Origin of the sequence: Oceanococcus atlanticus, assembly GCF_002088235.1 — a bacterium.
GTDB lineage: Bacteria > Pseudomonadota > Gammaproteobacteria > Nevskiales > Oceanococcaceae > Oceanococcus > Oceanococcus atlanticus.
In genome coordinates this window covers 1-56,922 of record NZ_AQQV01000006.1, presented here as the reverse complement: position 1 = coordinate 56,922, position 56,922 = coordinate 1, and the positions used below count along the sequence as shown (strand labels likewise).

Annotated in this window: 53 protein-coding genes (1 of these 53 only partly in view); 40 read left to right on the top strand and 13 right to left on the bottom strand. The window is 62.1% G+C overall.

From position 1 onward, the window contains the following. Nucleotides 1-1,325, bottom strand: partial view of a tetratricopeptide repeat protein gene (locus ATO7_RS16425; RefSeq protein ID WP_083563506.1) — the 5' portion only. 400 nt of this gene lie to the left of the window's left edge; only the first 1,325 of its 1,725 coding nucleotides appear in the window; its start codon is at nt 1,323-1,325; its stop codon lies off the left edge, out of view. Nucleotides 1,326-1,541: 216 nt separating this feature from the next. Between ATO7_RS16425 and hemA the strand changes: the two genes are divergently transcribed. Genes hemA through ATO7_RS16395 form a run of 6 tightly spaced genes read left to right on the top strand, consistent with a single transcriptional unit; the run spans nt 1,542 to nt 7,541 of the window. Continuing rightward, nucleotides 1,542-2,795, top strand: a complete 1,254-nt coding sequence (gene hemA / locus ATO7_RS16420; RefSeq protein ID WP_158523254.1) for a glutamyl-tRNA reductase — start codon at nt 1,542-1,544, stop codon at nt 2,793-2,795. After that, nucleotides 2,792-3,874, top strand: a complete 1,083-nt coding sequence (gene prfA / locus ATO7_RS16415) for a peptide chain release factor 1 (RefSeq protein ID WP_083563504.1) — start codon at nt 2,792-2,794, stop codon at nt 3,872-3,874. Before hemA ends, prfA begins: the two co-directional genes overlap by 4 nt. Beyond that, nucleotides 3,867-4,700 (top strand): peptide chain release factor N(5)-glutamine methyltransferase, encoded by an 834-nt coding sequence (prmC, locus tag ATO7_RS16410; RefSeq protein WP_083563503.1) that lies wholly within the window; start codon nt 3,867-3,869, stop codon nt 4,698-4,700. Before prfA ends, prmC begins: the two co-directional genes overlap by 8 nt. Continuing rightward, nucleotides 4,697-5,422: a HesA/MoeB/ThiF family protein gene (locus ATO7_RS16405; protein ID WP_240499507.1), complete on the top strand. Its 726-nt coding sequence runs from the start codon at nt 4,697-4,699 to the stop codon at nt 5,420-5,422. The genes prmC and ATO7_RS16405 overlap by 4 nt, the downstream gene beginning before the upstream one ends. Further along, complete coding sequence (locus ATO7_RS16400; protein ID WP_158523253.1) at nt 5,422-5,838, top strand: Mov34/MPN/PAD-1 family protein; 417 nt, start codon at nt 5,422-5,424, stop codon at nt 5,836-5,838. Before ATO7_RS16405 ends, ATO7_RS16400 begins: the two co-directional genes overlap by 1 nt. A gap of 8 nt (nt 5,839-5,846) precedes the next feature. Further along, nucleotides 5,847-7,541, top strand: coding sequence for a proline--tRNA ligase (locus ATO7_RS16395; protein ID WP_083563500.1), 1,695 nt, complete (start codon nt 5,847-5,849; stop codon nt 7,539-7,541). A gap of 62 nt (nt 7,542-7,603) precedes the next feature. Here the strand turns inward: ATO7_RS16395 and ATO7_RS16390 are convergent, their stop codons facing one another. Further along, a complete protein-coding gene (locus tag ATO7_RS16390) occupies nt 7,604-8,284 on the bottom strand; it encodes a LysM peptidoglycan-binding domain-containing protein (protein ID WP_158523252.1) in 681 nt (226 codons plus the stop codon). Nucleotides 8,285-8,361: 77 nt separating this feature from the next. On the opposite strand from ATO7_RS16390, the gene ATO7_RS16385 reads away from it, so the two are divergent. The 7 genes from ATO7_RS16385 to ATO7_RS16355 are packed head-to-tail and all read left to right on the top strand — an operon-like array spanning nt 8,362 to nt 14,970. Next, complete coding sequence (locus ATO7_RS16385; protein ID WP_083563498.1) at nt 8,362-10,191, top strand: ABC transporter substrate-binding protein; 1,830 nt, start codon at nt 8,362-8,364, stop codon at nt 10,189-10,191. Between the two features lie 4 nt (nt 10,192-10,195). After that, nucleotides 10,196-11,143, top strand: a complete 948-nt coding sequence (locus ATO7_RS16380) for an ABC transporter permease (RefSeq protein ID WP_083563497.1) — start codon at nt 10,196-10,198, stop codon at nt 11,141-11,143. Next, nucleotides 11,140-11,994 (top strand): ABC transporter permease, encoded by an 855-nt coding sequence (locus ATO7_RS16375; protein WP_083563496.1) that lies wholly within the window; start codon nt 11,140-11,142, stop codon nt 11,992-11,994. Before ATO7_RS16380 ends, ATO7_RS16375 begins: the two co-directional genes overlap by 4 nt. A 1-nt stretch (nt 11,995) precedes the next feature. Beyond that, on the top strand, nt 11,996-12,985 hold the full coding sequence (locus ATO7_RS17155; RefSeq protein ID WP_083563495.1) for an ABC transporter ATP-binding protein: 990 nt from the start codon (nt 11,996-11,998) through the stop codon (nt 12,983-12,985). After that, complete coding sequence (locus ATO7_RS17150) at nt 12,985-13,992, top strand: ABC transporter ATP-binding protein (RefSeq protein ID WP_083563494.1); 1,008 nt, start codon at nt 12,985-12,987, stop codon at nt 13,990-13,992. Before ATO7_RS17155 ends, ATO7_RS17150 begins: the two co-directional genes overlap by 1 nt. Next, nucleotides 13,989-14,591 carry an NAD(P)H:quinone oxidoreductase gene (wrbA, locus tag ATO7_RS16360; RefSeq protein ID WP_083563493.1) on the top strand — a complete coding sequence of 201 codons (603 nt, stop codon included), beginning with the start codon at nt 13,989-13,991 and terminating at the stop codon, nt 14,589-14,591. Before ATO7_RS17150 ends, wrbA begins: the two co-directional genes overlap by 4 nt. 28 nt (nt 14,592-14,619) lie before the next feature. Continuing rightward, nucleotides 14,620-14,970 (top strand): DUF2069 domain-containing protein, encoded by a 351-nt coding sequence (locus tag ATO7_RS16355; protein ID WP_158523251.1) that lies wholly within the window; start codon nt 14,620-14,622, stop codon nt 14,968-14,970. Here the strand turns inward: ATO7_RS16355 and ATO7_RS16350 are convergent. Genes ATO7_RS16350 through ATO7_RS16340 form a run of 3 tightly spaced genes read right to left on the bottom strand, consistent with a single transcriptional unit; the run spans nt 14,929 to nt 17,914 of the window. Then, nucleotides 14,929-15,630: an HdaA/DnaA family protein gene (locus ATO7_RS16350; RefSeq protein ID WP_083563491.1), complete on the bottom strand. Its 702-nt coding sequence runs from the start codon at nt 15,628-15,630 to the stop codon at nt 14,929-14,931. The two genes, ATO7_RS16355 and ATO7_RS16350, sit on opposite strands and share 42 nt — an antisense overlap. Further along, a complete protein-coding gene (locus ATO7_RS16345; RefSeq protein WP_083563490.1) occupies nt 15,627-16,754 on the bottom strand; it encodes an AI-2E family transporter in 1,128 nt (375 codons plus the stop codon). Before ATO7_RS16345 ends, ATO7_RS16350 begins: the two co-directional genes overlap by 4 nt. Then, nucleotides 16,754-17,914 (bottom strand): DUF2066 domain-containing protein, encoded by a 1,161-nt coding sequence (locus tag ATO7_RS16340; RefSeq protein WP_083563489.1) that lies wholly within the window; start codon nt 17,912-17,914, stop codon nt 16,754-16,756. Before ATO7_RS16340 ends, ATO7_RS16345 begins: the two co-directional genes overlap by 1 nt. Before the next feature lie 82 nt (nt 17,915-17,996). Here ATO7_RS16340 and purM point away from each other — a divergent pair, with 82 nt between their 5' ends. The 5 genes from purM (at nt 17,997) to ATO7_RS16315 (ending at nt 22,467) form a co-directional block, all read left to right on the top strand. Further along, nucleotides 17,997-19,040, top strand: a complete 1,044-nt coding sequence (gene purM / locus ATO7_RS16335; protein WP_083563524.1) for a phosphoribosylformylglycinamidine cyclo-ligase — start codon at nt 17,997-17,999, stop codon at nt 19,038-19,040. Then, complete coding sequence (gene purN, locus ATO7_RS16330) at nt 19,037-19,684, top strand: phosphoribosylglycinamide formyltransferase (RefSeq protein ID WP_146680410.1); 648 nt, start codon at nt 19,037-19,039, stop codon at nt 19,682-19,684. Before purM ends, purN begins: the two co-directional genes overlap by 4 nt. Beyond that, nucleotides 19,684-20,403 carry a DUF3108 domain-containing protein gene (locus ATO7_RS16325; RefSeq protein ID WP_083563488.1) on the top strand — a complete coding sequence of 240 codons (720 nt, stop codon included), beginning with the start codon at nt 19,684-19,686 and terminating at the stop codon, nt 20,401-20,403. Before purN ends, ATO7_RS16325 begins: the two co-directional genes overlap by 1 nt. Before the next feature lie 195 nt (nt 20,404-20,598). Next, entirely contained in the window at nt 20,599-21,486 is an 888-nt protein-coding gene (locus ATO7_RS16320) for a metal-dependent hydrolase (protein WP_083563487.1), read from the top strand. Nucleotides 21,487-21,621: 135 nt separating this feature from the next. After that, nucleotides 21,622-22,467, top strand: coding sequence for an SDR family NAD(P)-dependent oxidoreductase (locus ATO7_RS16315; protein ID WP_083563486.1), 846 nt, complete (start codon nt 21,622-21,624; stop codon nt 22,465-22,467). Nucleotides 22,468-22,506: 39 nt separating this feature from the next. On the opposite strand, the gene ATO7_RS16310 is transcribed toward ATO7_RS16315, so the two are convergent. From ATO7_RS16310 to apbC, 3 genes are read right to left on the bottom strand one after another with little or no spacing between them, the layout of a single operon-like run. Beyond that, nucleotides 22,507-22,998 (bottom strand): copper chaperone PCu(A)C, encoded by a 492-nt coding sequence (locus ATO7_RS16310; protein ID WP_083563485.1) that lies wholly within the window; start codon nt 22,996-22,998, stop codon nt 22,507-22,509. Continuing rightward, nucleotides 22,995-23,561 (bottom strand): dCTP deaminase, encoded by a 567-nt coding sequence (gene dcd, locus ATO7_RS16305; RefSeq protein ID WP_083563484.1) that lies wholly within the window; start codon nt 23,559-23,561, stop codon nt 22,995-22,997. Before dcd ends, ATO7_RS16310 begins: the two co-directional genes overlap by 4 nt. Nucleotides 23,562-23,588: 27 nt before the next feature. Beyond that, entirely contained in the window at nt 23,589-24,656 is a 1,068-nt protein-coding gene (gene apbC, locus ATO7_RS16300; RefSeq protein WP_146680409.1) for an iron-sulfur cluster carrier protein ApbC, read from the bottom strand. A 191-nt stretch (nt 24,657-24,847) separates the two neighbouring features. Here apbC and ATO7_RS16295 point away from each other — a divergent pair, with 191 nt between their 5' ends. From ATO7_RS16295 to ATO7_RS16255, 9 genes are all read left to right on the top strand, one after another. After that, the gene (locus ATO7_RS16295; protein ID WP_083563483.1) at nt 24,848-26,917 is read left to right on the top strand and encodes a hypothetical protein; all 2,070 of its coding nucleotides are present in this window, start codon (nt 24,848-24,850) and stop codon (nt 26,915-26,917) included. A 104-nt stretch (nt 26,918-27,021) separates the two neighbouring features. After that, on the top strand, nt 27,022-29,052 hold the full coding sequence (gene metG, locus ATO7_RS16290) for a methionine--tRNA ligase (protein WP_083563482.1): 2,031 nt from the start codon (nt 27,022-27,024) through the stop codon (nt 29,050-29,052). Between the two features lie 160 nt (nt 29,053-29,212). Further along, nucleotides 29,213-29,788 carry an electron transport complex subunit RsxA gene (gene rsxA / locus ATO7_RS16285; RefSeq protein ID WP_083563481.1) on the top strand — a complete coding sequence of 192 codons (576 nt, stop codon included), beginning with the start codon at nt 29,213-29,215 and terminating at the stop codon, nt 29,786-29,788. Beyond that, nucleotides 29,788-30,333, top strand: a complete 546-nt coding sequence (gene rsxB, locus ATO7_RS16280) for an electron transport complex subunit RsxB (protein ID WP_083563480.1) — start codon at nt 29,788-29,790, stop codon at nt 30,331-30,333. Before rsxA ends, rsxB begins: the two co-directional genes overlap by 1 nt. After that, entirely contained in the window at nt 30,333-32,441 is a 2,109-nt protein-coding gene (rsxC, locus tag ATO7_RS16275; protein ID WP_083563479.1) for an electron transport complex subunit RsxC, read from the top strand. Before rsxB ends, rsxC begins: the two co-directional genes overlap by 1 nt. Then, nucleotides 32,441-33,454 carry an electron transport complex subunit RsxD gene (gene rsxD, locus ATO7_RS16270; RefSeq protein WP_083563478.1) on the top strand — a complete coding sequence of 338 codons (1,014 nt, stop codon included), beginning with the start codon at nt 32,441-32,443 and terminating at the stop codon, nt 33,452-33,454. The genes rsxC and rsxD overlap by 1 nt, the downstream gene beginning before the upstream one ends. Further along, the gene (gene rsxG / locus ATO7_RS16265) at nt 33,451-34,074 is read left to right on the top strand and encodes an electron transport complex subunit RsxG (RefSeq protein WP_083563477.1); all 624 of its coding nucleotides are present in this window, start codon (nt 33,451-33,453) and stop codon (nt 34,072-34,074) included. The genes rsxD and rsxG overlap by 4 nt, the downstream gene beginning before the upstream one ends. Next, nucleotides 34,061-34,741, top strand: coding sequence for an electron transport complex subunit E (locus ATO7_RS16260; RefSeq protein WP_083563476.1), 681 nt, complete (start codon nt 34,061-34,063; stop codon nt 34,739-34,741). The genes rsxG and ATO7_RS16260 overlap by 14 nt, the downstream gene beginning before the upstream one ends. A 32-nt stretch (nt 34,742-34,773) precedes the next feature. Beyond that, nucleotides 34,774-35,235, top strand: coding sequence for a flavodoxin family protein (locus ATO7_RS16255; protein ID WP_083563475.1), 462 nt, complete (start codon nt 34,774-34,776; stop codon nt 35,233-35,235). Nucleotides 35,236-35,301: 66 nt separating this feature from the next. Here ATO7_RS16255 and ATO7_RS16250 read toward each other — a convergent pair whose 3' ends face one another. Continuing rightward, the gene (locus ATO7_RS16250; RefSeq protein WP_158523250.1) at nt 35,302-35,922 is read right to left on the bottom strand and encodes a TetR/AcrR family transcriptional regulator; all 621 of its coding nucleotides are present in this window, start codon (nt 35,920-35,922) and stop codon (nt 35,302-35,304) included. A 71-nt stretch (nt 35,923-35,993) separates the two neighbouring features. Between ATO7_RS16250 and ATO7_RS16245 the strand changes: the two genes are divergently transcribed. From ATO7_RS16245 to ATO7_RS16225, 5 genes are all read left to right on the top strand, one after another. After that, a complete protein-coding gene (locus ATO7_RS16245; protein WP_083563473.1) occupies nt 35,994-36,341 on the top strand; it encodes a hypothetical protein in 348 nt (115 codons plus the stop codon). After that, nucleotides 36,338-37,234, top strand: coding sequence for a phytanoyl-CoA dioxygenase family protein (locus tag ATO7_RS16240; RefSeq protein ID WP_083563472.1), 897 nt, complete (start codon nt 36,338-36,340; stop codon nt 37,232-37,234). Before ATO7_RS16245 ends, ATO7_RS16240 begins: the two co-directional genes overlap by 4 nt. Nucleotides 37,235-37,259: 25 nt before the next feature. Then, a complete protein-coding gene (locus ATO7_RS16235; protein ID WP_083563471.1) occupies nt 37,260-37,571 on the top strand; it encodes a DUF962 domain-containing protein in 312 nt (103 codons plus the stop codon). A gap of 160 nt (nt 37,572-37,731) precedes the next feature. Further along, on the top strand, nt 37,732-40,176 hold the full coding sequence (locus tag ATO7_RS16230) for a GH92 family glycosyl hydrolase (RefSeq protein ID WP_083563470.1): 2,445 nt from the start codon (nt 37,732-37,734) through the stop codon (nt 40,174-40,176). A gap of 59 nt (nt 40,177-40,235) precedes the next feature. Continuing rightward, nucleotides 40,236-40,958, top strand: a complete 723-nt coding sequence (locus ATO7_RS16225) for a methyltransferase family protein (RefSeq protein ID WP_083563469.1) — start codon at nt 40,236-40,238, stop codon at nt 40,956-40,958. A 29-nt stretch (nt 40,959-40,987) separates the two neighbouring features. Here the strand turns inward: ATO7_RS16225 and ATO7_RS16220 are convergent, their stop codons facing one another. Next, nucleotides 40,988-41,746, bottom strand: a complete 759-nt coding sequence (locus ATO7_RS16220; protein WP_083563468.1) for a glycerophosphodiester phosphodiesterase — start codon at nt 41,744-41,746, stop codon at nt 40,988-40,990. A gap of 53 nt (nt 41,747-41,799) precedes the next feature. On the opposite strand from ATO7_RS16220, the gene ATO7_RS16215 reads away from it, so the two are divergent. Beyond that, complete coding sequence (locus tag ATO7_RS16215) at nt 41,800-42,999, top strand: CaiB/BaiF CoA transferase family protein (RefSeq protein WP_083563467.1); 1,200 nt, start codon at nt 41,800-41,802, stop codon at nt 42,997-42,999. A gap of 28 nt (nt 43,000-43,027) precedes the next feature. Here the strand turns inward: ATO7_RS16215 and ATO7_RS16210 are convergent, their stop codons facing one another. After that, entirely contained in the window at nt 43,028-43,909 is an 882-nt protein-coding gene (locus ATO7_RS16210) for a hypothetical protein (protein WP_146680408.1), read from the bottom strand. A gap of 50 nt (nt 43,910-43,959) precedes the next feature. On the opposite strand from ATO7_RS16210, the gene ATO7_RS16205 reads away from it, so the two are divergent. Next, a complete protein-coding gene (locus ATO7_RS16205) occupies nt 43,960-44,688 on the top strand; it encodes a hypothetical protein (RefSeq protein WP_083563465.1) in 729 nt (242 codons plus the stop codon). On the opposite strand, the gene ATO7_RS16200 is transcribed toward ATO7_RS16205, so the two are convergent. After that, a complete protein-coding gene (locus tag ATO7_RS16200) occupies nt 44,682-47,801 on the bottom strand; it encodes an efflux RND transporter permease subunit (RefSeq protein ID WP_083563464.1) in 3,120 nt (1,039 codons plus the stop codon). The genes ATO7_RS16205 and ATO7_RS16200 overlap by 7 nt on opposite strands. Then, nucleotides 47,798-48,814 carry an efflux RND transporter periplasmic adaptor subunit gene (locus tag ATO7_RS16195; protein ID WP_158523248.1) on the bottom strand — a complete coding sequence of 339 codons (1,017 nt, stop codon included), beginning with the start codon at nt 48,812-48,814 and terminating at the stop codon, nt 47,798-47,800. The genes ATO7_RS16200 and ATO7_RS16195 overlap by 4 nt, the downstream gene beginning before the upstream one ends. 89 nt (nt 48,815-48,903) lie before the next feature. Between ATO7_RS16195 and ATO7_RS16190 the strand changes: the two genes are divergently transcribed. From ATO7_RS16190 to ATO7_RS16165, 6 genes are read left to right on the top strand one after another with little or no spacing between them, the layout of a single operon-like run. After that, nucleotides 48,904-50,772, top strand: a complete 1,869-nt coding sequence (locus ATO7_RS16190) for a monovalent cation:proton antiporter-2 (CPA2) family protein (protein ID WP_206044964.1) — start codon at nt 48,904-48,906, stop codon at nt 50,770-50,772. Nucleotides 50,773-50,832: 60 nt separating this feature from the next. Beyond that, entirely contained in the window at nt 50,833-51,111 is a 279-nt protein-coding gene (locus tag ATO7_RS16185; RefSeq protein ID WP_083563461.1) for a hypothetical protein, read from the top strand. A 43-nt stretch (nt 51,112-51,154) separates the two neighbouring features. Then, the gene (gene lexA / locus ATO7_RS16180) at nt 51,155-51,763 is read left to right on the top strand and encodes a transcriptional repressor LexA (protein ID WP_083563460.1); all 609 of its coding nucleotides are present in this window, start codon (nt 51,155-51,157) and stop codon (nt 51,761-51,763) included. After that, on the top strand, nt 51,760-52,425 hold the full coding sequence (gene imuA, locus ATO7_RS16175; protein WP_083563459.1) for a translesion DNA synthesis-associated protein ImuA: 666 nt from the start codon (nt 51,760-51,762) through the stop codon (nt 52,423-52,425). Before lexA ends, imuA begins: the two co-directional genes overlap by 4 nt. Beyond that, a complete protein-coding gene (locus tag ATO7_RS16170; RefSeq protein ID WP_083563458.1) occupies nt 52,358-53,755 on the top strand; it encodes a Y-family DNA polymerase in 1,398 nt (465 codons plus the stop codon). The genes imuA and ATO7_RS16170 overlap by 68 nt, the downstream gene beginning before the upstream one ends. After that, complete coding sequence (locus ATO7_RS16165; RefSeq protein ID WP_083563457.1) at nt 53,752-56,853, top strand: error-prone DNA polymerase; 3,102 nt, start codon at nt 53,752-53,754, stop codon at nt 56,851-56,853. The genes ATO7_RS16170 and ATO7_RS16165 overlap by 4 nt, the downstream gene beginning before the upstream one ends. Nucleotides 56,854-56,922: the final 69 nt, after the last annotated feature.

Below are 56,922 nucleotides of genomic sequence, written 5' to 3'. Positions count from 1 at the left end.
GAGACATCGCCCATGCGCTCGTAAACAATGGCCCGACCGTAGAGCAGATCATGATCTTCCGGGTACTGAGCCAGGCCCTGCTGATACACCACCAGCGCCTCATCATCTTGATTGGCGCGAAACAGCAACTCGCCTTCGATCTGCCACAGGCGCAACTCTTGCTGCGGGAAGCGCAGGCGCAGCGTCTCCAGATAGGAGCGCGCCGCCTCCATGTTGCCCTGGCGACTGATAATCACAGCCTGGCGAACCGCTGCATCAATCACCCTGCGACCATCACGAACTTCGCGGTAAAACTGCATGGCGCGCAGAATGTCGCCGCGCTCCTCGGCAATGCGACCGAGGTAATACGAGGTATCGGACAATCGCTCGCCGCGATTCTGCAGGCGGGTAAAGCGCTTTTCTGCAGCTTCGTAGTTGCCCAGATCCATCTCGATCAAGCCCAGGGCGTACAGGGCCGCTGCATTGTCGGCATCGATCTTGAGCGCATTGGTGAATTCACGCCGCGCCATATCGATCTGCTCAAACTCAAGCAGCAGGGATCCCAACGACAGCCGCAACTCTAGGTTCTTGGGGTCCGCCACATGCATATCGCGAATGAGCTGCTCAGCAGCGCTCAGATTTTCGGCCTGCAGCTGCAAACGCAATCCCAGCAGCTGCGCCGGACGCCACTCGGGACGCAAGGCCAGCGCGTCGGCCACCGCAGCGCGGGCTGCATCCTGTTCATCCACCCGGTATGCCAGCAGCCCGCGGGCATAGGCATGCGCTGCACTCAGGGCTTGACCGGCGGTAACCTGGTCGAACAAGCCGAGCGCCTGCTGTGAGGCCTCGGGCTCCAGCGACAAGATCTCGGCCACGCTGACCAGCGCCGCCTGCTCGTCACTCTCATCCAGACTCAGCATCTGACGCAGCAGGTGCACCGCACGTTGGTGGTCCGAAGCGCGCAGCGCAAGGCGCGCGGCGATTTCATAAGCACCGGAGTTTTCCGCATCCAGCTCAACCCAACGGGCTGCGGCCAGATCAGCCAGATCAGCATTTTCAGCCTGCAAAGCCAGCTGGGTGGCGCGTTGCGCTGTCAGCGGATCGGCGCTCAACGCCGCCGCACGGGCATAGTGCTCGGCGGCTTCATCGCGCATGCCTCGCTGGGCCGCAAGCTCACCGGCCAGCACGGCAGCGCCAAGTTCAACATCCGGATTTTCGGCTGAGGCTTGCCACAGGCGGTCGAATTCGGTTTCCAGCGGCGCTTCAACCGGCTGCGACGCGCAGCCCAGCAATCCCAGCGCCAGCCCCAAGGCAGGAATAATCGGTTTGATGATGGTCAACTTCATTGCTGTGGGTGTCACCCGAATCCTGGTCCGCGGGATGTCATTGGTGGCGCGGCTTTTGCTAATTCCTACATGGACACGCGCGATAAGCGCTTGTTCCAAAACCGGGCATCACGGAAAATATCGTATTGCGCGCATTATCCACAATCCATCCCGGCCCATGATGCTATCCATCGCCGGGCCCAGCCACGCGGCCACCTTCGCTTTTCGCGGAGCGTAATGTCCTTGTTCGCGCTGGGCCTCAACTACCACTCCGCGCCGCTGACGCTGCGTGAGCGAGTGGCCATCGCCACCGAGGCCCTGCCACAGGCCCTTTCGGAAATCCGCGCCGTGCCCGGCATTTCTGAAGCCGCCATCCTGTCGACCTGTAACCGCACAGAGATCTTCACCGTCGGCGGCGCTGGCCCGCGGATCAGCTCATGGCTGAGCGAACGTGGCCGCATTTCGCCCCAGGAACTCGACCCACATCTGTTCAGCTACGACGAACAACGCGCGGTACGACATGCCCTGCGGGTAGCCTCGGGACTGGACTCAATGATTCTTGGCGAGCCGCAGATTCTGGGCCAGATGAAAGATGCATTTCGCATAGCGCGCGAGCACAACACGCTCGGGCCGGTGCTGACGCGCCTGTTCGAACACGCTTTTCATGTCGCCAAGGATGTACGCACGCGCACTGAAATCGGCGCCCGCTCGGTCTCAGTGGCCTCGGCCGCGGCCAGCCTGACCGGTGAAATCTTCGCCAATCTGAAAGGCCGCGACGTCCTCGTCATCGGTGCCGGCGACACCGCCCGGCTGGTCACCGAGCATCTGTATGCCATGGGCCAGCCGCGCATCACCGTAGCCAACCGCACGCCGGAGCGCGCACGCGCGCTGGCCGAGCAATTTCGCGGTGTCAGCTGCGGCCTGGACGGCATTACGGCCCAGCTGCCTCATGCCGACCTCATCGTCACCACGGTGGCCACAGAACAGCGTCTGATCGACCACGCCATGGTCAAAGCCGCGTTTGCCCAACGCAAACGCAAAGCGGTGCTGATGATCGACCTGGGCGTGCCGCGCAACATCAGCCCGGATGTCAGCAACAACCCGGATGTCTACCTGTACACCGTGGATGATCTGCAAGCGGTGGCCGACGAAAACCGCCGCGCCCGCGAGGCGGCCGCCGACTCGGCGCGCGACATCATCGAGTCCGGAACCCGTGAATTCATCGACTGGATGGCCCAGCGCGCCAATCACGATGCCATCCGCCGCCTGCGCACCCAGACCGCTGAAATGGCCAAGCTGCAGCTTGAGCAGGCCCGCGCCCAACTGCGCAGGGGCGGCGACCCCGATCAGGTGCTCGAACGCCTGACCCACAATCTGACCCAGCAGTTTCTGCACCGTCCCAGCCTGAGCCTGCGCGAGCTCAAGGGCGACAAGCGCGACACCCAGCTCAAACTGCTTAACGACCTGTTCCAGCTCGACGACAAAGAATGAATCCTTCGCTGATACGCCGCCTTGAAGACCTGCAAAGCCGCTTCGAGGAACTTGGCATGGAACTGTCCGACCCCGAAGTCATCGGCAACCAGGACAAGTTTCGCAAGTTCTCACAGGAGTACGCCCAGCTTGAGCCGGTGATCGAAACCTTCAAGGGTTTTCGTGCCGGCGAGGATGAGCGCGCCAACCTCAAAGCCATGCTCAAGGAAGACGACGCCGAAATCCGCGAGATGGCCGAAGCCGAACTGGAAAGCCTGAGCGTTGCACAGGAGGAGCGCGAGCAGGCCTTGCAGGTGCATTTGCTGCCTCGCGACCCGGCCGACGACAACAACATCTTTCTGGAAATCCGTGCCGGCACCGGTGGTGATGAAGCCGCCATTTTCGCCGGCAACCTGTTCGGCATGTACGAGCGCTACGCAGCGAGCCAGAACTGGCAGATCGAGGTGCTGTCCGCCAGCGAAGGCGAACACGGTGGTTACAAGGAAATCATCAGCCGCGTGGTTGGCCACGGCGCCTACTCCAGACTCAAGTTCGAATCGGGCGCGCATCGCGTGCAACGTGTGCCGGAAACCGAATCACAAGGCCGCATCCATACCTCGGCCTGCACCGTGGCCATCCTGCCGGAGATGGACGAGGTCGACGCGGTCGACATCGAAAACAAGGATCTGCGCATCGACACCTACCGCGCATCCGGCGCCGGCGGCCAGCATGTCAACAAGACCGACTCGGCGGTGCGCATCACGCACATCCCCAGCGGCATCGTGGTCGAGTGCCAGGACGAACGTTCGCAGCACAAGAACAGAGCCCGCGCCATGTCGCTGCTGGCCGCGCGCATGCTCGACATACAGCGCACCCAGCAAGCCTCTGAGCAAGCGGCCACGCGTAAGGCCCTGGTGGGCTCCGGCGACCGCTCCGAGCGCATTCGCACCTACAACTTCCCGCAGGGCCGGGTGACCGATCACCGCATCAACCTCACCCTGTACAAGCTCGACGCCATTATTGCCGGCGATCTGGACCCGCTGATCCAGCCGCTGATCGCCGAGCATCAGGCCGCGCAACTGGCCGAGCTGGGTGTCTGAAACCATCCGTCAAACCTTAGCGCGCGCCAGCGCTGCACTGGCCGAGGTTTCCGACAGCGCCCGCCTGGATGCCGAGCTGCTGCTGTGCCAGACCCTCAACTGCACACGCAGCCGCCTGTTCAGCCACGCCGATGACACGCTCAACGCAGCGCAGGCGACACAGTTCGAGGCCCTGCTTGCGCGCCGCAAGCATGGCGAACCGGTGGCCTACCTGCTCGGCCACCAGGAATTCTGGTCACTCAGACTGGCGGTTTCAGATGCTTGTCTGGTGCCTCGCGCCGACACCGAATGCTTGGTGGATTGGGCCCTGAGCCTGCCGGGTGATGCGCTGCAGGTGCTTGATCTGGGCACTGGCAGTGGCGCCATCGCCATCGCGCTGGCCAGCGAAAGACCGGGCTGGCGCGTAAGCGCCAGCGACGCCAGCGCCGCAGCGCTGCACATCGCCCAACGCAACGCGCAAACTCACAAGGTCGCGGTGAACTTCGCGCACGGCAGCTGGTTTGAGCCGCTGGCCGGCCAGCGCTTTGACCTGATTGTCAGCAACCCGCCCTACATTGCCGAGGGCGATGCCCATCTGGCCGATTTGCACCACGAACCACAATCCGCGCTGACCTCCGGGGCCGACGGCCTGGATGCGGTCCGGCATATCGCCAGCCACGCCCCGGCACACCTGCATGCGGGCGCCCATATGGCGCTGGAACATGGCTATGATCAAGCCCAGCGGGTGCGCGAGATCCTGTCCGCACAAGGTTTTCAGACGATCACCACAGCTCAGGATCTGGCCGGCCGCGACCGCTACACCCACGCCCAATGGAAAGGCGCATGAGCCGCTACAGCCGCCAGGAAATCCTCACCGAAATCGGCCCGCACGGTCAGGGCATGCTCGGCGATGCCCATGTCGCCGTCATCGGCCTGGGCGGCCTCGGCTCCGCAGCGGCGCTGTATCTGGCGGGCGCCGGTATCGGCCAGCTCAGCCTGGTCGATGGCGACCGGGTGGAGCTGTCCAACCTGCAACGTCAGATCGTGCACAACGAGGCACGCATCGGTGAAAACAAGGCTCGCTCGGCGGCCCAGCAACTTGGCGCGCTGAACAGCAGCACGCAAATCGAGGTCATCGAACAGCGCGCGGATGATGCCGCGCTCAGCGCGCTTGCCAGCACCTGCGATGTGCTGCTCGATTGCAGCGACAACTTCCCCACCCGGCACGCCATCAACCGCGCCTGTGTCAGCCAGCGCACGGCACTGGTCAGCGGTGCCGCCATCCGCTGGGAAGGCCAGCTCATGGTGCTGCAACCCGGACGAGCGGGCGCACCCTGTTACGCCTGCGTGTTTCGTGGTGACGGCGAAGCCGCGGAATCCTGCGAACAGGCCGGCGTACTCGGCCCGCTGGTGGGCACGATCGGCAGCCTGCAGGCCCTGGAAACCATCAAGCTGCTGACCGGCCAGGCCACCAGCGGCGTGCTGCACACATTCGACGCGCGCACCACAAATTGGCGAAAATGGACGGTTCCGGCCGATCCGGCCTGCCCTGTGTGTCAAAACCACTGATGTCCGAACCCGCCATCACGCTGAGCCGCGAGCTCGCGATGCAACTGCTCAAGCACGCCCAGACCTCACCGCAAGCGCGCGTTTGCGGTCTGGTGCTGGGCACCGATGCGCAAGCGCGCGAAATTGTTCATCTGCGCAACCAGGCTGAAAGCCCGGAACTGCACCATGCGATTGATGCCCAGGAATTCGCTCGTGCGGTCAGCAGCGCGCAGACGCGCGGCCTGCAACCGCTGGCGGTTTATCACAGCCACCCGGACTCGCCACCGATGCCGGATGACGACGATCGCGCGGCCAGCCCGGACAGCACGCTCAGGCTGCTGGTCATCTCGCTCAACATCAAAGGCGTGCTGGAAATGCGTGCCTTCACTCCCGCGCAGGATCAACTGCGCGAAACTCCCGTCCAGATTTTTCTTTAGAACTCATCATGCGCCTGTCTCAATTCCCTGTCGTCACCAGCAAGGAAACCCCGGCTGATGCCGAGATTGTCAGCCACCAGCTGATGCTGCGCGCCGGCATGATCCGGCGCCTTGCAGCCGGTCTTTACACCTGGACACCGCTGGGCCTGAAAACCCTGCGCAAGGTCGAGGCCATCGTGCGCGAGGAAATGAACCGCGCCGGTGCCGTGGAACTGCTGATGCCCAGCGTGCACCCGGCCGAGCTGTGGCAGGAATCGGGTCGCTGGGATGTGATGGGCGCGGAGATGCTGCGCCTGACCGACCGTCATGAGCGCGATTACTGCTACGGCCCGACCCACGAGGAAGTGATCACCTCGCTGGTGCGTCAGGACGTCAAAAGCTACAAGCAGCTGCCGGTCAACTATTACCAGATTCAGACCAAGTTCCGCGATGAAATCCGTCCCCGTTTCGGGGTCATGCGGGCGCGCGAGTTCCTCATGAAGGACGCTTACTCGTTCAATATGGATGAAGCCTCGCTGGCCGAAACCTATGCTGGTATGCGTGCCGCCTACAGCCGCATCTTCGAACGCGTGGGCGTGGAATTCCGCATCGTGCAGGCCGACTCCGGCAACATCGGCGGCAAGCAATCCGAGGAGTTTCACGTGCTCGCCGGCAGTGGCGAGGACCTGCTGGCAGTGTCCGATTCGGGCGATTACGCGGCCAACGTCGAGGCCGCAGTGTGCCAGCCCCTGCGCAGTGCGCGCGGCGAAGCCAGCCAGGCCATGAGCACGCTGGCCACGCCGGATCAGCGCAGCATAGAAGCTGTCGCCAGCCTGCTGGATGTGGCAGCGGCACAGTGCCTCAAGACCATGATCGTGAAGAACGACGCCGGCGAGCTGTTCGCGCTGTGCCTGCAGGGCGATCACAATCTCAATCTGCTCAAGGCGGAAAAGATTCTGGGCGGCTGCACCCTGGCCAGTGACGACGAAATTCGCGCTGCAACCGGCTGTGCGCCAGGTTCACTCGGCCCGGTCGGGCTTAAGTTGCCGGTCATCGCCGACGCCGATGCCGCCACCCTGGCCGACTTCGTATGCGGCGCCAACCGTGACGGCGAACACCTGCAGGGCGTCAACTGGGGTCGGGATCTGGCCGAACCGCGGGTCGAGGACCTGCGCGAGGTGTGCCCCGGCGACACCGCGCCAGACGGCGGCAAGTTGGCCTTCGTGCGTGGCATCGAGGTTGGTCACATCTTCCAGCTGGGACGCAAGTACACCGAGGCGATGAAGGCCACCGTGCTCGACGCCAACGGCAAGGATGCCGTGCCCTACATGGGCTGCTACGGCATCGGGGTTTCTCGCGTGGTTGCCGCGGCGATCGAACAGCGCCACGACGACGCTGGCATCGTCTGGCCTCAGGCCATTGCACCGTTTGAAGTGCTGCTCAACCCGATCAATCCCAAGAAATCGGAAAAGCTTGAACAGGAAATCGCGCAGATTTATGACGCATTGCTCAGCGCCGGTTTCGATGTGCTGTGGGACGATCGCGGTCTGCGCCCGGGCCAGATGTTTGGCGACGCCGAACTGATCGGCATCCCGCATCGGGTGGTGCTGTCGGAGCGGGGCCTTGAAGCCGGCGAGATCGAATACAAAGCCCGCGCCGGCGGAGATGCCGAAAAACTGCCGTGGTCGGTCGAGGCGCTGATCGAACGCCTGCAGCAAGGCTGAGCGCGTATCACAGCGCGGCCTGATTCGACGGCGGGATGCCTGCCGTTCGAGCCACCGTGCTCCTAATGAAGGCCCTCAACGGCAGCAAAAATCTCGTCCAGTCGGGGGTGTAGCGGATAACGCAGGCGCCAACCCGGTTGCAGCGGCGGATTACGGAACAACAAGCCCTTGTTGGCTGACTTCAGCAATGGCCACAAATTGGGGTTGTCGTAAACCGCACGCTGCGCGGCGATAGACGCCAGGGTGTCTCCGGACCGCACCGTCACCCAGGCGTGAGCCGCCCACAACTCACGCACCAGTGCACGGCCCTGGAAATAGGCTGATTTGAATGCGCTTTCATGCACCGCAAAATCAAGCGCGCGCAAGCGATCGTACTGGTCGCTGTTGAGGCGCGCAAACTGCTTGGCCTGGCTGTGATAGCGCAAAGCCTGCATACGGTAATAAGCCGCACTTTCGCGCAATACCTCGGCACGCAAGACATCAAGACGCTGCTGGGCCTGAGACGCATAGCCCTGCGCAGCCAAGGACTCTACCGTCAGCACGCGCTGCTGCCAGGCCATATGGCGTGGCCCACGCACCGGAAACTCCATGATCTCCAGTTCTACCCCCGCCAGCCCTCGAATCAGCTGCGGGCTGGGTGGTGGCGGGGACAGACTGACCAACCGCACGGGCGCCGGCTCGGGCGCTTTGGCAAGCGGCTTGCTTGGCAGCCCAGCGCACGCCGACAGCGCCACAATTCCCATCAGGAGCGCAGTCCGGGGGAACCACTTGCTATGCTGTTGCGTCATTAGTCTTTTGCCGAACACCGGATTGGGGAGTCATGCGAAATCACGCCGTCACCTACCTTGCCACATTGCTCGTTGCGCTGGGCCTTGGCGCTTGCAGCAAAGGCTCGGACCAACCAGCGACCAATGCTGACGGCGAAGCCATCAAAGTGTATCGGCACTCCATGGACGGTGCACCCACCAATCTGGATCCGCTGCATTCGGCCACTGTTTACGCCAATTTCCTGGTTCTGAACACCTATGACACGCTCTACAGTTATAAGTATCTGACGCGTCCGTATGCACTGAAACCCAATCTTGCCGCGGCCATGCCCGAAATTTCGGACGACGGCCTGAGCTACACCATCCGCATCAAACCCGGCGTGCGCTTCGTGGATGACCCCGCCTTCGAAAATGGCCAGGGCCGCGAACTGGTGGCCGCCGATGTGGCCTACTCACTGAAACGCCACTTCGATCCATCCAACCGCTCGCAGGGCTCGTGGTTGTGGGCTGGACGTATCAAGGGCCTAGACCAGTGGGGCCAGGATGGTGCGGATTACAATGAGGACGTTGAAGGCCTCGAGGTGGTGGATGACCACACGCTGGCGATTCATCTAACCAAACCCTACCCGCAGCTGACCTACACCCTGGCCATGGGCTTTGCCGGCGTAGTGCCGCATGAAGCTGTGGACAAATACGGCCGCGAGCTGTCGATTCGCCCGGTCGGTTCCGGCCCGTTCCGCATGGCCAAGTTCGATACCGCCAAAGCCGTGCTGGAAGCCAACCCGCATTTTCGCCAGGAGCCCATCGACCTGGCCGCCGAAGGTTTCGACCCGGCAATCCACGGTGGCCTCGGACTGGAAGCCATTGAAGGCCGCAGCCCGCCCTTCATCGACCGCCTGGAAATCGATTTCATCCTGGAAACCGCCGCGCGCTGGAATTCCTTCACCAAGGGCAACGAAATCCAGTTCACCAGCGTGCCGGTGGAGCAGACCGACACCGTGCTGGACAGCCGCGATCCGATCAAGCTGAAACCGGACTGGACTGAGCGCTACCATTCGACAACCGGGGTTGAAGCCGGCTTCGTGTTCACCAGCCTGAACATGGACAAACCTTACCTCGGCCACAACGATGATCCGCAGCAAGACGCGCGCAACCGTGAATTGCGCTGCGCCATGCGCGATGCCATGGACTGGAGCGCCCGCAACAACCGCTTCTATTCCGGTATCGGCGTGGTCTTCCCGGGCATCGTGCCGCCGGCGGCCAGCGACCTGCACAGCAAACTGCCGCAGGACTCGATCAGCCGCAATCTTGAGCGGGCCCGCACGCGCCTGGAAAAAGCCGGCTGGACACAAGACAACCTGCCCACGCTGGAATATGGCTTTCAGAACTCGGTAACCAGCCGCCAGCTGTTCGAGCAGTTCCGTGGCTTCATGGCCGACATCGGTTATCCGTCGTCCAAGATCAAACCGGTCAGCTTCGCCACCTTCGGCGACTACAACAAAGCCATCAAAACCAGCCAGCTGGACGTGATCCCGATGGGCTGGGGGCTGGATTACCCGGATTCGGAAAACACCCTGCAGCTGTTCTACGGCCCCAACCACACGCCGGGCTCGAACAACTCGAACTACAACAATCCGGCCTTTGACGCCCTGTTCGAAAAAACCGCGGTGATGCAGCCCGGTCCGGAGCGCGAAAAGCTCTATCTGGACATGAGTCAGATGGTGCTAGACGACTGCGTGACCATCAGCGGCTTGTCGCGCAATCGCATCTATCTGTGGCACAAAGACGTGATCGGCCTGCCCAACCGCGAGATTCTGGGCGGATTCTGGCTGCGCTACGTCGACATCAAGAACGCCGACGAACAGACCGCGCCAGCGTCCTGAAACCGTGCTGCAGTACACCCTGAAGAAGCTCCTCGCGGGGCTGCCGCTGATTCTTGGCGTGACCTTCATCAGTTTCGTGCTGATGGTTTACTTCGGTCCGGACAAAACCTACGAGCTGGCCGGCAAGAACCCGACTGAGGAGCAGATCGCCCAGATCCGGGCCGATCTGGGCTACGACCAACCCTTCTTCAAGCGCTACACCACCTATGTCATCGAGCTGGCCACGCTGAATTTCGGTCACTCTGATTCCACCGGCGAACGGGTCACCCGACTGCTTGGCCGCACCATCCCGATCTCGCTGGCCCTGACCCTGCCCGGCTTCGTGCTTGGCAACGTCATCGGCATCTTGCTCGCCTTGCTGGCCGCCTACTATCGCAGCACCTGGATCGACAAAAGCATCATGACGTTTGCTGTGGTCGGCATGAGCGTGAGTTTTCTGATCATCATCATCGGCTTCCAGGTCATGTTTTCCTCGGCCTACGGCCTCAACATGTTTCCGGTGCGCGGCTGGTCGATGGACACCCTCGGCGAATACCTCTACTACGTGACCGTGCCAACCCTGGCCATCGTGTTTGTTTCGCTGGGCTACAACACGCGCTTCTACCGCGCCGTCATCGTCGAGGAGCTGGGCAAGGACCACATCCGCACCGCACGCGCCTACGGCGCCTCGGCACGCAGCATTCTGCTCAAGCGGGTGCTCAAGAACAGCATGATTCCGATCATCACGCGCATCATGTTCTCGATCCCGCTGGTGGTGATCTCCGGTTCACTGCTGATCGAAAGCTATTTCGGCATTCCCGGTGTCGGCAAGGTCACCTATGACGCCATCACCACCGGCGATCAGCCGGTGCTCAAGGCGGTTGTCGGCGCCACGGCGGTGCTGTTCGTGGTCGTCCTGATCGTCACCGATGTGCTCTACCGTCTGTTTGATCCCCGGGTGGAACTGAAATGAGTGCCGGCGAATCCTTCTGGTCGAAAGCCTGGCGCAAGTTCCTGGGCGATCGTTTTGGCCTGGCCTCGGCCGGTATCGTGCTGGGTTATTTCGTCATCGCCCTGGGCGTATGGCTGGATCTGTGGGGCCAGCAGTGGAGCACACTGACCAGCGGCAGCAATCTGCCGATGTCCAGCGCACACTGGTTCGGCACCAATCTGTCAGGCCAGGATATTTTCGACCGGGCCATTTACAGCACCAAAACCGCGTTCGAGATCGGCCTCTCGGTGGCTGTACTGAGCACCATATTGGGGGCCATCCTGGGCGCCATTTCGGGCTTTTTCGCCGGGCGCTGGAGTGACGAGGTCATCCTGTGGCTGATGGGCACCCTGGACTCGATCCCCTTCTACCTGTTCGTGGCGGCCGTGGCGTTCGCCCTGCAGGGCCATCCGCTGGCCATGCACGCGGCCATGATTGCGACCTTCTGGACCACCACCGCCCGGGTGGTGCGTGGCGAGGTCATGAAGCTCAAGGAGCTGGAATTCATCGAGGCTGCGCGCGCCATCGGCGTGCCCCAGCACCTGATCATTTTCCGCCACATCCTGCCCAACACCTCGCATCTGCTGCTGGTCCAGGCCACCATCGTGTTCGTCTCCGCGATCAAGTCCGAAGTCATCCTGTCGTTTCTCGGTCTTGGCGTGCAGGACGGCGTGAGCTGGGGCCTGATGATTGCCGAAAGCACCCAGGAGGTCATCGTCGGTCAATTCAAGAACTTCTTCGCCGCCTCGGGCATGCTGTTTGTTCTGGTCATGGCGTTCAATCTGTTTTCCGACGCGTTGCAGGACGCGCTGGATCCGAAGAAGGTTCACTAACATGAGCGAACCACTGCTCAAGGTCCGTGACCTGCAAGTCGAATTTCACACCGACAAGGGTGTGGCGCGCGCGCTCGACGGCATCAGCTTTGACGTCATGCCGGGGGAAACCCTGGGCATCGTCGGCGAGTCCGGTTGCGGCAAGTCCGTCACCTCGCTGGCCATACTGGGCCTGATCCCGTCACCGCCGGGGCGTATCGTTGGCGGGCAGATTCTGTTCCAGGGCCAGGATTTGCTCAGCCTGTCCGAACGCGAGATGCGCAAGGTCCGCGGCCGCGACATCGCGATGATCTTCCAGGAACCGATGACCGCCCTGGACCCGGTCTTCACCATCGCCACGCAGATGGGTGAAGTGCTGCGCCGGCACCAGGGCCTGACCCGCAAGCAGGCCCGCCAAAGTGCCATCGACTGGCTGGCCCGGGTGGGCATTCCCAGCCCGGAGCGGCGTATCGATGATTACCCGCACCAGCTGTCCGGCGGCATGCGCCAGCGCGTGATGATCGCCATGGCGCTGTCGTGCGAGCCCAAGCTGATCATCGCCGACGAACCGACCACCGCGCTGGATGTGACCATTCAGGCCCAGGTGCTGGAGCAGATCGTCAAGCTGTCCCAGGATCTGGGCACCGCGATGATGCTGATCACCCATGACCTGGGCGTGGTGGCGCAAACCTGTCATCGCGCCTGCGTCATGTATTGCGGCAAGCTGATCGAGCAATCGGCCACCGGGCCGCTGTTTGCAGCACCCGCCCACCCTTACACGGCCGGCCTGCTGGCTTCGGTGCCGCGTATCCGCACGCAGCGCCTGGACAGCCTGCCGACGATTGCCGGCACGGTTCCCGATCTTCTGCACCTGCCGCGCGGCTGCCGCTTTGTCGAGCGCTGCGGTCAGGCCATCGACCTCTGCCACAGCGCTCACCCGCCGCTGCAGGGGGACGAGCACAGCGGCCACGAGCTGGCCTGCTACAACCCGGTTCAAGGGGAGGTCCGCTGATGCTCAAGGTCACCAGACTGAGCAAGCATTTCCACATCGGCGGCAACCTGCTGGGGCGCGGCAAAAGCACCCTGCGGGCGGTTCACGATGTCAGCTTCGAGGTGGCCGCCGGGCAGACGCTGGGACTGGTCGGCGAGTCCGGCTGCGGCAAATCCACCCTGGGCCGCGCCGTGCTGCGCCTGCATGAACCGACCAGTGGCACGGTGGAGCTGGATGGCCGCCCGGTCACCGGCATCGACGCCAAGGCCCTGCATGCGCGACGCCGCGAAATGCAGATCATCTTCCAGGACCCTTACGCCTCGCTTAATCCGCGCCGCACCATTCTGGACACGCTGATGGAGCCGCTCGACCTGCACAACATCGGCGCGCCATCGGAGCGCCGTGCCCGGGTCGAAAAACTGATCGAGATTGTCGGCCTGCGCAAACAGGCGTTGTCGCGCTACCCGCACGAATTTTCCGGCGGCCAGCGCCAGCGCATCGGCATTGCCCGCGCCCTGACCCTGCAGCCCAAATTCATCGTCGCGGACGAAGCCGTATCGGCGCTGGATGTCTCGGTTCAGGCTCAGGTGCTGAACCTGATCCGCGAGTTGCAGGATGAGTTCGGCATCGCATTTCTGTTCATCTCCCATGACCTCGCGGTGGTGCAGCACATCTCACATCAGGTGGGTGTGATGTACCTGGGCCAGATGGTCGAACTGGCCGAAGCCGAAACCCTGTTTGCCCAGCCCAGACATCCGTATACGCGCGCTCTGATGTCGGCTGTGCCGGTGCCGGACCCGCACACTGAAAGTCAGCGCATCGTGCTCAGCGGCGATGTGCCCAGCCCGCTGTCGCCACCATCAGGCTGCCCGTTCCACACGCGCTGCCCGGACGCCATGCCACGCTGCAAAGAGCAGGAGCCTGACAATCACAACTGCGGCACGCCCGAGCAGGCGCATTGGGTGCGTTGTCATTTGTACGCCCCCGAACAGGTTGGCCTGCACAACACCCAGGATGCCCGCGCATGAGCACAAGGATTCTGGTGCTGTACTACAGCCATCATGGCGCGACCGCTGCCATGGCCCGGCAGATCGGTCGAGGCGTTGGTGAGGCTGGCGGCGAAACCCTGCTGCGAACCGTGCCCAAAGTGGCCGCAGAAACACGCGTGGCCAGCCCGGACATCCCGGACGATGGCCCGGTTTACGCCAGCGCTGAAGACCTGTCAGCCTGCGACGGCATCATCATCGGCAGCCCTACACGCTTCGGCAACATGGCGGCGCCACTCAAATACTTTCTTGATGGCACCGCCGCGCAGTGGATGAACGGCGCGCTCAAGGACAAGCCTGCCGCGGTCTTCACCTCGTCCTCCAGCCTGCACGGCGGTCAGGAATCGACCTTGCTGAGCATGAGTCTGCCGCTGCTCCACCACGGCTGCGTGCTGGTCGGTCTGCCCTACAGCGAGCCCAGCCTGAGCAGCACCCGAACCGGCGGCACGCCTTACGGCGCCAGCCATGTCAGTTTCGGTGACAACGCCGCGCCCCTGAGCGATGACGAAGCCGTGCTGTGCCGGGCACTCGGCCGGCGCGTGTGCACCCTCGCCGCGCGGCTCAAGGGCAGCCACGTATAATGCCGGCCCGCCCGATCCCGAGCCTGGCATGACGCCGCGTTTCTTTCGTTTCCTGGCCGCCGCTGCGGCCAGCGCTTTCATGCTGGTGTTTCTGCTCTGGCCCACGGTGCTGGCTCCCAGCCGCATGGCCACGGTGATCATGGGGCTGTTCAGCATTCCGGGCCTGCTGGCCCTGCCCGGTCTTTTTCGTGGCAAGACCTACACCCACGCCTGGGGCACGCTGGCCGCAACCTGCTACATCGCCTATTGCGCGATGGAGGCCTACGTCAATCTGGACAGCCGCCTGCCCGCCCTGATCTGCATGGTGCTGGGCGCGGTGTGGTTCGTGGCCAGCAATTTATTCGTGCGTGGCCAGCGGGTCCAGAATCTCTCGCAGTAACGGCACGGTGAGCTGACGCCCGTCAGCCACGGCGCGGTCGTAGGCCGCATCCAGCGCGCCTGCCAGGGCCCTGGGATCTCGCGGCAAACGGCGCAACAGAAAATCCCCCAGTCGCGGAGACCAGTGCACACCAAGGCGCTGCGCCCGGTGTGCCAGCATGGCCGACAGACCGGCTTCGTCCGGAAGTTTCAATTCCAGCATGGCGCCCCACTGCAGACGCGAACGCAGATCCGGGGTCTGCAGATCAAGCTGATCCGGCCATACCCGGCTGCACACCAGCAGTTTGCCGCCGGCCGCACGGACGCGGTCGACCAGGCGCAGCAGGAGCAGTTCGTCCTCGGCCCGCAACGCCTCGACCGCATCGACCACGATCAGACCGCTGGCCGCGAAGCTGTCGAGCATGGCGGCATCCAGCGGCGCTTCGCGCAGGGGCAGATACGCAGCCTGACGCCCCGCCTCCCAGCGCCGCCGGCAACTGGCCTGAGCAAGGTGACTCTTGCCACTGGCGCGCGGGCCGATCAGCAGTTGCAAACCTTCTTCGTCGTCGACCGCAAAATGGCGCAGCGTGGTTGCGATGCGCGCATTGGGTCCGGGCCAGAAGCTGTCAAAGTCCGAACTGCCCGGACGCTCCAGGCGTAAAAGCTGCTGGCTGGCGCTCATGCGCGGGTGTCGTCGGACTCAGGCGCCGCATCATCGTGCAGGGAAAAATCAGGCAGCTCGGCATGTGCGTACCAGTCGCTCTGAAGCCAGTGCGCCCGCAGATGACGCACCAGCACGGCCAGTGACGCGGCCACCGGCAACGCCAGCATGACCCCGACAAAACCGAACAGCTGGCCACCGGCCATCACTGCGAAAATCACCGTCACCGGGTGCAGGCCAACCTTGTCGCCCACCAGCCAGGGCGTCAGCCACACGCTTTCCAGGAACTGTCCCAGGCCGAACACTACGGCAACGCCGACCAGCGGCAACAATTCCTGTGTCTGGATGAGCATGGCCACACCGGCACTGACGATCCCGACAATAGGCCCCAGATAAGGGATGAAGCTGACAACCCCCGCGCCAAAACCGATCAGCAACGCCAGATCAAGGCCGATCAGCCACAGCCCCAGGGCATACAAGCTGCCCAGCGAAATCATCACCATCAGCTGACCGGTGATGAAGGCGCCGAGCACGTCGTCAACTTCGCGCGCCAGCTCGCTGATCTTGGGCTCCGCCCGGCGCGGCAACAGATTGCGAATCTCATCGACCAGCAGATCCCAGTCGCGCAGCAGGTAGAAGGTCACTACCGGCACCATGAACAGATTGATCGCCAGCCCCAGCATGGCGCCGCCCGAGCGGGTCAGCGGCCCGACCCACTGCGACAGCAGATCGCCGGCCTTGGACCAATGCTCGGTGATCATCTTCTTGATCGATTCGACATCCAGATGCGCCCCTTCGGGCAGCACGATGCCGACACGCGGCGCCGCATCCTGTTGCAGCCACAGCATGAACTCGGGGATGCGCTGGACCATCTCGGCGACCTGCTCATAGAGCAAGGGCAGCAGAATCAGCACCATGCCCAGACCAAGACCGCCGAACAGGGCGAAGACCAGGCACACGCCTGCGGTGCGCGACAGTTTCCAGGCTTCCAGACGATCGACGATGGGATCGCCCAGATAAGCCAGGGCAGCGCCGAGCACGAACGGCAGCAGAATCGGCGACAGCAGATGCAGCATCCACAGCAAGCCCAGCACGCCGCCAAGCAGCAATGCAGGTCTGGCCCATGGATGCGACAACATGCTCATCACTGCGCGTAGCGGTAGCGCAACTCGCGACGCTGCGAGACGGCGTAGAAACTCAGCCCTGAGCCGCCGCTTGCAGGATCACCCGCTGCGGGTTGGGCATCCTGGCCGAGCAGGGTTCCGGCCGCCGCTGCGGCTTCCTCGCGCAGAAAGCCAGCCACCGCCAGGCTGCGCTGCAGATCGCTGACCTCTCCTTCGAAATCGACCAGGAACACCACCTCGTCACCCATCAGTTCACGCGGTTGCACGGTCTCGATCAGGCTGGTGGTCTCGAGCAAATTGAGGACCCGGGCATAGTCGGCCAGCGCATTCAGACCGACCACACGCAGGCGCGCACTCTGCACCCAACCTGCCGCAACCCGGGTGACATAGCGACTGGCCAGCTCGTCGGCATACTCGTCAAAGCCCGAAGCCAGTGCCACGTTCGGCTCATCGCCCACCGTGCGCCAGCGACGCGGCTCCTGGTCCGGCTGCAGGAACGACCACAAGGCATACCACAGCCCGTCGCGGCTCTCGATGCGCACCAGCAACATGTGGCGGGTCTGGTAGCGCAACGCCGCTTGCGCGAGCCGCTCGTAATCCTCGCCGATGATGTCGAAACTGCTCACCGCCGCCTGGTCCTGTTCGTCCATCAGCGGATAGACCAGGGGCAGGCCGCGGCGCCGGGCCGCTTCAACCAGTCCCGGCAGACGTTCTTCGATGCGCTCGCGCCCGTAGACATGGCGCGGCCCCTGATCGGTCGGGCCGACCACCCAGGTCATGGTGGTGGGGCGCCGATCGTCCCACAACGGCAAGCCGGCCTGCTTGGCCGCCTGAACCAGCGCCGTGGGATCGAAATCCACGATCAGGCGCTGCCGGGTTTCGCGCTCGCCCGGGCGCAACTCAACATTGTCCTCGGCATACCGATAGCTGCGCACATAGCGCGGCGCGTTGCTCAGCAAGGCCTCGGAGGCGGCATTCAAGCTCACCGACACATCGCCGGTCATGCGCGCCAGCACATCGCCCAGCGCCGCGCGGGTGGCCGCATCGCGGGCCTCGCTGCTGCGGCTGTCCACCGGCGAACTGCCCTGATAGAAACCGGCCGGGCGCGCCACACCCGCGGCGTGGGCCTGCGGCAGGAGCAGCAGCACAAGCAGAATCAGGCTGTGACGCAATAAAACCATCGGGCTTGTCGGTCAGATGAAAACGCCAAGTGTACCGGGGGAAGGTACAATGCGCGCTGTTTTACCGCCACCAGGCTGCCTCATGCCCTCGCCCTCAGACCAAGGACCTTTGAGCTACCGCGATGCGGGTGTCGACATCGACGCCGGCAACCAGCTCGTCGAAGACATCAAACCGTTGATCGCGCGCACCCAGCGCCCCGAAGTGCTCGGTGGTCTGGGCGGCTTCGGCGGTCTTTTCCAGGTTCCGCAGGGCTACCGCCAGCCGGTGCTGGTTTCGGGCACCGACGGCATCGGCACCAAGCTCAAGCTGGGTATCGACTCCGACCGCCTTGATGGCCTGGGCCGCGATCTGGTCGCCATGTGCGTCAACGACGTGCTGGTGAGTGGCGCCGAACCACTGTTCTTTCTTGATTACTTTGCCACCGGCAAACTCGAACGCGGTGTTGCCGCCCGCGTGATCGCCGGTATCGCCGCTGGCTGCGAGGACGCTGGCTGCGCCCTGATCGGTGGCGAAACCGCAGAAATGCCGGGGCTGTATAGCGCCGGAGATTTCGATGCCGCGGGCTTCACCGTGGGCATCGTCGAGCGCGATGACATCCTCGACGGCAGCCAGGTTGGTGACGGCGATGTCATTCTTGGCCTGGCCTCCAGTGGCCCGCATTCCAATGGTTACTCGCTGATTCGCAAGGTGCTGGAACGCAGCGGCGCTGAGCCGACCCAGGACTGCGGCGGCCAGACCTTGATCGAAGCCCTGATGGCGCCGACCCGCATCTACGTCAAAGCCCTGCTGCCGCTGATCGGCGACAAACGCATCCACGCGCTGTGCCACATCACCGGCGGCGGTCTGACCGAGAACCTGCCGCGCGTGCTGCCGGATACGCTGGCCGCGCAGATCGACATGGCTGCATGGCCGCGCCCGGCGGTGTTCCAGTGGCTGCAGCAAGCCGGCAACATCGCCGAAAGCGAAATGCGCCGCACCTTCAACTGCGGTATCGGCATGGTGCTGGTGGTCGCGCCGGATCAGGTCGAGGCCTGTCGCAGTGCCCTCGAACACGCTGGCGAGACGGTCTTCGAGATCGGCCGCATGGTGCCGCGCAGCGGCGAAGCGGTGGTTTACAACGCGTGAGCGCGCCTCGCCTGGCGGTGCTGATTTCAGGCACCGGTCGCAACCTGCAGGCCATCCTGGAAGCCTGTGCCGATGGACGCATCCCTGCCACACCCAGCCTGGTGCTGAGCAACCGCCCCGACGTCGCCGGTTTGCAGCGTGCGGCGGACTTCGGGGTGGCGCATGCCACGGTGGACCACCGCGCCTATCCGGATCGCGAGCATTTTGATCAGGCGCTGGGCGATGCGCTGGAGGCGGCTCAGCCCGACATCATCGCGCTGGCCGGCTTCATGCGCATACTCACGCCCGGCTTCATCCGCCGTTTCAAAGGCCGGATGTTCAACATCCATCCATCCCTGTTGCCTCTGTATCGCGGTCTGCACACCCATCGCCAGGCCCTCGAAAACGGCGACACCTGGCACGGCGCCAGCATTCATTATGTGACCGAAGAGTTGGATGCCGGGGCGGTGATCAAACAAGGCCGCATCCGCATCCAGGCAGATGACGATGAAGCCTCGCTGGCACGCCGCCTGATGGAAAACGTGGAACTTGCACTGTATCCCGAGGTTCTCAGTTGGGCTGCGTCTGGCCGCCTGCAATGGCGTGACGGCATCGCCGTCCTTGATGATCAGCCCCTGCACCAACCGCTGTTAGGAGACTACTGATGCGCCTGATCCGCCTGCTGCCTGTTGTACTGCTGCTGTTCGCCGGTGCCGCCCAGGCAGACCGGCTGGAACCGTTCAGCGCCGATTTCCGCCTTTATCGCGGCGACACCACCCTCGGCTCGGCCACCCTGAGCCTGGTCAAGGACGCCGACAACTGCTTCGTCCACAGCTACACCGCCAAACCATCCTGGCTGTTTCGCTGGGCCACTGGCAGCATCACCGAACGCAGCGAGTTCTGCGTCAACGACGGGCGCATCACGCCGCGCTTCTTCCGCTATCACCGCAGCGGCGTCGGCGCCGATGACGAGAATTTCAGCCTCACCTTCGATGCCCAGCAGCAGACCATCACCGACCACAACGGGGTCGAGCGCGCATGGGAAGATGGCGCGGTCGATCGCCTGGCCGTGCAACTTGAGGCGCTGCGTCTGGTTGAGGGCATGAGCTTCCCGGTCGAGGAGCGCCGCCTCAATGTGACCGTGGCCGACGACGACCGCACCAAGCAGTACACCCTCGCGGTCACCGGTGAAGACACCATCAGCGTGCCCGCCGGAACCTTCCGCACGATCCGCGTCGAACGCATCAACGACCCCAAGAAAACCACGCGTTTCTGGGTCGCGCCTGAGCTGGGCTATCGACTGGTTCAGGTCGAGCAGCAGCGCAAGGACGATCCGGTGATCGGCTTCTCGCTGAAAAGCCTGCCCACAACGCCCGCGCCTTAAACCCGAACTCTCCAACCCTGACTTCGCGGGTCGAAATGCTAGGCCCCGCGTCGTTGGCGTGCGCGCAATAAAAGAATAACTGCATGTTTTTAATGGATTTAACCATCCCACCATACGAAATGTTTGCGCACCGCACCATCTACTGTTACATTAATCCATGTAACAATTATGACTGTGCTAATGAGAGGTGCGGCAATGCAAACGGAAACCACATCCCCGACCCCACGCAAGGCGCGCAAGGCCTCCCAGCCTCGTGCTGAAGTGCTGCCGACGCGGCGCGACATCGAATTCAACCTCCCGGCAGGCAAAATCAAGGACTGGAATGGCCACGGCAAGCACCTGAGCCATTTCATGAACACCTTGTCGATCCTGTTCCCGGTTGGCGAGCGCTTCTTCATCAAGGCGGTGCGCAACTACCGTGATCAGATCACCGATCCGGAGCTGGCCAAGGCGGTCACCGCCTTCATTGGTCAGGAAGCCATGCACGGACGCGAGCACGAGGACTACAACGATGCGGTTTTTGCCGCCATCGAAGACTCGGAACAGCAGGAACGCTTCGTCAAATGGCTGCTCGGTACGGCGCAGAAGATCACCCCGGACTCGTTCCAGCTGTCGGCGACCATCGCCCTTGAGCACTTCACCGCGATCATGGCGGACGGCCTGCTGCGCGAGCCGCGCATCCTGGAAGGCTCCGACCCCGCTTTTGCCAATGTCTGGACCTGGCATGCACTGGAAGAGACCGAGCACAAAGCCGTCGCCTATGACGTGTGGGAGCAGGTCATGGGTAAGGGCGCGCTGGCCTACGCCAACCGCGCCGGCGGCCTGCTGGTCGCCACGCCGATACTGTGGAGCGTGGTGGCGTACTACTACCTGCGCACGCTGCGCAAGGATGGCGAGCTGACCAACGCGCGCGGCTGGAAGAACTTCTTCAAAGTCTCGTTCGGCGAACTTGGCTACTTCCGCAAGATGGCCAAACCGTGGGCCGATTACTTCCGCCCCAGCTTCCATCCCTGGGATCACGACAACCGTCAGTTCCTCAAATTGCTGGAGGACTTCCCAGCCTCCGTGCAACAGGCGTCCTGATCTCCCCCCCCTTTGGCGGGACGCCACGGGCGCCATCGCGACGATGGCGCCCTTTTTCTTTCATAATGCCGGCCCGCCGGACACCCGGCGCAGACAGGCGGCGCAACGCAGACGCCGCGCCAACCGAGTAAAACCATGAAAAACTTCAGCAATAAGGTCGCGGCCATCACCGGCGCGGGCTCAGGTATTGGTCGCGCACTGGCGCTGCAACTGGCCGATGCGGGCTGCGCCGTAGCGATTTCCGATGTCAATGAAACTGGCCTGGCGGAAACCGCGGCCCTGCTCGCCGACAAAGGCGTCAAAGTGACCCAGCAGCGCCTGGATGTGGCCGATCGCGCCGCCGTCTATGCCTGGGCTGACCAGGTGGTGGCCGAGCATGGCCAGGTCAATCTGATCTTCAACAACGCGGGCGTGGCCCTGGCGGGCAGTGTCGCCGGCACCTCGATCGAAGATTACGAATGGATCATGAACATCAATTTCTGGGGCGTGGTCTACGGCACCAAAGCCTTCCTGCCGCATCTCAAAGCCAGCGGCGATGGCCATGTGATCAACATTTCCAGCGTGTTTGGGCTGTTTTCGCAACCCACGCAAAGCGGCTACAACGCGAGCAAGTTCGCGGTGCGCGGCTTCACCGAATCGCTGCGTCAGGAACTTGATCTGGCCAGCCACGGGGTGTCCGCCAGCTGTGTGCACCCGGGCGGCATCAAAACCAATATCGCACGTTCGGCCCGCATCAATGCGAGCATGAAGGACCTTACCGGGGTGGATGGCGAGAAAAGCACCGCCGAGTTCGAAAAGCTGTTCTCGACCACAGCCGATCAGGCTGCTGCGACCATCCTCAAAGGGGTGCGCAAGAACGCCCGGCGCATTCTGATCGGGCTCGACGCACGCGCCATCGACTCCTTCCAGCGCAGCCTGCCGGCCAACTACCAGGCCCTGCTGACCGGGGCCTTCAAGCTCGGGCGCCGCCTGCGCAGCTGAGTACCAACGGCGAAACGGATGGGCTTTGGCCGTTTCGCCTCAATGATGGGCGTGGCTGTCTGCCGCGCCCATCGCCGGCTTGACCGGCACGCTGATGTTTGTACTTGAACCGTCGGCAAACTGCAGCTGCAAGGACAGCTGAGCGCCGCTGGTCAGCGCCGTGTTCAGCCCCATCAGCATGAGGTGATCACCACCGACCTTGAGCGCGGCCTGGCCACGGGCCGGAATCTCCAGACCATTTTCCAGTTGCCGCATGCGCATCATGCCGTCCTGCATGAACATGGTGTGGATTTCCGCGCGCGCGGCCTCGGCCAATGTTGCGCCGATGAGACGCGCCGGCGCGTCGGCGGCATTAACCAGCCGCATATAACCCGCGCTGACCTTGGCGCCCGGCGGTGTTTCACGAATCCACGCCTCTTCGATGCTGACCGCTTCGGCCTGCGTCATCGGCGTGGCGGGCTCGGGGGCGCCGCAGGCACTCAGCCAAACGACAAAAAGGGTCGCAAGCAGCGGCTTCATCAGCGTGCTCATGTGCGCGGCAGCGTGACACCACGCTGTCCTTGGTATTTGCCCTTGCGGTCCATGTAAGAGGTCTCGCAAACCTCATCGGATTCCAGAAACAGCATCTGCGCAACACCTTCGTTGGCGTAAATTTTGGCCGGCAGCGGCGTCGTGTTGGAAAACTCCAGGGTCACATGGCCCTCCCACTCCGGTTCCAGCGGCGTCACATTGACGATGATGCCGCAACGCGCGTAGGTGCTCTTGCCCAGACAGATGGTCAGCACGCTGCGCGGAATGCGGAAGTATTCAACCGTGCGTGCCAAGGCAAAGGAATTGGGCGGGATGATGCACACATCCCCTTTGAAGTCGACGAAACTGTCTTCCGAGAACGCTTTGGGATCAACCACCGCCGAGTTGATGTTGGTGAAGATCTTGAATTCGTCGGCACAACGCACGTCGTAGCCGTAGCTTGAAACCCCGTACGACACGATGGGGCCGTTGTGATGCTCACGCATCTGGCCCGCCTCGAAGGGTTCGATCATGCCGTGGGATTCGGCCATGCGCTTGATCCAGCGATCCGATTTGATACTCATGCTTGCATCCGCAATGGTGGGTCGGCGTTATTCGACAACAATATCAGGGAACTCGGCTGCGCCACCGCGGCTCAAGGCCAGTGCGGTGCGGCGTGCAACCTGGAAATAACCGGCGGCCAGCGGCCCGTCCGGCTCAGCAGCCACGGTCGGCCGGCCGCTGTCGGCCTGCAGCCGCACGCCGGCGCTCAGTGGCAACTGCCCAAGCAAGGGCACATTGTACTGGGTGGCCATGGCCTGCCCGCCGCCGCTGCCGAAGATCGGGTCTTCATGCCCGCAGTTGGAGCAAATGTGGGTGCTCATGTTTTCCACGATGCCGAGCACGCTAACACCAACCTTCTCGAACATCTTCAGACCCTTGCGCGCATCCAGCAGGGCGATGTCCTGCGGCGTGGTCACGATCACCGCACCGCTGACCGGAATACGCTGGGCCAGGGACAGCTGCGTGTCACCGGTGCCCGGCGGCATGTCGATGATCAGATAGTCGAGCTCAGGCCAGCGCGTCTCGCTGAGCAACTGATGCAGCGCCTGGGTCACCATCGGCCCGCGCCAGATGGTCGGCTGCTCTTCATCCACCAGCAGTCCGATCGACATCAGGGCCACGCCATGCGCGGCCACCGGCAGCATCATCTTCTGCTCCAGCACCTCGGGCTTGGCCTCGGCAACACCGAGCATGCGCGGCTGGCTGGGGCCGTAGATGTCAGCATCAAGCATACCCACACTGGCGCCCTCGGCCGCCAGCGCAATGGCCAGGTTGGCCGACACCGTGGATTTGCCCACGCCACCCTTGCCGGAGGCCACCGCAATAATGTTGCGAATGCCGGGCAAGGGCTTGAGACTGCCTTGCACCGCCTGCGGCTCCACTTTCCAGTCGATCTGCAGCTGCAGCTGACGCCCACCCAGCAAGCCAGCCAAGTGCTCGGCCAGTGCAGCACGCAAGCTCTGCGCGTAGCGGCGGGCCGGGAACGGCAGGCAGATGTTCAGACTCAGCGTCTGTGCATCAAAGGCGATGTCGCGGACGTATTCCAGCAAGTCCGATTCCATCACGGCATCGGAAAATGCCCGCAAGGCTTGTTCGATGGCACCACGGTCCAGCACAGCACATCCTCGGGGCAAAGCCCCAATAGGCTTGAAAGGATGCGCATCTTAGCAGCCGTCACCTGCACTCGCGCACAGGCTTGAAACATCCTGCTAGTATCTGAAGCTTGGGGGCTTATTGGACAGGCATGACCCGAAAGCGTCACGCAGAGGACGTAAAAGAAGGTCAGCCTTGCCACACGGGAGACAACATGGACGCGACACCCCGATTCCTGCGGCTGACCGCAGGTTTTGTAGTTGCCGCCACGGCCAGCGTACTCAGCGCCAGCCAGGCAACCTACGTATCAACGCCTGAAGATGCACAACAGGCCTTTTCCTCACTCAGCGGCAGCGAGCAACTGCAACTCAGCGAACAGCTGAGCGGATTGCTCGGGCAGGTCAATTTTGCCGGTGTGCTGGAACCCTTCCTGAACCGCCCGCAAGCGGCAGCCCAGGATGATCCACTTGGCGATGTCCTGGATCCGCTCGGCCTCGGTGATGTTCTCGATTTGGTCGACATCCTGGCCCTGCTGCCCAGCGCGCTCAACTACACCTGGGAATATGAGATCGATGGACGCCAGGGCCAGGCCAGTGGTCTGCTCAACCTGCCCACTTTGATCGACGTGGACGGCGACTCGGTGCCAGACATCACCGCGAGCCTGTCCATTTCCGGCGCCAATCGCGTCACCATGCGCGTGGATCGCATTGGTGCCCGCCTTGGCCTGCGCGGTTTGCTCGGCGGGCTGCTGGGCAACAAGCCTCTGCCACTGAAGATCGAAGCCGTCATTGATGATCCGCGTGCCGAGTCTGACGCACTGTTTGCGCTGGGCTATGACGCCAGCACCAGCCGGGCACCCGAGCAGTTCTCCGCGGCGGTCAGCCTGACCGGTGCGCTGGATGACTCGCAGATCGGGGTGAGCTTGACCACCCGCAAAGCCGGCGACGATCTGACTTTGATTGCCAGTCAGTTCAGCCAGGGCGCCGGAGGTGCACGTGATCTAGGCCTGGATCTGTCATTGAATCTGGCCCCTGTGCCCGGCAGCGCTAACGTTGATGTGGCTCTGGGCGACCAGGTTAGCGTGCAACTGGGCGCCTCCGCCTCCAGCACGGCAGACATCCTGTTTGTTGATCACAGCCAGGCACCTGCCCAAGTTGTCACCGCACTGATCGACCAGTTGCCGACCGCGCTGAATTTGAGTCTGGCGGAAAGCCCGGAAGGTGATCGTACGCTGAGCTACAGCGGCAGCCAGGACGTGGATTTGATCCACATCACCGCCGATGGTGTGGGCGGCCTGTTCGGCAGCGCCAGCATTGTCGATCTTGAACTGGCCCAGATCCCGACCAGCATGAGCCTGAGTTTTGGCACCGCTGGTGACTTCGATCTGGACCTGGGTGGTGATGACCTCGGCCACATTGAGGCCTTGCTAAGCAACGGTCCGGACATCCGGGTACCGGCCGGCATGGATGGGGTGACCTTGCTTGAAGTACCAGGCACATCGATCCTGACGGCGCGTATCAGCGGCCTGAAACGGGTTGCCGCACAGCAAGCCCCGCTGGCCCTGGAACTGGACTCGGTGGCGGGCAATCCGTTCCGGGTGGAATTGCGAGAACAGGCTGACGCCAACGCCAAGGAAACCTACACCATTGCCCAGCTCAGCAGCATTCAACGGCACACTGAGATTTCGATTGACGAAAGCGGTGGTGCGCAACGCATCCGCTACCGTGCGGACGACGCCGCCAGTAGCTTGAGCTTTGCCACCAACACCGGTGATCGTGAAGAGATGACAGCGTCCGCCGCTCCGGTGGCCAGCAGTATCGACATCTGCGCCGCCGGTGGCACCGGTTGCACAACCTCAGGTAAAGCCGCCAATACCGGGTCATTCCGGGTTATCACCAGCCAGCCGGTGAATCTGAATCTGCGTGACTGCGACACCGCCAGCTGTGGCAATGAACTGCGTCTGACCAACCTCAACATCCGGCACCTGGATCTGGCCATCAACATCAGTGAGAACTGTACGATCTTCGGTTGCATCACGGGTTCCAAGGGCAGCATTTGGTTGGACACCGACAACCACAACCTGACCGGTGGCTTCCGCAGCCGCTCCTCGGATTTCAATGTCAACGGCGTATTTGGTTCGGGTTTCAAAACCAACAACCGCTATGTCAGCTGGAACAATTTCATCCCCAGCAAATCCGGCAGCATTTCCTGCGGCTCGGGAACATTCCTGGACGTCACCGTGATCGGCATCACGATTGATGTCTCGGGTCTGTATCTGTGTTGACGGCGTCAATTCGGCTTTAATCAGAAACCCGCTACGGCGGGTTTCTTTATGTTCGGGCCGGTGGCCTATGGCAAAATAGCGTGTTTTCCCAAGACTTTTCTGCCATGCGCCGCATCCTCGTCACCCATGCTTTGCCCTATGCCAATGCTGCCTTGCATTTCGGGCACATGCTGGAGTCGACCCAGACGGACATCTGGGTCCGTTATCAGCGCCTGTGCGGACACGACTGCCGCTTCGTGTGTGCCCATGATGTGCATGGCACGCCCATCATGCTGATGGCTGAAAAGCGCGGCATGAGCCCGGAGCAGCTGGTTGAAGAGGTTGGCGAGCAACAGCGCAAGGACTACGCCGAGTTCTTCATCAGCTACGACAATTTCTACACCACGCACAGCGACGAAAACCGCGAGCTGGCAAGCCTGATCTACACCCGCCTGAGTGAAGCTGGCCACATCGAGCGGCGCAACATCATGCAGGCCTACGACCCGGTCAAGAACATGTTCCTGCCGGATCGTTATGTGCGCGGCGAGTGTCCCAATTGCGGGGCCGAGGACCAGTACGGTGACAACTGCGAGGTGTGCAGCGCGACCTACGCTCCCACCGACCTCAAAAACCCACGCTCGGTGGTCTCCGGAGCCACGCCGGAGCAGCGCGAGTCCGAGCACTTCTTCTTCAAGCTGGGGGATTTCGGCGACTGGTTGCAGCAATGGCTGGACAACGCGTCGATTCAGTCCGCGGTCAAGAGCAAACTGGCCGAATGGTTTGACGGCGGCCTGCAAGACTGGGACATCTCCCGCGATGCCCCCTACTTCGGCTTCGAAATCCCCGGCGCACCCGGCAAGTATTTCTACGTCTGGCTGGATGCGCCAATCGGCTACATGGCCAGTTTTGCCGACCTGTGCAAGCGCGAAGGCCTGGATTTCGACGCCTACTGGAACGCCGATTCCGAGGCCGAGGTGTATCACTTCATCGGCAAGGACATCACCTACTTCCACACGCTGTTCTGGCCGGCCATGCTGCATGGTGCCGGCTTCCGTGCGCCGACCAGCGTGTTCGCCCACGGTTTTCTGACCGTCAACGGCGCCAAGATGTCGAAATCGCGTGGCACCTTCATCCAGGCACGCACCTACCTCAACCATCTGCCAGCCGAATATCTGCGTTATTACTTCGCCGCCAAGCTGTCCAGCGCAGTCGAGGACATCGACCTGAGCCTGGATGATTTCCAGGCCCGCGTGAATTCCGATCTGATCGGCAAGTACGTCAACATCGCTAGCCGCACCGCGGGCTTCATCAGCAAACGCTTCGACGGACGCTTGGGCGACAGCCTTGATCAAGCCAAGCTGTTCGATGAATTTGCCGCGGCCGGTGACGAAATCGCCGAGCTTTATGAAAAACGCGAATTCAGCCAGGCGATCCGCCGCATCATGGCGCTGGCCGACAAAGCCAACCAGTACGTGGCCACCAAGGAACCCTGGAAACTGGCCAAGCAGGAGGGCAGCGATGCGCAACTGCAAGCCATCTGCACCACCGCACTGAACCTGTTCCGCCTGCTCACACTGTATCTGACGCCTGTACTGCCGCAGACCGCCGCCCGAGTCAGCGACCTGTTCCGCTATGCCGAACTGGACTGGGACACGCGCGCCGAGCCCTTGCTGGATGCACCGATCAACAAGTTCTCGCCGCTGATGCAGCGGGTGGACCCCAAGGCCGTGCAAGCCATGCTGGACGAAGAAGCCGCCAACAAAGTCGAAGCCAAACCCGAGGCCAAGCCGGACAAAACCAGCAAAAGCGCAGCGGCCGATGATACCCAGACCATTGGCATCGACGATTTCAGCAAAGTCGACCTGCGCATCGCGCGCATTGCCAAGGCCGAGCATGTGGAGGGCGCCGACAAACTGCTGCGTCTAACCTTGGATGTGGGCGAGCTGGGCGAGAAGCAGGTCTTTGCCGGCATCAAATCGGCCTACGCGCCTGAAGATCTGCAGGGCCGCCTGACCGTGATGGTCGCCAACCTGGCGCCGCGCAAGATGAAATTCGGCCTCTCCGAAGGCATGGTGCTGGCCGCCGGCGCAGGCGGTAAAGAGCTGTTTATCCTCAGTCCGGACGAGGGCGCCGCACCGGGCATGAAAGTAAAGTAAGGAATGCGTATTAAATCTTTACGTAATAAGAACATGACGTTTACCAAACTTTATTGAATAAGCCTCTCGCAACTCCCTAAACTCCGCGCACCATGACACTGCCACCGCCACATTCCCCCTCTGCAGACCAGGCCTTGAACCTGGTCGGGCGGGTTTTGCCGTGAGCGATTACCTGCTGATCATCATCGGCACCGTGCTGGTGAATAACTTCGTGCTGGTCCAGTTTCTCGGCCTGTGCCCGTTCATGGGCGTCTCCAAGAAAGTGGAAACCTCGATGGGCATGGCGCTGGCCACCACATTCGTGCTGACCCTGTCTTCGGTCAGTTCCTATCTGGTTGAGCAATACCTGCTGGCCCCGCTGGGTCTGGAGTACCTGCGCACCATCAGCTACATCCTGGTCATCGCGGCCGTGGTCCAGCTGACCGAAATGTGGGTGCGCAAATCCAGCCCCTTGCTGCACGAAGTGCTGGGCATCTACTTGCCCCTGATCACCACCAACTGCGCGGTGCTTGGCGTGGCCCTGCTGAATGTGCGCGAGGCGCACAATTTCATCGAGTCGGCCCTGTTCGGCTTTGGCGCCGCCGTCGGTTTCTCACTCGTGCTGATTCTGTTTTCGGCCATGCGCGAGCGCATTGCTGTTGCAGACGTGCCTGACGCCTTTCAGGGCGCACCCATTGCGTTGATAACCGCCGGCCTGATGTCACTGGCCTTTCTCGGCTTTTCGGGGCTGGTCTGATGTTGACCGCCATCCTGGCATTTGGCGGACTGGCCGCTGCTTTCGGCATCGCCCTGGGCGTGGCCTCGGTGCGCTACAAGGTCGAAGGCGACCCCCTGGTTGACCAGATTGACGCCATCTTGCCGCAGACCCAGTGCGGCCAGTGCAGCTACCCGGGCTGCCGGCCCTATGCCGAAGCCATTGCCAACGATGAGGCCGAGATCAATCAGTGCCCGCCCGGCGGCGAAGACGGTGTCATTGCGTTGGCCGAACTGCTGGGCCGCGAACCACTGCCGCTGAATCCGGACAACGGTGTTGCCGACGACGAAAAGTATCAGGCTGTCATTGACGAAGACCGCTGCATCGGCTGCACCTTGTGCATTCAGGCCTGCCCGGTGGATGCAATCGTAGGTGCCAACAAGCTGATGCACACGGTCATCGAGAAGGAATGCACCGGCTGCGAGCTGTGCGTACCGCCGTGCCCGGTGGACTGCATCGACATGGTTGCGATCAAGCCGACGATCACCACCTGGAAGTGGACCCCGCCGCAGCAGGATGCCGCCTGATGTTCGGCCTGCTGAAAAAAAACGACGGCTTCAAGGGTGGCCTCAAGCTCGAGGGGCACAAGCTGCATGGCGAGGCCGGTGCGATCCGTACTGCGCCGCTGCCCAGCCGTGTCACCTTGCCGGTTAGCCAGCATATTGGCGCACCGACCGTGCCCGAAGTCGAAGTCGGCCAGCGGGTGTTGCGCGGCCAGGTACTGGCCAACAGCGACAGCTTCATTGCCGCGCCGGTGCACGCCAGCATCTCCGGCACCGTGGTCGAGATTACCCACAAACCAGTGCCACATCCTTCCGGCTTGCAGGCGCTGGCCATCGTAATCGAGTCCGACGGCCAGGATGAAGCGTTGCCGCAACCGGCCTGGCCACCGGCAGAAGATCCGTTTTCCCTGGACCCGGCCACGGTGCGCGAGCGCGTCCGCGCCGCCGGCCTTGTCGGGCTTGGCGGTGCGGCCTTTCCATCGGCGGTCAAGCTCAACCCGGGGCGGGATTCGCTGGTCAACACGCTGATACTCAATGGTGCCGAATGCGAGCCGTACATCAGCTGCGATGCGGCACTGATGCGCGAGCGCGCCGAGGATATTCTCAGTGGCGCGGAACTGATCCGGCGCAGCCTCGGCGCCCAGGAATGCCTGATCGGACTGGAGGACAATGCCACCGATTCAGCCACTGCGCTGCGCAGCGCGCTGAAAGCCTCGGGCTATAAACAGATCAGTATCCGGGTGGTGCCCACACGCTACCCGCAAGGTGGCGAGAAACAGCTGATTCAAACCCTCACCGGGCGCGAAGTCCCGAGCGAGGGCCTGCCGCTGGATATCGGCATCGTGGTCCACAATGTGGGTACCGTGGCTGCCATCTGGCGCGCTCTGCGCTATGCCGAACCGCTGACCTCGCGGGTGGTTACGGTCACCGGACCGGGCCTCGCCCAGCCCCGCAACCTGGACGTGCGCCTGGGCACACCCGTCAGCGAACTGATCGCACATTGCGGCGGCTACAGCCATGAACACACCCGCCTGATCATGGGCGGTCCCATGATGGGCTTTGCCCTGTCCAGTGATCAGGTGCCGGTGGTCAAAGCCACCAACTGCGTGCTGGTCGAGGTCAATCAGGCTGAGCCGGTCGAACAGGCCATGCCGTGCATTCGCTGCGGCGAATGCGTAGACGTGTGCCCGGCCAGTTTGTTGCCGCAACAGTTGTACTGGCATGCCCGTGCCAAGGAATTCGACAAGACCCAGGATCTGCACCTGTTCGACTGCATCGAATGCGGTTGCTGTGCACAGGTGTGCCCGTCACATATTCCTCTGGTGCAGTACTACCGTTACGCCAAGACCGAGATTTATCAGGCCGAGCAAGAAAAACGCAAAGCCGATATCGCTCGTGATCGGCACGAATTCCGGCTTGAGCGTCTGGAAAAAGAAGCGCGCGAGAAAGAAGAAGCGCGTCGACGCAAGCGCGAAGCGCTGAAAAAACCGGCTGCAGATGCACCCAGCGCGGCGCCGCCCAAACCCTCCGGTGGAAATGACGCCATCGCCGCAGCCATCGCCAAGGCCAAAGCGCAAAAAGCCAAGGCAGCAAAAACCACAGGTGCAAACACTGCGGCGGATGCGATTGCCAAGGCCAAAGCGCTGGCGGCCGCAAAGACGCCGGCACCGGACACCAGCGCCACTGCGGATGACCCGGTCGCTGCGGCCATCGCCAAGGCCAAAGCCGCCAAGACCGCGAAAGCTGCCGGCGCAAACCCGGCCGCAGACGCCATCGCCAAAGCCAAGGCGCGGGCTGCCGCGAAAAAAACCGCCGATGTGGACGAACCCGCAGTCGCACAAACCGATGATCCAGTCGCTGCGGCCATCAGCAAGGCCAAAGCCGCCAAGGCTGCAAAAGCGGAAGGCTCAAATGCAGCTGCGCAGGCCATTGCCAAAGCTAAAGCGCTAGCTGCCGCGAAAACATCTGATGCTGCGGGCGAACCAGCCCCACCACCATCCGATGATCCGGTGGCCGCGGCCATTGCCAAGGCCAAAGCCGCCAAGGCCGCAAAAGCGGACGGCTCAAATCCGGCCGCAGAGGCCATCGCCAAAGCCAAAGCGGCCAAAGCCGCCCGTGAGAAATCATCCTGATGCCACGCAGCTCGCCACATCTGCCGGTCGCCGCCCGGGTCAATCGGGTCATGCTCAGTGTCTGCCTGGCCCTGCTGCCCGGTGTGATCGCCAGCTACTGGTTCTTCGGCTGGGGCGTGCTGGCCAATCTGGCCCTGGCCAGCGCCACCGCCGTAGCCAGCGAAACCCTGATGCTGGCCATACGTCGGCGGCCGATACGCAAATTTCTGCTTGACGGCAGCGCCCTGGTCACCGGCCTGCTGATCGGTCTGTCGATCCCGCCCTACGCCCCGTGGTGGCTGGTGGTGTTCGGCGCCAGTTTCGCGCTGATCTTCGGCAAGCATCTGTACGGCGGACTGGGCTACAACCCGTTCAATCCCGCAATGCTGGGCTTTGTGGTGCTGCTGATCGCTTTCCCGGCGGAAATGAGCGCCTGGGTTAACCCCTCGGCCGATCTGGATCAGACCCGCCTGACCGCCTACAGCCAGGGACGCATCGGCTTGGAAGAGCTCGACGGGCTGACCGCGGCCACCCCGCTGGATCACGTCAAGACCGAGCTTTCACGCCAGCAGACCAGCCAGGAGGCCGCAGCCAGCATGGCCAGCGGGCCTGTGGCCGGCTTCGCCTGGGACTGGATCAATCTGGCCTTTCTGGCCGGCGGTCTGTGGCTGCTGCTGCGCGGGATCATCCGCTGGCAGATTCCGGTTGGTTTTCTAGCCGGGCTGGGTCTCATGACGCTACTGTTCTGGCTGGGTGACGCCGACCGCCATCCTGGCCTGCTGCATCACTGGTTCAGCGGCGCGACCATGCTCGGCGCCTTCTTTATTGCAACCGACCCGGTGTCGGCCAGCACCACGCCGCGCGGGCGCCTGTACTACGGCCTGGGCATCGGCGTGCTGGTCTACATCATCCGCAGCTTTGGCGGCTATCCGGATGCAGTGGCTTTTGCAGTTCTGCTGATGAACATCTGCGTACCGCTGATCGACCACTACACGCCGACCCGCACCTACGGCACGGGGCCACGTCAGCCATGAACGAAGCGCAGAAACAGGCTTTGCGCAGCGCCGCCGTACTGGCCACCTTTGCGGTGATTGGCAGCGCACTGCTGGCCAGCGCCAACTGGCTGACCCGCGAGCGGATCGCCGAAAACGAGCGGCAGAGCATGATCACCCAGCTGCAGGAGATCCTGCCCGCTGACAGCTATGACAATGCTCTGCTGCAGGACACGCGCACGCTCACGCTGCCGGGCAATATCTCCCCCCCGGGCGAAGACACGCTGTACATCGCACGCCGCAATGGCATGGCCGTGGCCGCCATCCTGCCGGTCACCGCGCCCAACGGCTACAGCGGCGCCATCGATATGCTCGTCGGCATCCGTCGCGACGGCACGGTCGCTGCCGTGCGGATCACCCGCCACCGTGAGACACCGGGCCTGGGCGACGGCATTGACCGTTCGCGCAGCGACTGGATCACCCAGTTCGACAACACCTCGCTGAACCAGCCGGAAAACTGGGCGGTGCGCAAGGACGGCGGCAATTTCGACCAGCTCACCGGCGCGACCATCACGCCGCGCGCTGTGGTCAAAGCCGTGCACGGTGCGCTGGCATACTTCAAGGATCACCAACAGGACATATTCGGCGATGGCGACGTATAGCGAAATCACCATCAAAGGCCTGTGGACCAACAACCCGGGCCTGGTTCAACTGCTTGGCCTGTGCCCCTTGCTGGCGGTGAGCACCACCGTCATCAACGGTCTCGGCCTGGGTCTTGCGACCATGGCCACGCTGGTGGCCTCCAATCTGATCGTGTCGCTGATCCGCAACTGGGTGCGTCCGGAAGTGCGTATCCCGGTCTTCGTGATGGTGATCGCGGCCATTGTCACCGCGATTGAATTGCTCATGAACGCGTATCTGCACCAGCTGTACCGCGTGCTGGGCATTTTTATCCCGTTGATCGTGACCAACTGCAGCATCATCGGTCGGGCCGAAGCCTTTGCCTCCAAGAACGGACCTCTGCCGGCGGCGCTCGATGGTTTCGCCCAGGGTCTGGGCTTTGCCTTGTGCCTGGTGGTGCTCGGCGCCCTGCGCGAAGTGCTGGGCCACGGCACGCTGCTGGCCGATGCTGATCTGCTGTTCGGCCCCCTCGCTGCCAACTGGGAAATCGTGCTGATTGAAGATTTCCGCGGCCTGCTGCTGGCCATCCTGCCGCCCGGCGCCTTTCTGGGGCTGGGCCTGATGATTGCCGGCAAAAACTGGTTTGACCGCCATCAGGCCGACAAAGCCAAGGCTGCCACCTCGCTGGCCTCGCCCGCCGCCATCTGAGACCACCACGTGGGGTATGCCATGATGCGCCCATGGCAAATCTGCTGATTGTTTACCACAGCCAAAGCGGGCACACCGAGGGGCTGGCCAAGGCGGCACTCAAGGGCGCCCGTCACCACGACATCCATAACGTCGAGGTGCGCTTCATCCGCGCCCATGAGGCTGACGAAAACGACCTGCTGTGGGCCGATGGCATCCTGTTCGGCACGCCGGAGAATTTCGGCTACATGTCTGGCGCGATGAAGGATTTCCTCGACCGCACCTATTATCAGGTCGAGGGCCAGCTGGGTGGCCGGCCGTACGCCATTTTCATCTCCTGCGCCAACGATGGGCGCGGCGCTGCAGCCGCCATACACCGCATCATGAACGGCTACGCGCTCAAGGAAGTGGCCGACCCGCTGATCTGCCGTGGGCGCCCCAAACCACAGCACCTTGAAGCCGCCGAAGAACTCGGCATGACCATGGCCGCGGGCCTGGAAGCAGGGGTTTTCTAGCATCGCGCAGAGCCGCCGGCAAAGGGCATCTTGCTCCAACGGCAATGTCTGCTAGCCCCCCCCGTCCTACTGAACTGCGGCACTCCGCGATGCGAGGCGCTGAATGGCTATCAGCAAAGCCCGTTTAATCTCGGCAGGCACGACCTCGGCATCGCTCAAAAAGCGAATCATGGCGCGGTGAGCCAAACCCACAATCCACTCGCGCAGCAGATCGGCCTGAATATCGTCAGCGATGCTCCCTTCACGCTGCCCGGCGCTGAGCATGCCCTGCGCCACACGGTGCAGGGGCGCCTGCACAAATGAACGCTCGCCAACCCAGTAACGCTGAGGGATCGTCAGAAAGACAATGGCGGCAACATCCTTTCGCTCAAAGTAGTAGTCACACCAGCACTCAAAAAATGCACTGAGCTGACGCAACGGCTGCTGGTATTGCCTCGCCGCTTGCAAGCACTGCAAATGTAATGTTTCCAGGTCGTCCTGGATACACGCGAACAGCATTTCGTCCTTGTTACCGAAATACTTGTAGACCGTTTTTGGACTGACACCAGCCTCGGCACAGATATCTCGTATTCCCACATCCTGATACGACGCGGCGGCAAACCGCTTCAGGATCGTGCTGCGCAATTTCTCCAACGTGGCGGGAGAAATCTCTCGACCATCATGTAATTTCGGCACGGCGCATTCCAACGAAAACTCGGCGATTGACGGGCGGCACAGTGTAATGCAACATAGGGAAACATTGTTTTCCTTTTAAGCCTATGCTTGCACTCAGCATCTACACAACCGCCTTCGCCGCGCTACTGATCACCGCCGAAACGATCGTAACCCTGCGCGAGCGCAAGTACTGGCCCCTGTCTTTTGATGATTACGCAACGGCGATCTGCCTGCTGGTCGCAGTGTATGCCGTGCCCAAATCGGTGAGCTTGCCGCTGTTACTGGTTGCGTGGTCTTTCTGCAGCGGAAACCTCTACGCGATGTTGTTCACACGTATGGATCCAACCACCGGGAGCCGCCAACGCCTGCCGGTTCTGGCGCTGGGACTTGTGCTCAGCCTGATTGGAATCGGCATGAGCTTTTTTCAACTTATTCAGAGTATTGCGCCATGAAACAGCATCTCAGCGGCGATCAAATCGAACACTACCAGCTCAATGGCTTCGTCTGCCCAATCGATGTCCTCTGCGAGTCTGACGTGGCCCGTCTGCGTGGCGAACTTGAGGGCATGGAGGAGTTGCAGGGTCATGTCATGAACAAGGCTCAGTGCAACAAAACTCATCTGCTATACGACTGGGCTGATGAGCTGGTTCACCATCCCGCCATTCTGGATGCTGTGGAGTCCCTGATCGGACCCAACATCCTGTGCTACATGAGCAACCTCTTCATCAAAGAGGCCGGCAGCAGCAGCTACGTCTCCATGCATCAGGACGCAGCATACTGGGGCGTTGATGCCGATGATGTTGTCACCGCATGGATCGCGTTGAGCCCGGCGACACGCAAATCCGGCGTCATGAAAGTGCAGCCAGGCTCGCACAAGACCCAGCTGGAACAACACAATACTTACGCCAAGGACAATCTTTTGAGCCGCGGCCAAGAAATCGCCTCTCACCAACTCGAATCGGGCAGCCAGCTCTACATGGAGCTGCAGCCCGGCCAGATGAGTCTGCATCATTTCATGCTGGCACATGGTTCCGATGCAAATCACTCCAACGACCGACGCATCGGGCTTGCCATCCGCTATGTCAATGCTTCCGCGCGCAAGATTGGACAACCCGAATCGGCCTTACTGGTTAGAGGGACGAATACCGGGGGCTTTCTGCTGGAGCAGCGCGCACGCTCGCTGACACGCCGCCAACGAACTCGCCAGCATGCCCAGGCATTGCGCCGACAATTGCCGAATATCTTTGCCCCACAAAAATCGGCAAACCTCAGCGAACGCCTGCGTTTATTTTTAACCACTCGCTTTGCTGTGCTGTACACCTATTTCCGTGAAATGCGCGCTTAGCCAAGAAACGCTGGAGACCTCTGCTGTGAACTGTGTTGAAAACGCCAAAACCTTTGCCGAATTCTACCCCCTGTATCTGGCAGAACATGCCGACCGGAATTGCCGTCGTTTACATGTTGTCGGAAGCATCGCTGCATTGCTCTTGCTCACCGCAGGCATACTCAGCCAACAGTGGCTCTTCTTGATCGTTGTTCCTGTTGTCGGATACGCATGCGCCTGGGTCGGGCATTTTTTCTTTGAAAAAAACCGGCCCGCAACCTTCAAACGGCCCCTTTATAGCCTTATGGGGGACGGCATGATGTTGTGCGACATCGCCAGAGGGAAAATTAAAATATAAATACGCCAGCTCATGCCCGCCTTAATTGAGGGCAACACTTAATCCGCGTTGATGCGTGTCAATAAAATCAAGGCGCAATGCATCTCTCGTATATTCGTGCGCTTTTTGTTCTGACATCAGGGGTAGAATAAAACCACAATCAGAACAAAAGTTACCTTCGATGAGAGACACGGTGCGCATAGGGATAGTAGTGCTGGGTGCATTCGCCTTTTCATTCATTTCTGGATGCCAAGGCGGACGAAATATTCCCGCATCAGCAAACACGGAAGCGCTCACAAAATGGGTCAACGTTTTTGTCGGAACCCAATCTGGCGCTGAGGACTTCGGCACTGGCGGGGGCGGAGGAAATACCTTTCCTGGTGCAACCTTGCCGTTCGGCATGCTGCAATTCAGTCCCGGCACGGCGCCGTCTACAGACAATTTCTCTGGTGGCTACACTTATTCAGACAGCGTCATAGACGGTTTCAGCCTGACCCATATTTCGGGTGCCGGCTGTGCGATTTATCAAGATATTCCTATTATGCCCACGGCGCTGGATGTTATTCAGTCGCCTGCTCGTCTGCTCAGCGCGAGCAGTAACCCGCGCTACCACGCAGCGTTCGATCACGCTCGCGAGCACGCGGAGCCGGGTTACTACCAAGTTCTGCTAAATCCCGACAGCGCTACACCGATCGACGTCGAGTTAACCGCCACCCGTCGCAGTGGCATGGCCCGCTTCGGGTTCGCCGATGTGGATGTTGGACGCATTTTGCTCAATCCAGGCGGCAGTGAGATGGCCAACGGCCTGGCAAGCATTTCTATTGATCCGCAGGCGAACGAAGTCAGCGGAGCAAGTAGCAGCGGACGGTTTTGCTACCAAGACAATGAATACACCGTGTATTTTGTCGCACGCTTTGATGCGCCGATCATTGAACACGGCGTGTGGGACAAACTGTCGTTGAGACCGGGTGGCACACAGGCGAGCGACCGATTCCCGCTGCCCATCAACGCTCAACCCATCCCCGGTGGCCCAGCCCAGTTGCCCGGCGATCCCAGCACTACCGCCCAGGCCGGGGGCTGGGTAGGGTTCAACACTCGCGCGTATCCACACATTCAGATGAAGGTCGGTATTTCCTTTGTCAGCATTGAAAATGCGCGCGCCAATATGCTGGCTGAAAACCCAGGGTGGCGATTCGATGACTTACGCCATCAGGCCGCGCAAACCTGGCACCAGGAACTCTCCCGCGTTGAGTTAACGCAAGCAACGGCGCAACAGAAACGCCTGTTTTACACCGCGCTTTATCACAGCCTGCTCTCGCCAAACACGTTCAGTGATGTCAACGGCGATTACCTTGGCATGGATGGGCAACTGTACAACAGCGCGGATCGGCCGCAGTACAGCACGTTCTCGGGCTGGGATACATACCGCACGCAAATGCCTCTGCTGGCGATGCTGACGCCGCGGCGCGCGAGCGACATGCTGCATTCATTGCTCAACAACTATGAACACAGCGGGTGGCTGCCCAAATGGTCATACGCGAACCAGCATACCGATGTCATGGTCGGTGACCCCGCCGCACTGCTGATCAGCACCGCCCAGGCCATGGGGGCCGTTCACTTCGATCACGAGCTTGCACTGCAAGCGATGCTTAAAGGTGCGACTCAGCCAGCTGGCGCACAGCAATACTTGTTGCCCGGTAATGCGGGTTATATACAACGCCCTGGTCTGCAGGCGTTTCTCAACAGAGGTTACATCCCCTACGAGTTCAGCGTGCCATCTGGCGCATTTGGCCTGATCCATCGAGGGCTGGTTTGGGGCACCGTGTCGACTGCGCTGGAATACGCACTCGCCGATTTTGCCATCTCCCAGTTTGCCCAGCGAATCGGGCAGACCGCGCTCGCCGGGCTGGCGGAACTGCAACCTGACGCATGGCTTAAGAACTTCAACCCTGCCAACGGGTACATACAACCACGACTAATAAGCGGGCTGTTTTTACCCAACTTTGACCCCGCCAGCGGGCTGGGTTACACCGAAGGTAGCGGAGCCCAGTACAGCTGGTTTGTGCCCCACCAAATGAACGCATTGGTCGCAAGCATTGGCGGTGTAGACATCGCCCGCACTCGGCTGGACGCATTTTTCACTCAACTCAATGCAGGGCCCGAGGCCGAACACGCTTTCCTGGGCAACGAGCCTTCGCTGTTCACCCCCTGGATTTACGCATGGCTGGATCAGCCCGGCAAGATTACACCGCTCGTCTGGTCTGCCTTGACGAGCCTGTATGCTGACGAACCCGGCGGCATGCCAGGCAATGATGACTTGGGCGCCATGTCATCATGGTGGGTATTGGCGTCTCTGGGCCTGATGCCCGCTATACCCGGCACCGATACCCTGCTGTTAAATGCTCCGCTAGTGACAGACGCCACACTGCACCGCGAGAACGGCACATTGAGGATTCGCCGCACAGGTACTGGCAGTCAAATTCAAGGCTTACGGGTCAATGGACAAGCCCACCACCGCGCCTGGCTGCGTCACACCGACTTGCCTGACGGAACTACGCTTGAATTTCAGTTGGACGATGCCCCGTCAAATTGGGCACAAGCCCCATCAGCCCGTCCTCCTGGTTAAGCGATATTGCAGCCCTGACACCGCCAACCTACACTCCCGGCACAATAGAGGAGATAAGAATGGCACTGTTGTTGACCCTGATTGGGGTTTTGGTTGCGTTGGCAGCGCAAGGCGCACTGGTTCTGTTTCTGCTGAATCTGGGTCCGTTGGGCATTGACCACGGCGAGCCCATCAATGTGGTCGCCGCATTGGCAATCAATATCAGCTTGCTGTTGTTCTTTGGCGCCCCTCACAGCCTTATGGCTCGCCCCCGCTTCAAGCAATGGTGGACACAACTTGTCTCACACAAAGCCGAGCGCGGCGTTTACATGCTGATGTCCGGCCTTACTTTGGCCACGGTGGTGCATTTCTGGTCGCCACTGCCACAGGACATCTGGTCATTCTCCTCTGAACTCGTGCGCTGGGCCTTGTTCGCGTCGTTTGGCCTTGGCTTGGGCATCGTTTTCTGGGCGATATTCGCAGTCGATTTTTTCCACTTTCATGGGTTTCGCCAAGCCACCACGGATAACGCCGTGGAGCCGCCGTTCACGGTTCGCGGACCTTACCGCTTTGCCCGCCACCCCATACAGACCGGTTTGATTATTGCCCTGTGGTCAACACCTGACATGACACTTGGGCATCTGCTGTTCGCGGCAGGTATGACAGCCTACAGTCTGATCGCCACGCTGATGCTGGAGGAACGGGACCTGCACAAAGCACTGGGGGACGACTACCAAGCCTACGTCCGCCGCGTACCGGCAATTGTCCCCGGCTTCTTGATCCCCGGACGCCGCTCCCGATAAACCAACGGGCTGGCCACACGCATCAGCGTTCAGTCGGTCGTCATCAGCATGGACAAGGTCTGCCGCGCCTGCGCCGGGCCATTGCTGATGATCGCGTCGACCTGCAATTCCAAGGCCACCTTGAGGTGACGCGGGGCATCCACGGTGTAGGCAAACAGATGCCGGCAAGCCGCGTGCACACGCGCCACGTCCGCCACGTCAAAACGGCGGATATCCACGCAGACCGCATGCAAGGCATCAAGCACCTCCTGCGACATGCGGTCCAGATCATGCGGATGCTCCAGGTTGTGCACGCAGCGCAAATGGGCATGGCTGCGTAGCACCTCCAGCAACACCGCCTCGGAAAAACTCAGCACATAGATGCGATGCAGGTGCTGGTGGGCACTGACGCGGTCGGCCACGCGGCGGGCCAGGCGGGTGGCCCACTCGGGCTTTTTCAGCGCCCCCACCGGTTTGATCTCCAGATACAGATCGGTCACCTCGCCATAGCACTCCAGCACCTCGTCGAGATCAAGAATGCGGGTACCCGCGAACTCCTCGGAAAACCAGCCGCCAACATCCAGCGCACGCAGTTCCTCACGGGTGTACTGAGCAATGCGCCGGTGCTTCATGCCGAGCATGGACAGGGTCTTGTCGTGGAACACCACGACCTGCTCGTCACGGGTCAGCTGCAGATCCAGCTCCAGGCCTTGGGCGCCCTCTTGCAAAGCCAGATCAAAGGCCGGTGCGGTATTTTCCGGTCGCGCCCAAGAAGCGCCGCGGTGTCCAATGATGCGGGGAGTTTTCATCAAGCAATCGCTGGGTGACAATCTCGGCCTACTCTACGCCAAGCCCGCCAAGAATGGATGCCCAGAATCTGCCGCTCAGCGGTATTCGCGTGATCGAAGTGGGCCAGTTGCTGGCCGGCCCTTTTGCCGGTGCCATGCTGGCCTATTACGGCGCCGAGGTGATCAAGATCGAACCGCCAGGTGGTGACCCGATCCGGCGCTGGCGCACCCTCAAGAACGGCACCTCATTGTGGTGGGCGTCTATTGGGCGCAACAAGAAATCGCTGGGGCTGGACCTGAAACAAGCCGAAGGCCGGGCTTTGCTGCGTGAACTGAGCCGCGATGCCGACGTGCTGATCGAAAATTTCCGTCCCGGCGTGATGGAGGAATGGGGGCTTGGGCCTGACACACTGCTTGGCGACAATCCGGACCTGATCTACAGCCGGGTGTCCGGATACGGGCAGAGCGGGCCGTATGCCCACAAGCCCGGCTTCGCCTCGGTGTGCGAGGCATTCAGTGGCTTCCGCTATCTCAATGGCTTCCCCGAGCAAGCCCCGGTGCGGCCCAATCTGTCGATTGGCGACACCATTTCGGCGATGCACGCGGTGATGGGGATCCTGCTCAGCCTGACCGGGCGCCTGCGTGGCCGAACCACTGGCCAAGTGGTTGATGTGGCCCTTTACGAATCGATGTTCAATCTGCTCGAAGCGGTGGTACCGGAATACAGCGGCGCGGGCCAGATCCGCCAGCCTGCGGGCACCACCGTGACCGGCATCGTACCGACCAACACCTACCGCTGCAGCGACGGCAAGTTCGTGGTCATCGGCGGCAACGGCGACTCGATCTACCGCCGCCTGATGGAGGCGATCGGGCGCCAGGACCTGGCGCATGACCCGGCTCTGGCCGATAACGCCGGCCGCGTTGAACACGAGACAACCATCGACGGTGCAATCAGCGCATGGTGCGCCAGCAATACGGCGTCTGCGGTCATCCAATGTCTGGAGACAGCCCGCGTGCCGGTCGGCCCGATCTACAACGTGGCCGACATGATGGCCGACCCGCACTATCAGGCGCGCGGTCTGTTCGAAAGCGTGGATGTGGACGGCGACACCGTGCAGATCCCGGCGATCCTACCACGCTTGGAATCCAGCCCCGGGCGTACGCAGTGGCCCGGTCCGGCGCTGGGTGCACACAGCGATGAGGTGCTGACCAGCGTACTGGGCAAGGATTCCCAGCAGATCGCGGCCTTACGGGCCAGCGGCGTGGTGTTTTAGGCCCGTTCAGCGGCACACAGCGCACGCCTCAGAAGCGATAAAACACGCTCAATGCGGTTTGCGTGCGCTGGTATTCCCCCGCGTACACGTAAGCGCTACCCGCGCCGGGCGCGGCCGGATACTTGGCCGCATCGTTGCTGATCCGGGTGGCCCGCAGGCTCAGGCTCAGCGCCATGCTCGGCTGCCAGGACACACCCAGACTGGTGATCTGGCCATCGCTGTCCACACGATAGCTCTTGAAGCCGTCAAAGGCGTCGTCCATGCCGTAGCTCAGACCACTGCCATCAAAACGCCCATCATCTGGCGCGATGCTGACCGTCAGATCGCCCTGACGCCAGTCATGCTGCACAAACGCACGCAGCTGGCGCGTCGGTGACCATTGCACGGCCGCACCGTAGGTCAGCTGGTCGCCTTCGTAGTAGGCATAACGCGCATTGCGCTGCTGCCAACCGGCCTGCAGCTGGGCAGTGATTTGGGTGGTCAGGCGCTGCCCCAGAATCAGGTCGGCCTGAACGAACTCGCCATCACGCGCGCGGCTGCGGTAATCGCGCCAACCCAGCTGCGACATTAGAGTCAGACTGGGCGCCAGCAAGCCCGAGCCCAGAGCGGTCCAGGCACTGGCCTGGGCTGAAAGGCCCAACCAGGACAGCTCGCTGACCTCATCAAGCTGATGCCACTGCGCGCTCAGGCCGGTGTCCAGGCCAGCACGGCTGGCCTGCCATGGGCTCCACATCTGCTGCGCCCGCAGCGTGTAGGTCAATGAATCGACCTGCTCGGCATCATCCGGGGCATTGTTGAGATTGTCATCCTGCCCCACCGCCAGCTCCACGCTGAAGGCCGCTGCCGTGCCACTGAACAGCAGTGCACTCAAGCCAAAAATCAGGACCTGCTTCACATTGCATGGGCGCATTTTGATTTATCCTCAGCCGCAGCCTTGAGTATAAACAGCAGGACTCACGCATGCCCCAGGATCATGCCCACAACGTCGCCGCACGCCGACGTTTCCTCATGCAGGCCCTTTCCTCGGGGGCGTTGATCGGCGGTGCTGGCTGGACCGCAGCCGCACAGGCCGGCTGGTTCGGCTCGCGCCCGCGCAAGCTGCCCGAAGGGCGCTCCATCCATGAATTGCGAGGCCGGGTGCTGATCAACGGCAAAGCTGCAACACGCGATCAACTGATCCAGGGCAACGATCGCATCGAAGTCGGCCCCGGTGGTCAGCTGATCTACGGGGTGGGCGCCAATGCCTTCATTGTGCGCGAACGCTCCATCCTGGAGATGAGTGGCAAGGATCTGTTCGTCAATGCGATGCAACTGGTCAGCGGCGCAGTGCTGGGTGTGTTCGGCAAACGCAAGACCGAACTGCCCATCCACACGGCAACCGCGACCATCGGTATTCGCGGCACCGCGCTGTACACCGAATCACACCCCGACCGCAGCTACGCCTGCACCTGCTACGGGCATACCGTTCTGCAGGCGCGACAAGCCGATCAGCGTGAAGACATCCGCTCGACCCATCACGACGCCCCGCGCTGGATACTCTCGGCACCGCAGGATGGCAGCGCCATCGTGCCCGCCCCGATGATCAATCACGACGACATGGAGCTGATGCTGCTGGAAGCCCTGTGTGGCCGCGAAGTGCCTTTCGCCACGCCGGTGGAACCGGTTGGCGGGGCCACCCGCGGCTACTGATCCAGCCCGCCGCTGGACGCGGCCTCGGCCTGCAAACGCTGAGCGGTGGCTTGCGGTGAAGCGGTGTGGCGCGCCAGCAGGGCGTAAGCCACCGGCACCACAAACAGGGTGAACAAGGTCGCCGACAGAACCCCGAAGAACACCACCACGCCCATGGCAAAACGGGTTTCCGCGCCGGCCCCGGATGACAGAATCAGCGGCAACGCTCCGGCACCGGTGGTGATGCCGGTCATCACGATAGGCCGAAAACGCACACGCGCGGCTTCGGCCAGGGCACGTTCAAAACGTTCGCCCTGATCACGCAACTGGTTGGCGAACTCGACGATCAAGATGCCGTTCTTGGCCGCTAGCCCCACCAGCATGACCAGGGCAATCTGACTGTAGATGTTCAGGGTCGAACCGGTCACCCACAAACCGAACAACGCCCCGGCGATGGCCAGTGGCACGGTCAGCATGATCACCAGCGGATGCATCCAGCTTTCGAATTGGGCGGCCAGCACCAGAAACACCACCACCAGTCCGAGCAGGAACACGAACATCAGTGATGAACTGGACTCGCGAATGTCCTGCGATTGCCCTTTGAAATCGATGGCCACTTCCGGCGGCAGCTCGCTGCGCACCTTGGCGACCAGGTAATCCAGAGCCTCGCCCAGGCTCAGACCATCCGCCAGATCTGCCGACAGAGTCACAGCACGCACCCGGTTGTAGCGGTTGAGCGCGTTGGCGCCGGCGGTTTCCTTGATCGTGACCAGGCTCGATAGCGGCACCAGCGGTGCATCCGCGGAGCCCATGGCGCGCACATAGATACTGCCGATGTCGGTCGGCGTGGTCTGGGCTGAACGCTCGCCTTCGAGAATCACGTCGTACTCTTCACCGCCCTCGATATAGGTGGTCACCCGGCGCGAACCCAGCATGGTCTGCAATGTGGCACCGATGTCGGCCACCGAGACACCCAGATCGGCGGCGCGGTTGTGGTCGATCTCGATCTGCAACTGGGGCTGGGTTTCTTCGTAGTCGATGTCGAGCTCACGCAGGCCGGGGTTGTCGTCCTCAACCGCGGCGATCAGTTGCTCAGCCCAGCGCGCCAGCTGCGCGTATTCGGCCCCACCGAGCACAAACTGCACCGGCTGCTCGATGCCACGCCCGAAGCCCTGGCGCATCACCGGAAACGCCCGCACGCCGGGCAGATCGGCAAGGCGCTGGCGGATGTCGTCCATGATGGCCCAGGCACTGCGACGTTGTGACCAATCCGACAGCACATGAATCACAAAGCCGTCGTTGAAACGCTGAACCGAAAAGCTGCGTGGCGCCCGCACCAGCAGTCGCGACACCTCGCCAGCCTCGACCAACGGCATCAGGCGTGATTCGATTTCCAGCATGTAGTCCTGCATGTAATCGTAGGTCGCGCCCTCCGGACCATTGACCAGCAGGAAGAAAGCCCCGCGGTCTTCCTTGGGTGCGTATTCGCTGGGCAGCGCCTTGAGCAGCAAGGCAATCGAACCGACCAGTACGGCAAACAGCGCAACCACCCACAAAGGCCGCCGAATCGAAGCGGCAATGAAACGCCCGTAGTGCGTGGTCAAGCGCTCGAAACCATTGTCGATCCAGGCCACCAGCCTGGGCGGCGCCTCTTCGCGCGAGCGCAACAACTTGGAGGCCAACATCGGCGACAAGGTCAGCGCCACGATGGTGGAGAAAAACACCGCGCCCGCCATGGTCAGGGCAAACTCGGAAAACAGCCGTCCGGTGTCGCCTTCCAGAAACGAAATCGGCACGAACACCGCGACCAGCACCACCGATGTGGCCACCACCGCAAAACCGACCTGACGCGCACCGCGATAGGCCGCCACCAGCGGAGTTTCGCCCTCGCTGACCCGGCGGTGGATGTTTTCCAGCATGACGATGGAATCGTCCACCACCAAGCCGACCGCCAGCACCATCGCCAGCAAGGTCAGCAAATTGACCGAAAAGCCCAGCGCGTACAGCGCGATGAATGTGGCAACCAGCGACACCGGCACGGTCAGGGCCGGCACCAGCATGGCGCGGATGCTGCCCAGGAACACATAGATCACGAACACCACCAGCACGATGGCCACGGCCAAGGTCTTCCACACCTCGCTGATCGCGGCCGCAATGAACACGCCGGTGTCATAGCTCTGGTGAATGATCATGCCCTCGGGCAGGGTCGGCTGCAGACGATCTTTGAGCGCTTTGGCTGCGGCGGTAACCTGCAGGGTATTGGCCTTGGACTGCTTGATGATGCCCAGCCCGACCATGGGCACGGAATTGCCGCGGAACATGGTGCGCGACTCCACCGCACCCTTTTCGATACGGGCGATCTCGCCCAGGCGCACGCGATAGCCGTTGTTGCCCTGGCCCACCACCAGCTGCTGAAAGTCCTCCGGGCTGCGGTAGCTGCGCTCGATCCGCGCGGTGAACATGCGTTGATCGGACTCCAGCTGACCCGCCGGCAGTTCGATGTTTTCCTCGCGCAGGGCCTGCTCGACATCGGCCACGGTGATCTGACGTGCAGCCATGGCTTCACGGTCCAGCCAGATTCGGATCGCGTACTCCAGACTGCCACCAACGCGCACCCGCGCCACGCCCGGCAGAATCGAAAAGCGATCCTGCAGATAGCGTTCGGCGTAGTCGGTCAGCTCCAGCGTATTCATGCGGTCGCTGGTCAGATTCAGCCACATGATCACATCGGCATCGCTGTCCTGCTTTTCCACCTCGGGCGGATCGGCTTCTTCGGGCAGGTTATTGAGCACCCCGGACACCCGGTCACGCACATCGTTGGCGGCGCCGTCGATGTCGCGATTGCTGCCGAACTCGATGACGATGTCGGAACGCCCGTCCTGGCTCGACGAGCTGATGTGCTTGATGCCTTCGATACCGGAAATGCGATCTTCGATCTGCTGGGTGATCTGCTGCTCGACCACCGAGGCCGAAGCGCCCGGATAATTGGTCGAAATCGACACGATCGGCGGGTCGATATCGGGGTATTCACGCAGCGACAGGCGGTCGTAGCTGACCAGCCCGAAAGCGACCAGCAACAGGCTGATGACGCTGGCAACGACCGGGCGGCGAACCGCCAGATCCGACAGCGTCACGATGCAGCCCCGGCGTGGCGGATCATGTCGGCAATCGGTGTTGCGCCATCGAAGACACCGAGAATCTTCACGCTGGCCTCAGGGCGCAGCTTGTCGCCGCCGTGCACCACGACCTGCTCACCAGCCTGCAGACCGCTGCGGATTTCAACCCAGCCGGTCGCCCGTCGGCCACTGCTGACCTCGCGCCGGGCGACCTGACCATCCTCGACCACATACACGGTCTGGCGCCCCTGATGCGGAATCAGCGCGGCTTCCGGAATACTCAGCGCCGCGCTGTCGGCATCATGCAGTTCAACCACAGCCAATGCGCCGGGGCGCAGTTGCGGATCGGGCTGGCGCAGGCGCGCACGCACCCGCAGGCTACGGCTTTGCGGGGTCAGGGCCACTGCATCCACCTCCGGCATCACGGCGAAGCGCGCGCCGCCCAGACTGGGGATGCGCACATTCAGCGCCTGGCCCGGGCGCAGCATGCCCAGGGCATCCTCGGGCACCAGGAATTCGATTTTGAGGCTCGACAGATCATGCAGGGTGGTGATGGTCTGCCCGGCACTCACATAGGCGCCGGGCGAGACCTCGCGCAGGCCCAGCACGCCGGGAAAAGGCGCCCGGATAATGCGGTCAGCCAGCTCCGCCTGGGCCTGGTCCACGGCGGCATCGGCGGCCAGAAAACGGGCTTCGGCCAGATCCAGTTCGGACTGTGCAGAGAGGTCTCGCTGCTTCAGTGTGCGCAGCCGCTCAAGCGCAGCGCGTGCCTCGGTCCGGGTGGCCTTGGCTGCCCGCAGGGCGGCCGCCTCGGCGGCATGTTCCAGTTCGATCAGAACATCGCCAGCTTTAACCTGTGCGCCCTCGTCAAAAGCCACACGCGCAATCACATCAGACACTGTTGCGCTGATCGCCACCGACTCATTGGCCAGCAAATTGCCCAGAACCTCGCGCTGCCCTCCAATCGCGCGTTCCTGCGCGTCGGCAACGATAACGGTGGTTTGCGCCCAGACAGAAGCAGTGGCGCTCATCAGTGCCACAGTAAACAGGAGGGATCGGATCATAACCAGGAGGTGCTCGCGAGACAGGGCATGAGACGGTCATTGCAGGGCAAGGTTCCATGACGTCACGCATTTCACGGCCTAAACTGAATGCCGCCGACCACCCCGATGCATGGAATATGGGCCATCTTACTGAAATCGCGATCTACCTGAGCGCCGCCCTGGTGGCCGTGCCGCTGTTCAGACGCCTGGGTTTTGGCGCCATTCTGGGCTATCTGGTTGCCGGCATGCTGATCGGACCGTCCGGACTGAGCCTGATCGGCGACGTTGACTCGATCATGCAGATTGCCGAAATCGGCGTGGTCTTCCTGCTTTTCGTGATCGGGCTGGAGCTCAAACCGGCTCGCCTGTGGGTTATGCGTCAGGCGATTTTTCTCAACGGCAGCCTGCAGGTGGTGCTGGCCGCAGTGCCGCTGACCTTTCTGATGCACTGGATGTTCGCCTTGAACTGGCCGGTTGCAGCACTGGTAGCGTTTGCTCTGGCCCTGTCGTCAACGGCCTTTGTGCTGCAGACCCTGGCCGAAAAGAAGCAATTGGGCACGATCCATGGTCGTCATGCCTTCGGCATTTTGCTGTTTCAGGATCTGGCGGTCATTCCGGCCCTGGCCCTGATTCCGCTGATGGGGGCGGCCGGCCATGGCCATACTGGCGAGACCTCCATGCTTGCGCAGACCGTGCAGGCGATTGCAGTCATTGCCGCTCTGGTCGTTGGTGGCCGCTATCTCTTGCGCCCGGTGTTCCATGCCATTGCACGCTGGGGCAATGAGGAAAGTTTTACCGTGGTTGCCCTGCTGGTGGTTCTCGGTGCCGCACTGCTGATGGACTGGGCTGAACTGTCCATGGGCCTGGGCGCTTTCATCGCCGGGGTGCTACTGGCCGATTCGGAATATCGCCATGAACTGGAAGGCAACATCAACCCGTTCAAGGGCCTGCTGCTGGGGCTGTTCTTCATCTCGGTCGGCATGTCGGCCGACTTTGGCGTCATCCAGGACAATGTTGCGGTCATCGTTGGCGGCACGCTGGCCCTGCTGGGCATCAAGGGCAGTACATTGTGGTTGGGCTCGCGGATGCTGCGTGTCGATAACATCAATGCCAGCCAGCTCGCCCTGATCCTGGCCCAGGGCGGCGAATTTGCCTTCGTGCTGTTCCACACCGCCCTGCATGAGAATGTGCTGAGCAGCCAGATCACCGAACCGCTGATCGCCATGGTGATTCTGTCGATGATGCTGACCCCGTTGCTGTTCATGCTCAGCGACACCCTGGGCCGGCGTGCCAGAACACGTTTGCCGCAGGATCATTACGACACCATCGAGCATGCCGAGCCGCCGGTCATCATTGCCGGCTTCGGACGCATGGGCCAGATCATCGCGCGTGTCCTGCAGATGCGGGGAATCGCCTTCACCGCGCTGGAGAAAGACGCCGCCCACGTCGCCATGGTGCGTCGCTGGGGCAACAAGATTTACTACGGACAGCCCAACAACCGCGAAACCCTGCGTGCCGCCGGCGCCGAACATGCGCGCCTGCTGATCGTGACCATGGACGATGCCGAGAAAGCCCTGCGCACGATCGAGCTGGCGCGACGTCATTTCCCCCATTTGAAAATCTTCTGCCGCGCGCGCGACCGCCACCATGCGCTGCATCTGATGGAGCTGGGAGTCGATGGAGTGATGCGTGAAACCTGGCTATCCAGCCTGGAAATGGCCAATCAGGTTTTGCAGGCACTGGGTGATGATGCAGCCACCGCCCATCACACCACGCATGTGTTCCGCGAAGCCGATGAAGCCTTGCTGAAACGCCAGCTGTCTCATCGCAATGATCTGGACCAGATGATTCAGAGCTCGCAGCAGCTGCGCGAAGAACTGACCGAGCTGTTCGAGTCCGACCCGCGCATGTCGCCGCTCAACGAGCCGAGTTCGCGCGAGAGCTGATGTCCGCGATGGGGCCGAAGTTGCGTAGACAGTCATACCCTCGCAACTTCGGAGTCACTCATGCGTATTTTCCTTCCCTTGCTTCTGCTGCTGGTCAGCAACCTGGCCGAAGCCGCGTACTGCAATTCGAACTGGCGCGTTGGCCAGAAGGTCTTGCGTGTGGGCGATGATGCCGGCCGGGCCCTTCAGGCTATCGACCGGGTGCGGCATCGCTATGACTGGGTACGCGGGCCCTCGGGCAAAACCTGGATGCTGCGCGAATCCGGCTACAACAGCCGCACCGTGCGTATCTCTGTCAAGAACGGGCACCTGACCCAGATTTGCCAGATTTCGGACTGAGTGTGCTGATGTACAGCTCACGAATACTGTCTATAATGGCAGTATGGATGAACTCACCCCACGCCAGCAGCAGATTCTCGACTGGATCCGCGATCACCTGCGCCGCCACCAGCGCCCGCCAACGCAGGCGGAAATTACTGCGGCCATGGGGTTTCGCTCACGCACGGCGACCCGCGATCACCTCGAAGCACTGGCCCGCAAAGGCGCCCTGAGCCTGCAACGCGGCGCCTCGCGCGGCATTGTTGTGCACGACACCAGCGTCCCCACCCAGACCTTGCCACTGGTTGGGCGTGTGGCCGCAGGGCAGCCGATCCTGGCCCTGGAGCATGTCATCGCAGAGCACCAGGTGGACCCTTCCCTGTTTCGCGCTCGTGCCGATTACCTGCTCAGCGTCAGCGGCCACAGCATGCGTGATGCCGGCATTCTGGATGGCGATCTGCTGGCCGTGCAGCACACCCCCGAAGCCCGCAACGGCGACATTGTGGTCGCCCGCCTGGATGAGGAGGTCACGGTCAAACGCTTTGAGCAACAGCAGCACCAGGTGCGCTTGCTGCCTGCCAACCCGGACTTCAGCCCCATCGAAATCGACCTGCGTCGCCAGCCACTGGTCATCGAAGGACGTATGGTGGGGCTGATTCGCCCCACCCCATGACGCGCCCGTCCCTGGAGCAACTGCTCCACCACCCCAAACTGTGGCGCGGTCTGTCGCAGTCCTCGCTGGCCGACCCGCGCACCGGCCATGCCGCGCTTGACCGCTTGCTTCCCGGGCGTGGGTGGCCACGTCATGCCCTGATTGAAGTGCTCACCCCAGCGCCGGGTGTGGGCGAAATCAGCTTGCTGCTGCCTAGCTTGCAGCAGCAGCCGCAAACCTGGATCGCACCGCCCTATCCGCCGTATGCCCCAGCCCTGGCACAGGCCGGGCTGGATCTGAAGAGCCTGCTGGTGGTGCAACCAGGCACCCCGGCAGAAGGTCTTTGGGCCATGGAGCAACTCCTGCGCGGTGGCACCGAAACGGCAGTGCTGGGCTGGTTCGATACCTTGTCGGTCAATATTTTGCGGCGTCTGCAACTGGCTGCGGAAGCCGGCGCTACACAAGCCTTTGTCTTCCGGCCTGCCGCCGCCATGCACAGCGCCTCACCGGCTGCCTTGCGCCTTTTTCTGGACGCCACGGAACACGGTCTTTATGTCCGCCTGATCAAGGTTCGTGGAGGCCGTCCGGCTTCTGTCACCCTGCCCTTCCCCGAACATGACCCTGTGGTTGTGCCTGCATCTGCCGCAGCTCCCGCTCGAAGCACTGCCTTCCGCGCAGCCTGAACAGGCTCGGGTGGTGCTGGACTCGCAACAGCGGGTGTTCAGGCTCGACCCGCATGCACAGGCGGCCGGCATACGCTGCGGCATGACGCTCAGCAGTGCACGCGGGATTCTTCCGCAGCTGCTCAGCCAACCGCGCGAAGAGCACCAGGAACGCGAGGTGCTGCGCTCGCTCGCGGCGTGGGCCATGCAATTCAGCTCGCGCATCAGCCTGTCCGGTAGCGATGCCCTGTTGCTCGAAATCGGCGGCAGTCTGCGCCTGTTCGGCGGGCTGGATGCCCTTTGCCAGCGCATCGCCACTGGCCTTGATGAGCTGGGCTACAGCGCGAGTCCGGGTATCGCACCGACCCCGCGCGGCGCCGAAGTGCTGGCCCATGGGGACAACCCGCAGCCCGCACTCGACATGGCGCAATTGCAACAGCAGATCCAAACCCTACCGCTGGCCGGCCTGAACTGGGATGCACGCAGTTTGAAACGCCTCGATGCAATCGGTATCAGCCGTATCGGCCAATGCCTGGCCTTGCCCCGTGACGGTTTTCGTCGCCGCTACGGGGCTGCGCACCTTAAGGACCTGGATCGACTGACAGGCCGCAGCGCCGATCCCCGCGCCCTGTACGAGCCGCCACCGACCTTTGATCGCAGCCTGGATGTGATCGGCGACATGACCGACATCAGCTACCTGCTGCCGGGCTTTGAGCACCTGTTCAGCCTGCTGCAAGCCGAACTGCAGGGCCGCGATCGGGGTGTACAGCGTCTGCACATCGAAATGAGACATCGCGCACATCCACCCAGCCGTATCGACATGGGCATGCAGCGGGCCAACTGCGATGCCGCACACTGGCTGAATCTGCTCAACGAGCACCTCCAGCGCCATCCGCTGGTGGCGCCGGTACGCACCATCAGCGTACGCGCGCAGGATTTCGTCGAGCCGGCCAGACAACAGCAGGATCTGTGGCAAAACCACAACCTGGAACAGCGCCAGCTTGTACTGGAAAGACTCACCGCCCGTCTCGGGCCTGCCGCACTCTACGCGCTGCAGGCCTGCGCCACACATGTTCCGGAATGTGCCAGCCAGCGCGCCGCAGCGGGCCAGGGACAAGCCTTGGTACAAACCGAAACGCCACGCCCCCTGTGGCTGCTGCCTTCGCCGCAACGCATCGAATTCTCGCACCTGCAATTGTGCAGCCGGGCTGAACGCCTGGAGAGCGGCTGGTGGGACGCGCATTGCCAGCGCGACTATTACCGCGCCCGCGATCGGCTCAACCGACAACTCTGGGTGTACCGCGATCATCAGCAACCATCGCACTGGTATATCCACGGTTTTTTCGCATGAGCACCTACGCAGAACTGCACTGCTTGAGCAATTTCAGCTTTCTGCGTGGCGCTTCGCACCCTGAAGAACTGGTCGAGCGCGCCCATCAGCTGGGCTACGCCGCACTCGCACTGACCGACGAATGCTCACTGGCCGGCATCGTGCGTGCTCATGTCCGGGCCAAGGAGCTTGGACTGAAACTGATCATCGGCACCGAAGTTCAGCTCAGCGATGGCCCCAAGCTGGTGCTGTTGGCCCGCAACCGGGCCGGTTATCACACCCTGTGCCGGCTGATCACCCGAGCCCGCCGCGCATCGCCCAAAGGCCGATACCAGCTCGACCGATCAGATCTGGCGCCCCTGCAGGATTGCCTGCTGCTGCTGATACCGAACGGAGCGCAACACGACGCCACGCATGCGCAGTGGCTGGCCCAGCATCACGCCGGCCGTGCCTGGATTGGTATCGCCCTGCACCGCAGCGGTAAGGATCAATCCCACCTGGCGCATTGCACCAGAATCGGCCGCGATTACGCCTTGCCACTGGTGGCCTGCGGTGATGTTCACATGCATGTGCGCGAGCGACGCATCGTGCAGGACACACTGTGCGCGATCCGTCACCAATGCACTCTGCAGGAGGCCGGTTTACGCCTGTTCCCCAACGGCGAACGCCATCTGCGTGAGCCGCGCGCGCTCAGCCCGCTTTATCCCTCCGAGTTGCTGAGCGAAACCCTACGCGTAGCTGACTTGTGCCAGTTTTCCCTGGAGCAGTTGCAATACCGCTACCCGGCGGAGGATCTGCCGCCTGGACTCACAGCCAATGAACATCTGCGCCAGCTCACCGAAAAAGGCTTACGCAAACACTGGCCGGACGGCGCTCCGGAGCGGGTGCGCGCACTGATCGAAAAAGAGCTGAAGGTGATCAAGGCGCTGGATTACCCGCATTACTTTCTCACTGTCTACGACATCATGCGCTGGGCCAAATCCCAAGGCATCCTGTGCCAGGGCCGCGGCTCGGCCGCCAATTCGGCCGTGTGCTTTGCTCTGGGTATCACAGTGGTCAGCCCGGATGATGCATCGCCCTTGTTTGAACGCTTCATCTCTGCCGAACGCAAAGAGCCACCTGACATCGACGTGGATTTTGAGCACCAGCGGCGCGAGGAGGTGTTTCAGTACATCTACCGCAAGTACGGTCGCCAGCGTGCTGCGCTGACCGCCACGGTCATTCGCTACCGCAACAAAAGTGCATTGCGAGATGTAGGCAAAGCGCTGGGCTTCAGCACCGACGATCTCAGCCGGATCAATCAATCGCTAGCCTGGTGGGACCAGCCCGAAGAGCTGCCGCAACGCCTGGCCGCACTGGGATTTGATCCGGCAGCCGAGAACATTCGTCAGTGGCTGGAGTTGAGTCGTGCAGTGCAGGATTTCCCACGTCATCTGTCCCAGCACGTTGGTGGTTTTGTCATCAGCGAATCAGCGCTGGATGCACTGGTGCCCATCGAAAACGCCGGGATGCCGGAACGCACGGTGATTCAGTGGGAGAAGGATGATCTGGACGCGGTCGGGCTATTCAAGATCGACTGTCTGGCCCTGGGTATGCTGACCGCCATCCGCAAATGCTTTGCACTGATAGAACGCCATCACGGGCACAAGCTCAGCCGCACCCTTCTGCTGGCTCAAGAAAAACAGCAGGGCCCCGAGGTACGCGCCGTGTACAACATGCTGGGGCAGGCCCAAAGCGTGGGTGTTTTTCAGGTTGAATCGCGTGCCCAGATGTCCATGCTGCCGCGCATGAAACCCCGCAATCTCTACGATCTGACGGTAGAAACCGCGATCGTGCGCCCTGGTCCTATCCAGGGCGGCATGGTTCACCCTTATCTGGAGCGGCGCACGCGCGTGCGCGCCAACCCCGATTACCACCCGGCCTACCCCGAGCAACTGAAAGAGATACTCGGACGCACCTATGGTATTCCTATCTTTCAGGAACAGGTCATGGAAGTCTGCGTTGTGGGTGCCGGTTTCGCGCCAGGTGAAGCGGACCGGGTACGCCGCTCGATGGCGGCCTGGGGGCGCAGCGGCTACGGCAAGCTGGAGCGCTTTGAAGCCCAGCTCAAACAGGGTTTTCAACGCAATGGCATCAGCGCCGACTTTGCCCAGCGTATCTTCGAGCAGATCAAGGGCTTCGCGGACTACGGTTTCCCCGAGTCGCATGCCGCCAGCTTTGCGGCTCTGGTGTATGTCTCAGCCTGGTTGAAACGCCATCATCCGGCCGCTTTTCTTGCCGCTTTGCTCAACAGTCAGCCCATGGGTTTTTACACGCCGTCTCAGCTGGTTCAGGATTTTCGGCGTCATCATCAGGTGCAAACACGACCGGCGGACGTTGTGCACAGCCAGTGGGAAAGCACGCTGGAGTATGACGCGCACACAAAAACGCCTGCCGTGCGCCTGGGCTTGCACATGATCAAAGGCTTGAACCAACAGGCAGGCCAGCGCATCGCCAAGCTCAAAATCATTCGCGATGCGGCAAGCCTGTTCCGCGAAGCTCATTTGAGCGAACAGGACCGCCAGGCATTAGCCCGGGCGGATGCCCTGCGCAGCCTGACAGGCTCGCGTCATCAGGCCCACTGGCACGCTCAGATTCCCACACATGCACCAGCATCCGTGCCCGAGCCAAATGAGAGCCGCATACAGTTGCAACCGCCCGAAGAGGGCAAGGACATCGTTGAGGATTACGCCAGTCTGGGACTGACCCTGCGACGCCATCCGCTTGCTTTGCTACGCCCGCAGCTCACTCGCAGGCAGGCCATCAACGCACGGCGCTGGCGTCAGCTGGGCAACGGTCGTCCCTGTCGGGTCGCCGGCCTGGTCACCAACAGGCAGCGCCCGGGCAGTGCTCAGGGCATTATCTTCATAACCCTGGAAGATGAAACGGGCACGGTCAATCTGGTGATTCGTCAGAACGTGCTCGACAGACATCGCCTTGAAGTGTTGCAAGCACCACTGGTCATTGCCGTGGGCATCAACGAGCACCGCGAAGGTGTCAGCCACCTGCTGGTCGACAGCCTTGAAGACCATAGCCATCTTCTGGGCTCTCTGACGCTGCGCTCCCGAGACTTTCACTGAGCTGGGCGCAGGCATAAAAAAACCCCGGACCTGAAAACAGGACCGGGGTCGGTGTTAAAGCCTGGCGAT

What these genes read in the sequence shown, in the direction of transcription:
- hemA (WP_158523254.1), top strand. Translation starts at nt 1,542, where the DNA reads ATGTCCTTGTTCGCGCTGGGCCTCAACTACCACTCCGCGCCGCTGACG.
- ATO7_RS16390 (WP_158523252.1), bottom strand. Translation starts at nt 8,284, where the DNA reads ATGGGAATTGTGGCGCTGTCGGCGTGCGCTGGGCTGCCAAGCAAGCCG.
- ATO7_RS16195 (WP_158523248.1), bottom strand. Translation starts at nt 48,814, where the DNA reads ATGAGCGCCACTGCTTCTGTCTGGGCGCAAACCACCGTTATCGTTGCC.
- ATO7_RS16325 (WP_083563488.1), top strand. Translation starts at nt 19,684, where the DNA reads ATGCGCCTGATCCGCCTGCTGCCTGTTGTACTGCTGCTGTTCGCCGGT.
- ATO7_RS16385 (WP_083563498.1), top strand. Translation starts at nt 8,362, where the DNA reads ATGCGAAATCACGCCGTCACCTACCTTGCCACATTGCTCGTTGCGCTG.
- rsxG (WP_083563477.1), top strand. Translation starts at nt 33,451, where the DNA reads ATGAACGAAGCGCAGAAACAGGCTTTGCGCAGCGCCGCCGTACTGGCC.
- imuA (WP_083563459.1), top strand. Translation starts at nt 51,760, where the DNA reads ATGACGCGCCCGTCCCTGGAGCAACTGCTCCACCACCCCAAACTGTGG.
- prfA (WP_083563504.1), top strand. Translation starts at nt 2,792, where the DNA reads ATGAATCCTTCGCTGATACGCCGCCTTGAAGACCTGCAAAGCCGCTTC.
- ATO7_RS17155 (WP_083563495.1), top strand. Translation starts at nt 11,996, where the DNA reads ATGAGCGAACCACTGCTCAAGGTCCGTGACCTGCAAGTCGAATTTCAC.
- rsxC (WP_083563479.1), top strand. Translation starts at nt 30,333, where the DNA reads ATGTTCGGCCTGCTGAAAAAAAACGACGGCTTCAAGGGTGGCCTCAAG.
- ATO7_RS16245 (WP_083563473.1), top strand. Translation starts at nt 35,994, where the DNA reads ATGCTTGCACTCAGCATCTACACAACCGCCTTCGCCGCGCTACTGATC.
- ATO7_RS16215 (WP_083563467.1), top strand. Translation starts at nt 41,800, where the DNA reads ATGGATGCCCAGAATCTGCCGCTCAGCGGTATTCGCGTGATCGAAGTG.
- ATO7_RS16260 (WP_083563476.1), top strand. Translation starts at nt 34,061, where the DNA reads ATGGCGACGTATAGCGAAATCACCATCAAAGGCCTGTGGACCAACAAC.
- ATO7_RS16345 (WP_083563490.1), bottom strand. Translation starts at nt 16,754, where the DNA reads ATGAGCATGTTGTCGCATCCATGGGCCAGACCTGCATTGCTGCTTGGC.
- ATO7_RS16355 (WP_158523251.1), top strand. Translation starts at nt 14,620, where the DNA reads ATGACGCCGCGTTTCTTTCGTTTCCTGGCCGCCGCTGCGGCCAGCGCT.
- ATO7_RS16340 (WP_083563489.1), bottom strand. Translation starts at nt 17,914, where the DNA reads ATGGTTTTATTGCGTCACAGCCTGATTCTGCTTGTGCTGCTGCTCCTG.
- ATO7_RS16310 (WP_083563485.1), bottom strand. Translation starts at nt 22,998, where the DNA reads ATGAGCACGCTGATGAAGCCGCTGCTTGCGACCCTTTTTGTCGTTTGG.
- ATO7_RS17150 (WP_083563494.1), top strand. Translation starts at nt 12,985, where the DNA reads ATGCTCAAGGTCACCAGACTGAGCAAGCATTTCCACATCGGCGGCAAC.
- ATO7_RS16295 (WP_083563483.1), top strand. Translation starts at nt 24,848, where the DNA reads ATGGACGCGACACCCCGATTCCTGCGGCTGACCGCAGGTTTTGTAGTT.
- ATO7_RS16165 (WP_083563457.1), top strand. Translation starts at nt 53,752, where the DNA reads ATGAGCACCTACGCAGAACTGCACTGCTTGAGCAATTTCAGCTTTCTG.
- ATO7_RS16190 (WP_206044964.1), top strand. Translation starts at nt 48,904, where the DNA reads ATGACGTCACGCATTTCACGGCCTAAACTGAATGCCGCCGACCACCCC.
- ATO7_RS16225 (WP_083563469.1), top strand. Translation starts at nt 40,236, where the DNA reads ATGGCACTGTTGTTGACCCTGATTGGGGTTTTGGTTGCGTTGGCAGCG.
- ATO7_RS16350 (WP_083563491.1), bottom strand. Translation starts at nt 15,630, where the DNA reads ATGAGCGCCAGCCAGCAGCTTTTACGCCTGGAGCGTCCGGGCAGTTCG.
- ATO7_RS16375 (WP_083563496.1), top strand. Translation starts at nt 11,140, where the DNA reads ATGAGTGCCGGCGAATCCTTCTGGTCGAAAGCCTGGCGCAAGTTCCTG.
- ATO7_RS16315 (WP_083563486.1), top strand. Translation starts at nt 21,622, where the DNA reads ATGAAAAACTTCAGCAATAAGGTCGCGGCCATCACCGGCGCGGGCTCA.
- metG (WP_083563482.1), top strand. Translation starts at nt 27,022, where the DNA reads ATGCGCCGCATCCTCGTCACCCATGCTTTGCCCTATGCCAATGCTGCC.
- ATO7_RS16230 (WP_083563470.1), top strand. Translation starts at nt 37,732, where the DNA reads ATGAGAGACACGGTGCGCATAGGGATAGTAGTGCTGGGTGCATTCGCC.
- ATO7_RS16405 (WP_240499507.1), top strand. Translation starts at nt 4,697, where the DNA reads ATGAGCCGCTACAGCCGCCAGGAAATCCTCACCGAAATCGGCCCGCAC.
- ATO7_RS16395 (WP_083563500.1), top strand. Translation starts at nt 5,847, where the DNA reads ATGCGCCTGTCTCAATTCCCTGTCGTCACCAGCAAGGAAACCCCGGCT.
- ATO7_RS16170 (WP_083563458.1), top strand. Translation starts at nt 52,358, where the DNA reads ATGACCCTGTGGTTGTGCCTGCATCTGCCGCAGCTCCCGCTCGAAGCA.
- rsxB (WP_083563480.1), top strand. Translation starts at nt 29,788, where the DNA reads ATGTTGACCGCCATCCTGGCATTTGGCGGACTGGCCGCTGCTTTCGGC.
- rsxD (WP_083563478.1), top strand. Translation starts at nt 32,441, where the DNA reads ATGCCACGCAGCTCGCCACATCTGCCGGTCGCCGCCCGGGTCAATCGG.
- dcd (WP_083563484.1), bottom strand. Translation starts at nt 23,561, where the DNA reads ATGAGTATCAAATCGGATCGCTGGATCAAGCGCATGGCCGAATCCCAC.
- ATO7_RS16210 (WP_146680408.1), bottom strand. Translation starts at nt 43,909, where the DNA reads ATGCGCCCATGCAATGTGAAGCAGGTCCTGATTTTTGGCTTGAGTGCA.
- ATO7_RS16220 (WP_083563468.1), bottom strand. Translation starts at nt 41,746, where the DNA reads ATGAAAACTCCCCGCATCATTGGACACCGCGGCGCTTCTTGGGCGCGA.
- lexA (WP_083563460.1), top strand. Translation starts at nt 51,155, where the DNA reads ATGGATGAACTCACCCCACGCCAGCAGCAGATTCTCGACTGGATCCGC.
- ATO7_RS16255 (WP_083563475.1), top strand. Translation starts at nt 34,774, where the DNA reads ATGGCAAATCTGCTGATTGTTTACCACAGCCAAAGCGGGCACACCGAG.
- wrbA (WP_083563493.1), top strand. Translation starts at nt 13,989, where the DNA reads ATGAGCACAAGGATTCTGGTGCTGTACTACAGCCATCATGGCGCGACC.
- ATO7_RS16240 (WP_083563472.1), top strand. Translation starts at nt 36,338, where the DNA reads ATGAAACAGCATCTCAGCGGCGATCAAATCGAACACTACCAGCTCAAT.
- ATO7_RS16400 (WP_158523253.1), top strand. Translation starts at nt 5,422, where the DNA reads ATGTCCGAACCCGCCATCACGCTGAGCCGCGAGCTCGCGATGCAACTG.
- ATO7_RS16205 (WP_083563465.1), top strand. Translation starts at nt 43,960, where the DNA reads ATGCCCCAGGATCATGCCCACAACGTCGCCGCACGCCGACGTTTCCTC.
- purM (WP_083563524.1), top strand. Translation starts at nt 17,997, where the DNA reads ATGCCCTCGCCCTCAGACCAAGGACCTTTGAGCTACCGCGATGCGGGT.
- ATO7_RS16185 (WP_083563461.1), top strand. Translation starts at nt 50,833, where the DNA reads ATGCGTATTTTCCTTCCCTTGCTTCTGCTGCTGGTCAGCAACCTGGCC.
- ATO7_RS16320 (WP_083563487.1), top strand. Translation starts at nt 20,599, where the DNA reads ATGCAAACGGAAACCACATCCCCGACCCCACGCAAGGCGCGCAAGGCC.